Source organism: Spirosoma endophyticum (assembly GCF_900112365.1).
GTDB classification, from domain to species: domain Bacteria; phylum Bacteroidota; class Bacteroidia; order Cytophagales; family Spirosomataceae; genus Spirosoma; species Spirosoma endophyticum.
Map to the genome: position 1 here is coordinate 1 of NZ_FOLQ01000014.1, position 57671 is coordinate 57671.

General features: G+C 48.8%; 40 protein-coding genes (1 of these 40 running past the window's edge). 20 read left to right on the plus strand and 20 right to left on the minus strand.

Annotated elements, in window-relative coordinates; genetic code table 11:
- The 3 genes from BM202_RS25615 to BM202_RS25625 all read left to right on the plus strand — a co-directional run.
- On the plus strand, nucleotides 1–316 hold a 316-nt coding region (locus BM202_RS25615; RefSeq protein ID WP_143100751.1), incomplete at its 5' end, for a transposase.
- A gap of 628 nt (nucleotides 317–944) precedes the next feature.
- Entirely contained in the window at nucleotides 945–1688 is a 744-nt protein-coding gene (locus tag BM202_RS25620) for a response regulator (protein ID WP_093831550.1), read from the plus strand.
- Nucleotides 1689–1936: 248 nt separating this feature from the next.
- A complete protein-coding gene (locus BM202_RS25625) occupies nucleotides 1937–3037 on the plus strand; it encodes a hybrid sensor histidine kinase/response regulator (protein ID WP_093831552.1) in 1101 nt (366 codons plus the stop codon).
- Nucleotides 3038–3820: 783 nt separating this feature from the next.
- Here BM202_RS25625 and BM202_RS25630 read toward each other — a convergent pair.
- The gene (locus tag BM202_RS25630) at nucleotides 3821–7564 is read right to left on the minus strand and encodes a sensor histidine kinase (protein ID WP_093831554.1); all 3744 of its coding nucleotides are present in this window, start codon (nucleotides 7562–7564) and stop codon (nucleotides 3821–3823) included.
- Nucleotides 7565–8125: 561 nt separating this feature from the next.
- On the opposite strand from BM202_RS25630, the gene BM202_RS25635 reads away from it, so the two are divergent.
- The 3 genes from BM202_RS25635 to BM202_RS25645 all read left to right on the plus strand — a co-directional run bounded on the left by BM202_RS25635 (nucleotide 8126) and on the right by BM202_RS25645 (nucleotide 12353).
- Nucleotides 8126–8530, plus strand: coding sequence for a PadR family transcriptional regulator (locus BM202_RS25635; RefSeq protein ID WP_093831556.1), 405 nt, complete (start codon nucleotides 8126–8128; stop codon nucleotides 8528–8530).
- 21 nt (nucleotides 8531–8551) lie between these two features.
- Nucleotides 8552–11053, plus strand: a complete 2502-nt coding sequence (locus BM202_RS25640; protein WP_093831558.1) for a PspC domain-containing protein — start codon at nucleotides 8552–8554, stop codon at nucleotides 11051–11053.
- 154 nt (nucleotides 11054–11207) lie between these two features.
- A complete protein-coding gene (locus BM202_RS25645; RefSeq protein ID WP_093831560.1) occupies nucleotides 11208–12353 on the plus strand; it encodes a hypothetical protein in 1146 nt (381 codons plus the stop codon).
- Between the two features lie 114 nt (nucleotides 12354–12467).
- Here the strand turns inward: BM202_RS25645 and BM202_RS25650 are convergent, their stop codons facing one another.
- The 3 genes from BM202_RS25650 to BM202_RS25660 form a co-directional block, all read right to left on the minus strand.
- A complete protein-coding gene (locus BM202_RS25650) occupies nucleotides 12468–13538 on the minus strand; it encodes an AI-2E family transporter (RefSeq protein ID WP_093831562.1) in 1071 nt (356 codons plus the stop codon).
- 75 nt (nucleotides 13539–13613) lie between these two features.
- Nucleotides 13614–14996, minus strand: a complete 1383-nt coding sequence (locus BM202_RS25655; protein ID WP_093831564.1) for an L-serine ammonia-lyase — start codon at nucleotides 14994–14996, stop codon at nucleotides 13614–13616.
- 121 nt (nucleotides 14997–15117) lie between these two features.
- A complete protein-coding gene (locus BM202_RS25660; RefSeq protein ID WP_093831566.1) occupies nucleotides 15118–15873 on the minus strand; it encodes an oxygenase MpaB family protein in 756 nt (251 codons plus the stop codon).
- A 509-nt stretch (nucleotides 15874–16382) separates the two neighbouring features.
- Between BM202_RS25660 and BM202_RS25665 the strand changes: the two genes are divergently transcribed.
- Together BM202_RS25665 and BM202_RS25670 are read left to right on the plus strand one after the other, a co-directional pair.
- The gene (locus tag BM202_RS25665) at nucleotides 16383–19589 is read left to right on the plus strand and encodes a SusC/RagA family TonB-linked outer membrane protein (protein WP_093831568.1); all 3207 of its coding nucleotides are present in this window, start codon (nucleotides 16383–16385) and stop codon (nucleotides 19587–19589) included.
- 14 nt (nucleotides 19590–19603) lie between these two features.
- The gene (locus tag BM202_RS25670) at nucleotides 19604–21082 is read left to right on the plus strand and encodes a RagB/SusD family nutrient uptake outer membrane protein (protein ID WP_093831570.1); all 1479 of its coding nucleotides are present in this window, start codon (nucleotides 19604–19606) and stop codon (nucleotides 21080–21082) included.
- A gap of 165 nt (nucleotides 21083–21247) precedes the next feature.
- Here BM202_RS25670 and BM202_RS25675 read toward each other — a convergent pair whose 3' ends face one another.
- From BM202_RS25675 to lepA, 15 genes are all read right to left on the minus strand, one after another.
- On the minus strand, nucleotides 21248–22714 hold the full coding sequence (locus BM202_RS25675) for a phytoene desaturase family protein (RefSeq protein WP_093831572.1): 1467 nt from the start codon (nucleotides 22712–22714) through the stop codon (nucleotides 21248–21250).
- Nucleotides 22705–23979: a sulfite dehydrogenase gene (gene soxC / locus BM202_RS25680; protein ID WP_093831574.1), complete on the minus strand. Its 1275-nt coding sequence runs from the start codon at nucleotides 23977–23979 to the stop codon at nucleotides 22705–22707. Before soxC ends, BM202_RS25675 begins: the two co-directional genes overlap by 10 nt.
- Nucleotides 23980–23981: 2 nt before the next feature.
- Nucleotides 23982–24578: a c-type cytochrome gene (locus tag BM202_RS25685; RefSeq protein ID WP_093831576.1), complete on the minus strand. Its 597-nt coding sequence runs from the start codon at nucleotides 24576–24578 to the stop codon at nucleotides 23982–23984.
- Between the two features lie 159 nt (nucleotides 24579–24737).
- Complete coding sequence (locus BM202_RS25690) at nucleotides 24738–25619, minus strand: DUF1684 domain-containing protein (protein WP_093831578.1); 882 nt, start codon at nucleotides 25617–25619, stop codon at nucleotides 24738–24740.
- Between the two features lie 149 nt (nucleotides 25620–25768).
- Nucleotides 25769–27478: a tetratricopeptide repeat protein gene (locus BM202_RS25695; protein ID WP_093831580.1), complete on the minus strand. Its 1710-nt coding sequence runs from the start codon at nucleotides 27476–27478 to the stop codon at nucleotides 25769–25771.
- A 24-nt stretch (nucleotides 27479–27502) separates the two neighbouring features.
- Nucleotides 27503–28963, minus strand: coding sequence for a RagB/SusD family nutrient uptake outer membrane protein (locus BM202_RS25700; protein ID WP_093831582.1), 1461 nt, complete (start codon nucleotides 28961–28963; stop codon nucleotides 27503–27505).
- A gap of 61 nt (nucleotides 28964–29024) precedes the next feature.
- A complete protein-coding gene (locus BM202_RS25705) occupies nucleotides 29025–32222 on the minus strand; it encodes a SusC/RagA family TonB-linked outer membrane protein (RefSeq protein ID WP_218160609.1) in 3198 nt (1065 codons plus the stop codon).
- A gap of 187 nt (nucleotides 32223–32409) precedes the next feature.
- Nucleotides 32410–34131, minus strand: a complete 1722-nt coding sequence (locus BM202_RS25710; RefSeq protein ID WP_093831586.1) for a hypothetical protein — start codon at nucleotides 34129–34131, stop codon at nucleotides 32410–32412.
- 12 nt (nucleotides 34132–34143) lie between these two features.
- Nucleotides 34144–35526, minus strand: coding sequence for a hypothetical protein (locus BM202_RS25715; protein ID WP_093831588.1), 1383 nt, complete (start codon nucleotides 35524–35526; stop codon nucleotides 34144–34146).
- 122 nt (nucleotides 35527–35648) lie between these two features.
- Nucleotides 35649–36536 carry a cyanophycinase gene (locus tag BM202_RS25720; protein ID WP_093831590.1) on the minus strand — a complete coding sequence of 296 codons (888 nt, stop codon included), beginning with the start codon at nucleotides 36534–36536 and terminating at the stop codon, nucleotides 35649–35651.
- 59 nt (nucleotides 36537–36595) lie between these two features.
- Nucleotides 36596–37939, minus strand: coding sequence for a RagB/SusD family nutrient uptake outer membrane protein (locus BM202_RS25725; protein ID WP_093831592.1), 1344 nt, complete (start codon nucleotides 37937–37939; stop codon nucleotides 36596–36598).
- Nucleotides 37940–37993: 54 nt separating this feature from the next.
- Nucleotides 37994–40993: a SusC/RagA family TonB-linked outer membrane protein gene (locus BM202_RS25730; protein ID WP_093831594.1), complete on the minus strand. Its 3000-nt coding sequence runs from the start codon at nucleotides 40991–40993 to the stop codon at nucleotides 37994–37996.
- A 157-nt stretch (nucleotides 40994–41150) separates the two neighbouring features.
- Entirely contained in the window at nucleotides 41151–41435 is a 285-nt protein-coding gene (locus BM202_RS25735) for an ACT domain-containing protein (RefSeq protein ID WP_093831596.1), read from the minus strand.
- Between the two features lie 565 nt (nucleotides 41436–42000).
- Nucleotides 42001–42648: a carbonic anhydrase gene (locus tag BM202_RS25740; protein WP_093831598.1), complete on the minus strand. Its 648-nt coding sequence runs from the start codon at nucleotides 42646–42648 to the stop codon at nucleotides 42001–42003.
- A 291-nt stretch (nucleotides 42649–42939) separates the two neighbouring features.
- On the minus strand, nucleotides 42940–44727 hold the full coding sequence (gene lepA, locus BM202_RS25745) for a translation elongation factor 4 (RefSeq protein ID WP_093831600.1): 1788 nt from the start codon (nucleotides 44725–44727) through the stop codon (nucleotides 42940–42942).
- 521 nt (nucleotides 44728–45248) lie between these two features.
- Between lepA and BM202_RS25750 the strand changes: the two genes are divergently transcribed.
- From BM202_RS25750 to BM202_RS25765, 4 genes are all read left to right on the plus strand, one after another.
- The gene (locus BM202_RS25750; protein WP_093831602.1) at nucleotides 45249–45731 is read left to right on the plus strand and encodes an Lrp/AsnC ligand binding domain-containing protein; all 483 of its coding nucleotides are present in this window, start codon (nucleotides 45249–45251) and stop codon (nucleotides 45729–45731) included.
- Nucleotides 45732–45855: 124 nt separating this feature from the next.
- Complete coding sequence (gene hslV / locus BM202_RS25755) at nucleotides 45856–46395, plus strand: ATP-dependent protease subunit HslV (protein WP_093831604.1); 540 nt, start codon at nucleotides 45856–45858, stop codon at nucleotides 46393–46395.
- A 91-nt stretch (nucleotides 46396–46486) separates the two neighbouring features.
- Nucleotides 46487–47965 carry a sensor histidine kinase gene (locus BM202_RS25760; RefSeq protein WP_245776784.1) on the plus strand — a complete coding sequence of 493 codons (1479 nt, stop codon included), beginning with the start codon at nucleotides 46487–46489 and terminating at the stop codon, nucleotides 47963–47965.
- The gene (locus BM202_RS25765) at nucleotides 47919–48383 is read left to right on the plus strand and encodes a response regulator (RefSeq protein ID WP_093831606.1); all 465 of its coding nucleotides are present in this window, start codon (nucleotides 47919–47921) and stop codon (nucleotides 48381–48383) included. Before BM202_RS25760 ends, BM202_RS25765 begins: the two co-directional genes overlap by 47 nt.
- A gap of 112 nt (nucleotides 48384–48495) precedes the next feature.
- Here BM202_RS25765 and dacB read toward each other — a convergent pair whose 3' ends face one another.
- Nucleotides 48496–50040 carry a D-alanyl-D-alanine carboxypeptidase/D-alanyl-D-alanine endopeptidase gene (gene dacB, locus BM202_RS25770; protein ID WP_093831608.1) on the minus strand — a complete coding sequence of 515 codons (1545 nt, stop codon included), beginning with the start codon at nucleotides 50038–50040 and terminating at the stop codon, nucleotides 48496–48498.
- A gap of 134 nt (nucleotides 50041–50174) precedes the next feature.
- Here dacB and BM202_RS25775 point away from each other — a divergent pair, with 134 nt between their 5' ends.
- The 8 genes from BM202_RS25775 to BM202_RS25810 form a co-directional block, all read left to right on the plus strand.
- Nucleotides 50175–51620: an MBL fold metallo-hydrolase RNA specificity domain-containing protein gene (locus BM202_RS25775; protein WP_093831610.1), complete on the plus strand. Its 1446-nt coding sequence runs from the start codon at nucleotides 50175–50177 to the stop codon at nucleotides 51618–51620.
- A gap of 77 nt (nucleotides 51621–51697) precedes the next feature.
- On the plus strand, nucleotides 51698–52651 hold the full coding sequence (locus BM202_RS25780; protein ID WP_093831612.1) for an acetyl-CoA carboxylase carboxyltransferase subunit alpha: 954 nt from the start codon (nucleotides 51698–51700) through the stop codon (nucleotides 52649–52651).
- 62 nt (nucleotides 52652–52713) lie between these two features.
- Complete coding sequence (locus BM202_RS25785; protein WP_093831614.1) at nucleotides 52714–53886, plus strand: hypothetical protein; 1173 nt, start codon at nucleotides 52714–52716, stop codon at nucleotides 53884–53886.
- Nucleotides 53887–53904: 18 nt separating this feature from the next.
- Nucleotides 53905–54615, plus strand: a complete 711-nt coding sequence (locus BM202_RS25790) for a glycosyltransferase family 2 protein (RefSeq protein ID WP_093831616.1) — start codon at nucleotides 53905–53907, stop codon at nucleotides 54613–54615.
- 89 nt (nucleotides 54616–54704) lie between these two features.
- Nucleotides 54705–55343, plus strand: coding sequence for an HAD family hydrolase (locus BM202_RS25795; RefSeq protein WP_093831618.1), 639 nt, complete (start codon nucleotides 54705–54707; stop codon nucleotides 55341–55343).
- A gap of 76 nt (nucleotides 55344–55419) precedes the next feature.
- Nucleotides 55420–56571 carry a site-2 protease family protein gene (locus tag BM202_RS25800; protein WP_093831620.1) on the plus strand — a complete coding sequence of 384 codons (1152 nt, stop codon included), beginning with the start codon at nucleotides 55420–55422 and terminating at the stop codon, nucleotides 56569–56571.
- Between the two features lie 63 nt (nucleotides 56572–56634).
- On the plus strand, nucleotides 56635–57225 hold the full coding sequence (locus tag BM202_RS25805) for an RNA polymerase sigma factor (RefSeq protein ID WP_093831622.1): 591 nt from the start codon (nucleotides 56635–56637) through the stop codon (nucleotides 57223–57225).
- Nucleotides 57222–57671, plus strand: the 5' portion of a protein-coding gene (locus BM202_RS25810; protein WP_093831624.1) for a hypothetical protein. 318 nt of this gene lie beyond the right edge of the window; only the first 450 of its 768 coding nucleotides appear in the window; its start codon is at nucleotides 57222–57224; its stop codon lies off the right edge, out of view. The genes BM202_RS25805 and BM202_RS25810 overlap by 4 nt, the downstream gene beginning before the upstream one ends.

Consider the following 57671-nt stretch of genomic DNA (forward strand, 5'->3'; position numbering starts at 1 on the left):
CATTGAGTATCCTAAAAAGCTGGCTTGCCATGCGGGCGTAGCTCCCTTTGAGCACTCTTCAGGCAGTAGTGTACGGGGCAAGACCCGCGTGAATCATCATGCCCGAAAATCACTTAAAACGTTACTCCATATGGCAGCCATGTCGGCCCTACAGGTGAAAGGAGAGTTACAGGATTATTATCAACGTAAAGTCGCCGACGGTAAAAATAAGATGTTGGTCATCAACGCATTACGAAATAAACTCATCCATCGGGTCTATGCAGTGGTCAAGCGAGGCAAAAAATATGACAAAACTTATGCCCTCCCCCTTGCTTGATCCATAGAAATCGGCCCGGCGAAATAAGCCCGCGCCATGGTAGCCCAATAAGCGTGAAGGTGAAAGTCCTTCTCCGCAATGTAGGGGTAACAGCATCACCCCTACAGTAGCGACTAGTTCTCACCGAAGTGATTTTAGGCAAACGAATCACTCCGAAACAGCAAAACGACCCAGGAATAGCTATTCAAGTTGATTTTATTGTCAAAGTAGACAAGGTCATTGAAGTAATTTATTGCCAGCAAACTAACTGATAGTTATTTGTAGTTATTAATTAGTTAACTTAATTGAAACTGAATACATATAATATTTTTTATAGTATTATTTAAGTATATTTGACTACTGAAATTAATTCCAAATTAGCTAAAAAGTTACTTAGTATAATAAAACAGGACAAGGTTCTACAAGCGGTTTTCGGTCTCCTACAACTTTTTATCTTATCGCGATATAATGTAATTCGTAAAGCCTGAGAATCTGCTTTCTATATATTCTCAAGTGTTATCATACACTGTGCTCTAGCTAAATTAAAACCTCTTAGACTCTTTGCCAATAAAAGAGTTTCAGCGCATCATATGATTTTTAAGAGGAAAAAGTGGCCTAACAAACGCATTTAATCGCATCTACCATTCACATGTCGATTCAAATACTAGTCATTGAAGATGTAGTGCAAATCCGAGAAAACATAGCCGAATTACTAACGCTAAACGGGTATGAAGTGCGAATGGCCGAGGATGGCGCAATAGGAATTGTGGAAGCTAAACAATGGCAACCTGACCTGATTCTTTGTGACATTATGATGGCCAATCTGGATGGTTACCAGGTCCTTGAAACCATCCGCACTAGTCCTGATTTAGCCCATATTCCGTTTATTTTTTTAACGGCCAAAGCAGATATGGTGGATTTGCGGCAAGGAATGGGTTTAGGCGCTGATGATTATCTCACCAAGCCTTTTCTGATTAGTGATCTGTTAAATGCCATTGACAGCCGACTAAAAAGGAGTAAACAACAGCGAATTGATCTTGTACCATCGACTACGCACTTAAGAATGATCCGTGGCCGCGATGAAAAGGGATATATGCTCCTTAAAACGGAAGAATGTGTTTCCTTTTTTACTCAAAAAAGAGGGTATTTTGTTTGGCATCCGCGGGGTACCTTTCAACTGGATATAAGTTTGGATACGTTAGTTACAAAACTTGATCAGAAGCAATTTTTCAGGGTTAATCGGCATACAATTTTGCACCGGAAAAGTGTTCAAAAATACGCCTACTGGGATAAAGGGAAGTATTGCTTGTCTGTCGATATTGGTGGAGAACCTCAGGAGGTCACTTTAGCTAAAGCGCGGTTTCGTTCTTTTAAAGAATGGTTATCGATTTAGATGTATTACTGGAAGAAGCTATAGATTACAGTAGCCGCACAACTCCCACTCAGAAATGGAGAAACTAATACCGGGATGGTTTGATACGTATTTGCCAGGCAATTTGTAGAACTCCACGATGGCAATCTCGACGTAGCGAAAAAGGTACCACTTGTACAGTTGTCTTACCAATTAGGCATGATGAGGAACTTCCTACGCATGTTAATTTATCTTCTATAGGTAAGCAACTTTTCATCTAAAATTAAAAAATGACCACTCAAATCTTAGTTATTGAAGATGATATGCAGATTCGGGAAAACCTAACCGAACTGCTGTCATTACACGGGTTTGCCGTAAAATCAGCTGCCAATGGCCGGGAAGGTATCAGCCAGGCATTTCTCCAACCACCAGACCTCATTCTTTGTGATATCATGATGCCGGAGGTTGATGGGTATCAAGTGCTGAATGTAATGCGCAATAATCGGTTGATCGCCAATGTGCCGTTTATATTCCTGACCGCCAAATCAGATCCCACCGATATGCGCAAGGGTATGAACCATGGGGCGGATGACTACCTGACAAAGCCTTTTACCCTTCAGAATCTGCTACATACAATTGAAAGCCGTTTACAGAGAAATGAGCTATGGAAGGCGGATCTGAAAGCTCAGATAACTAACTATCGCCACACACTAGCCTCCGTGACGGCTCATGAATACAATACGGCCTTGTCTGGCATCATTGGGTTTTGTTCCTTATTAATTGAGGACTATCAACAACTCGGTAGTGAAGAAACCCTTTCCATGGTGACGATGATAAAGCAATGTGGACTGCAGCTAAAACGCTCTTTAGATAATGTTCAACGAATGGCTGTCTTGCAGCAGGTAGACTCTTCTCATGCTGATTATGGCCATTTTTCGAGTGGTAGTACCACAATTACGGCTGGGATGGTTGATAGCTATGTCCTAGCTATCGGGTACCGACAGGATCGAGAAGTAAACTATCAACTGGATGTGGAAAGCGCTCAGCTTCGAATTTCGGAAGAAAACCTGCAATTATGCTTAAGTGAGTTGATCGACAATGCTGTTAAATTCTCTGATTTAGCACAGACTATAGTGATCATTGGAAAGTTAGATGGAACAGACTATTGTTTCGACTTTACCAATATGGGACAACCATTTAAAGCCGAGTATTATGATCAGATAGCCCCTTATAAGCAATTTGATCGCCAAAAGTATGAACAGCAGGGATTTGGGTTAGGCTTATCGATTGTAAAAAAGCTTTTAGCATTAAATCAAGGCCGGATGACCATAGAGAGCCTATCTGAAGGTAAGACGAGGATAGCTATTTGGTTTCCCCTGCTCATTGATTAACAATAACTTACGTTTTTATCTCGCTCGAATAAAGCACTATCTTTTAATATAGAACTTCCATTTATAAAACGTCTTTTAATTTTTCTAACGGCCATTCTGTTGGTTATGTTCAGGAAGAATATCGTGATACCTACCGCTTCGTTAATCCCCTTTATTACTCTTATTCGCACCCCCAATCTTAATCCCTAGTCAGCAGTCTATCTGCCTAAGTTTACTATTGATAAAGCTCGGTGATACAATCGTATACGTTTGGACGTTTCGCCAGACGACACCGTGGGTATGCTGGCTGGCACGTACGCGAACCTGATTTTGGTAAATTCCGTCTGGGTACCCGGCAAGCCTATTGTTTTTCTGAACTATAAAGGTCAACTGCTACTATGAGAACAACCCGGAATAACAGCAAATCTTGTATCGATGGCTGTTTATATTTAGCTCTAACTGGCTCGGTAATGGATTTAACACAAACAGGGGTGGGCTATCAGGGGTATAAAATAGTCAATAAAACTGGATGTTACGTGGAAGAAAAAGCGGTCCGCCACTGCGGCAAATTTTTCAGCGTCTACAACGTTCGTGAAAGTATCTCTTCTCTTTTCACTGCTCCGGCCGCCCGGCCGCATCTGTACACTTTCGGTTGACGACATACACCTACTATATGGGGCTATATTTTTGGTACTCCTTATTAGAGAAAATCTGGCTTAGGCTAATGCCTGATGTGTTAAACCATATTCATTCCGTAGTTTTCATAATAAGACAGAAACAATTAGTGGATCAACCCTCCTGGCATTAGCCTTTCTCCACTTGCTCTGTGCATGTAATCGGCAAGGTAACGGTAAACGTGGTTCCACTTCTTTCCTGACTCTCAACATCCATCTGACCGCCATGCGAGTCGACAAATTGACGGGCGATGACTAATCCCAGACCGGTACCCTGTATGCCAGCGGTGTTACTGGCGCGGAAGAAAGCCTGAAAAAGAGAAGATTGCTCACTGATCGGAATGCCTATGCCCGTATCGATCACCTGCAATACCAACTGCCTGGTACTAAATTGAATGCGTAAGATAGGAGGTGTATTGAGAGAAAACTTAAAGGCATTCGACAGCAGATTGATCAGCACATGGCTGATCAGTTTAGCATCCAGATCGACCAAGTAGGGCGTTCCCTCAGTGTTCAGTTGAACACTCCGCTGATCGGAGCGACCACTAAAATGAGTCTCAATCAGACCCAAACAAAGGGCAATGACATCCTCCGACTTAGGGGTATATGCTATTTTCCCGGCGTCAATCTGGCCGATGGTCAATACATCGGTCAGTAAAGTACTAAACTGACTAATCTGTTTTTCGATAACACCCAGGTGTTTTTGAATAGAAGTCCGAGCACTTGTGGCGGGTAGATCTATATACAGCTTGATTAACTCGACACTTGATTGGATAGTCGTCAGTGGGGTACGGAACTCGTGGGAGGCCGTGGAGACAAACTGTGACTTGAGTTGGTTCAGTTCCTGTTCCCGCTGTAGAGATTGTTGGAGAAAAAATTCCTTTTCTTTCTGGCTGGTCACATCACTAGCAATACCAATGTGGCGGAGCACCTTTCCCGCTTTATTGCGAATAACAAAAGTGCGAATCAATAGCCAGCGCAAAGGTTTGTCAATTACTTGCAGTCTGTAATAGAGTTCTCCTGCTATTCCGGCTTTATATTGCTCGATAAAAGCCCAAACAGCGACCCGGTCTTCCTGCAGGAAGCTCTCCATAAACAAGGCCGCATCTTCGTGTGATTGCGGAAAAGTTGTGTTCCAAACCCGTTCAAAAGCCGCATTGACGTAGAGTAATTGAAATGGTTCGGCTGAATGAATCCAAAAAATCTCATCAACATTTTCGGCAATTTCCTGAAATCGCTGTTCACTCTCCTGAAGTTGATCCCGATCCTTCTGCTGCTCAACTTTAACTTGGAGTAACTGCATATGAAGTGCCTGCGCTTCTAGTTCCTGTTTTTGCTGGAGTATTTCAATAGATCGCGCCCGTACCTGGTTTTGTAAGGATACTTGCTGCGCCTTGATGTGGCTGACCCGTAGGCGGTACACGATGTACAAGCTACCCAGTAGCAGCAATAACGCTAAACTCTTAAACCAGTCCGTTTGCCAAACTGGAGGAATAATATGCAGGTTGACAAACGTACCGGTCTGATTCCAGATCCCATCGTTATTCGAGGCTCTGACCCGAAAAACATAGTCGCCTGGATCTAGATTTGTATAGGTCGCCGTTCGCTTGGTTCCTGCCTGAATCCAATCCCGATCGAAACCCTCGAGTTTATAAGCGTACTGATTATTAGTTGACACGATGTAATTCAAGGCGGCAAACTCGAAGGAAAGTACCGATTGGTGGTAGGAGAGCGAAATATCTCGGGTTTCACTGATTGGTTTATGCAGCACCGACTGCGCATCATGCATATTTACCGACTTGTTGAATAGTTGAAAATCGGTAATATAGACCGGTGGAATAAACGAATTATAGTGTAAACTATCAGGAAAAAAGCTATTGAGTCCACCTAAGCCCCCAAAAAATAACTGCCCACTCAAGCTTTTATAGCAGGACATTCGGTTAAAGGAACTTTCCTGCAAACCATCATTTGCATCAAAATTGTGGGTAGAGTAGGTTTTCGGATTAAAGGAACTCAAGCCCTTATTGGTACTTAGCCATAGGGTTCCATGTTTATCCTCAAGAATACCCTGAATCACTTCGTTGGCTAAACCGTCTTGCTGACGGTAAGCCATAAACGTTTGGGTAGTAAGATTAAACCGGTTTAAACCAGCATTGGTCCCTATCCAGAGTTGTCCTGTACTGCTTTCAAAAAGAATATTGACCTGGTTGCTACTGAGAGTTTTCAGGTTACTGTCCTTATGGATAAACTGAGTAAATTTGTTTGTTGCCGGGTAGAACACATTTATTCCTCCCCCATCGGTGCCCATCCAGATATTGCCCAGGCTATCCTCCCAAAGGCTGGTAATAGTAGGATAATTCAGTTTACCCGCCTGAGCCGCGTTTGGATGGTATTTGGTTGTCTCGCCCGTAGCCTGATCATATCGAATAAGTCCTTCCTCGAAAGTGCCCAGCCACATGATCCTATTCCTGGCCTCTAGGATGGCACTGATACTAAGTGGGCTAAAATTACCTTTCGGCTCAAAGGCATTTTTGGCTCGATTAAACAGCGTTAATCCTCCTTTAAAATTACCTGTCCAGATACGCTTGGCCCTGTCTTCATAAATCGTTAACACAAAATTGGTACTAATCGAAGCAGCAAACCGGCTCGTATCCTGATAGGCTCTGAAAACCGATTGTCCTTTTGTTAGCACATTGATGCCCCCCCCGTCGGTACCCAGCCATAAATCGCCCCGGTAATCCTCCCAAACGGCCAGTATATTATTATTGCTCAGCCTATTGGTATTTATTCGGGTGCGTTGATATAGTTTAAATTTCAGGGGGGGCGAATCCAGTTTATTGACTCCACCCGAAAAAGTGCCCACCCACATTGTGCCTGTTCGATCCCGATAGATCGAATAGATCGAGCCACTGTTGAGGCCCCGATTGTTATCGACTTGGTAAGGGTAGTAGGAAAAGGTGCCATCGGGATGTAACAGAGTAATCCCTCCGTTTTGGGTACCTATCCACAGGTTATGGTCTTTGTCTTCGGCTAGGGCTTTTACATCACTATGGCTCAGCTGAGCAGGTAGATCCGTCGTTTGTTGAAAGTGCGTAAAAACCTCTTGATCCCTGTCAAATCGGTTTAACCCATTATCTGTTGCGACCCAGAATCGCCCCTGAGAATCTTCAAAGCAGGAAGTTACATAGTTTTGACTTAACGAGTGCTGATCATTAGGATTATGGATATAATGGGTAAAGGAATTTGTTTTCTGATCTAACCGATTCAAGCCACCTCCCTGCGTGCCTACCCAGACCACACCGGCACGATCAATAAAAACAGAACTTACCTGATTATGACTCAGACTGCCGGTATTTGCAGCCTGATGACTGAAGTGCGTAAAGGTTTTTTGTTGGGTGTCAAACCGGTCCAGTCCACCACCAGACGTACCGACCCACAAGTAGCCATGAGCATCCTGAGCAATAGCCATGACCTTATTGTGGCCAAGGCTATTTTCCAGCCCTGGTATATGCTTGTAATTGGTAAAGGTTTCCGTTTTAGCATCAAACAAACTAAGACCACCATCATCAGTGCCAACCCATAAACGACCCTGTTTATCCTCAAACAGGCTATGTACATAACTATGACTTAGGCTCGTGGACTTTAGTGGATCGTTCCGGTAAAGTGTATAGGTATAACCGTCGTATTTATTGAGGCCATCCCGGGTCCCAAACCACATAAAGCCTTTTTTGTCTTGTACAATGCAGGTTACGTTATTTTGGGAAAGTCCCTGATTGGTGGTCAGGTAGGTAAATCGGGTGTTCTGCTGCTGCGCTTGGGCCGATGGGACGATCCATAGACCGGCTAGTAAGAAGCAAAAGAACCGGACGGGCATTGTCGCTTTGATCGTTGAAACGTACGACTAAAGATATGGTTTTTTTAAATTTAACAACATAAAATATTCATTTAATAGATTATGTATATTTAATGCTTTAAAGGTACATGTCACGTATACGACTAATTATAGTTGACAGTATTGAACGGCCTTCCTTTTTTTGTATTACATGAGTCTCTGAAAGCGCTACTCTTATTAATTCGAAAAGGCCAGTTGGCTTTATCGCTTAAATCGATAAATAGGCCCCAATTCTGGCGATTAAGTTGGGGATTTGATCAAATGCCGATTGAGGTGAAAACCGAGCTTATACACTAGGCACAACGGTTGCTGGCTAATAGTTATTATCAGCCCAAGTCTAAGCGGCAATAAACGTGCAAATTGACACATTTGCTAAAGTGGATTCAAATGTGTCGCATTTACTATCGTAACTGACAATACCGCCATTCACCCCTGTTTTTTACCGTTGATACAGTCTATAAAAAGATAATAGCAAAGTACCTTGCATCGCATAGTACCTTATGCTACCTTTGATGCAAGAAATTAACGAAATCCTATACACCAATGAATATAGAAAACGCTCAGGTGCAAATGCGAAAGGGAATCCTGGAGTTCTGCATCCTGCACATCATATCGAGGGGCGAAATTTATGCTTCCGATATGCTTGAAGAGCTGACCTCCGCCCGAATCATGGTTGTGGAGGGTACCTTGTACCCACTGCTAACTCGGTTGAAAAATGCCGGTCTGCTCGATTATAAATGGGTCGAGTCAACCTCTGGACCACCACGAAAATATTACCTCCTGACCGACCTCGGCCGTACTTCATTAGAGTCATTAAATGAAACCTGGCAGGAGCTTGCCGAATCGGTTACCTCCATTATTGAGAAGGTTGAACTGCATAAGAAAATTGCTAATGGGGCAACACCTGTTTCATTGCCGCCTACCCCAAATCCTTCTGCCAACGCTTAACCTAATCTCTTCTACATCGCCATGAAAAAGACCATCAGCATTAACATTAGTGGCGTCATCTTCCATATCGAAGAGGACGGCTACGACAAACTTAGAAGTTACCTGACAACGGTACAGCAGTACTTTTCGACCTACGAAGACAGTCAGGAAATTGTAACGGATATTGAAAACCGTATTGCCGAGAAACTGCTCGCCAAACTCAAAGCGGCCGACAAACAAGTTGTTTCCCTTGAGGATGTCAATGAGCTCACTGCGGCTATGGGCACGGTAGCCGACTTCGAAGCCGTTGAGGAAGAAGAAGTGCTGGTTACCAACGGTGGCCGACATTCAGCCCAGGGCCTTGGGCAGGGCCCCAAGGCTAAAACAGGCCCTGGTGCGCCAGAAAACCCTTTACCCCATGCCCCAAGCCCCGAGCCTTTTCCACGCCGGCTTGTGCGTGACCTGCGTCGGAAAACCCTCGGTGGCGTTTGTGCGGGTCTGGCTCACTATTTCAATATGGACGTAGTATGGGTTCGACTGATTTTTCTGATTCTGTTCCTGGCATTACCGCCACTGGGTCATGAGTTCGGGGCAGGCGTGTCTGGGTTTACCTTCATACTCTACATTGCCATGTGGATTGCATTACCCGGCACCATGGGTATTGAAGAAGATAAAACCGTTAAAAAATTCTTCCGGAATCCCGAAGACAAAGTGCTTGGGGGCGTTGCATCGGGTATTGCTGCCTACTTTGGCGTCGATACGGGCATCATCCGGTTGTTGTTTGTGCTGGGTATTGTCTTTTTCGGGGTTGGTTTCCTGCTCTACATCGTGCTCTGGATGATTGCGCCACAGGCCAATACGCTCACCGAGAAAATGGAAATGCAGGGCCAGCCCATTACGTTGACCAACATTGAAAACAGCATCAAACAGAATCTGAACATCAATGAAACGGCCAACAATGAAAGTACGCTGACCCGGGTTCTGCTCTTTCCCTTCCGGGCGATTGCTACCATTATTGGTGGACTGGGCCGTGCGCTGGGACCGCTGCTGAATGGTGTCGTGGGCCTTATTCGGGTGTTTGCCGGTGTGCTGATGTTAGTGGTAGCCTTTGCTTTAATGGTTGCGTGCTTAGCGGTTCTGGGCGCTTTCATTGGACTTGATGGCATTCAGATGGGTAACTTGCCCATTGACATGATCCGGAATGACGTTACTTTCCCAATGGTTCTGGCTGCATTCCTGACGGGTATAATTCCTGCATTCGGTCTGGCTATTTTGGGTGTCATGCTCATCATGGGACGTAGTGTTCTGAGTGGTCGTACCGCGCTGACGCTGGCAGGTGTGTGGCTGGTGAGTCTGGTTATTTTTGCCGGAACCGTTACCCCGCTGATTAACAGTTTCCAACGTCGCGGAACGGTCGAAGAAACGAAGGTATTGAACGTGGCCGCAGCTATTCCAACCTTCGCCATGAGCGATGTGGAAAATGACGATAACTGGCGCCCATCGATTGACGTGAAAGGATACGACGGTACGGCCTTAACGCTTGTACAATCGTTCCGTGCGCAGGGAAGCACTCGTACCGAAGCCCAGGCTAACGCCCGCCAGATCAAGTATGTATATACGGTGAAAGACTCGACGGTGAGTTTTGAAGAAACGCTGGAATTAGCGCCTAAAGCTCGCTTCCGGGCACAGGATCTGGATATGGAGCTGATGATCCCCTACGAGAAACCGTTTCGTATGACCCGGGAGTTTGCCCGCTTCATCCGCAATGAGTTTGGCGAAAAAGAGCTTGATCGCATGGGCGAAAGTATCTGGAAATTCACGAAACAGGATGGTCTGGTTTGCATCAACTTCCCCCGGGAGAAAGATCGGGATGACAATGATGAAGACAACGACGTGACCGACATTACCGACGATGTTCAGGATGCCGTAGCCAACGAACTGGGTGATGACTTCGACCATATCGGTTCGCATACCCGTCAGTTTAATGTTACGTCCTTCTCGAAAGTAGATATTTCGGGAGCATTTGTGGTCCGTTTCCGCAAGGGCGATACGTATAAAGTGGTTGCCGATGGCCGTGAAGACGACATGAGTGATATGGACGTTCGGGTCAATGGCAACATGCTCGAAGTAAAAATCGATCGTAAAGGGGGACTGTTCAACTGGGGCAATCGCAAACGTGTTGGACTGACCATTACGGTACCTGGTATCGACGAACTTAAATTGTCGGGAGCTTCGAAAGCCAGCCTGGTTGGTTTTGGTAACTACAAGAATCTGGATATCGACATGAGTGGCGCCTGCCGCACCGTGTTCGATGGGTCGGTAGAAAAGCTCTCGCTCGACTTATCGGGCGCGTCGAATGCGGTACTACGTGGACACGTAAATGAGCTGGAGGCTGACCTGGGCGGTGCCAGCAAAATTGAAGCAACCGGGCTGAGCGTAGACAAAGCGTCGGTTGATGCCAGCGGTGCCAGCCATGCCAACTTCGGTCATGTTGGATCGCTGGATTCCGAAACCTCCGGCGCCAGCAAAGTGACGCGTCAATAAAATTAGTAATAAGTGAAAAATGAAGCGTGAAGAATAATACTCTGTGTAGTTATTCTTCACGCTTCATTTTTTCACTCATCACTCAACCTTCCATCTATTCACTACCATGTTTCGCATACCTCAAGTAGTAACATTTTTTGTCTTTCTCTTAACCATGTCTACAGGGTTCGCGCAGCAGCCCGATACGTTGTGGACACGCTTACTCAACGAAAATACATCTTCATTAAAGCCTGGTTCCAAGGGTTTTACGGGAAAAGGATGGGATTTGATTCAGTCGGGTGTACAGCAAAATCAGTATGTATTGATTGGCGAAGATCATTTTATGGCCGAGATACCTTACTTTACAGAACAGGTATTGAAAACCAGTACGTTTAATACGTTTGCGCTTGAAGTAGACCCTTATGTCGCGCAGATTCTTAATCAAAAACTAGCGCAGAAAGATACCACTTCCGTTATGAAGTGGGCTTCTCAGACCGGGGCAGCCCTCTCATTTTATGGCCTTCGGGAAGAATTTCAAATGCTACAGGCAGCTAATCGGACCCACACTACGTTTATTGGGCTCGACCAGATTGCGATGATATCTGATCCACTGCTGTATGAGGATCTGGCTCGTACGGCCACTAGCGTCAGTTCGCGCAAGCAGTACGCAGTCATGGCAGAACGGGCCAGAGCAGCCGCCGACAAGTTTACGTCGGATATGAGCCAGCCCACCTATATGCAAAGTGCTATGTTCGATCAGGACGTAGCGGAACTGGAAAAAGGACCCTTGTCGGCCCACGAAAAAGAGATACTGGAGGGCATAAAATTGTCGGCTCGCATTTATAAAACCCAAAGCCACGCCTTGCGGGTACAACTCATGAAGCATCAACTCATGATGGCGTATGAGTCGGCGATTAAAAACAAGAAAGTACTCGTTAAAATGGGGGCCATGCATTGCGCCCGTGGGGAGAGCTACTTACGCGTATACGACTGTGGAAACCTGCTCAGCAACCTGGCCGATAGCGAGTATAAAACCACGTTTCACATCGCTATTTTTGGAAAGGATGGTGTACAGGGAAGCCCCTTTAAAAGTTTGCCTGCTCAAAAACTTGATCCGTATAACGGCGATCTGAAGTTTATAAAGCCTTTTTTCGATGCCACACCGAAAGAGGAATGGGCTGTATTCAACTTACTGCCGATACGCAAGGCGCTGCAAAGCCAGAAGCTCAAAATCGACGACATCGATCTGCGCCGGACCATTCTGGGGTACGATGTACTGGTCATTTTTCCGACGGCACATCCATCGCACTCAATAAATTAAGAACCGACATGCATAAATCAGTCCTTAGCTCAAACGTCATGAGCTAAGGACTGATTTATAGTATGTTACGTGCTGTAGATTAGTCTCCACCACGAGAATCACCACAAAAACTGATTACTTTTTACCCTGCTCGGCGGCTACTTCAACTTGTTCCTGGGCTAGGGCGACTTCCTTTTCCTGCTTCTTGTTTTCGCGTTCAAATACGTCGATCAACACAATGAAATAGGAGAGGAGCAACGGTCCGACGACCAACCCCAGTATGCCGAAAATCGGGACGCCCAGCACAATACCCGCCAACGTAACGAGTGGGTGAATGTCGCCCATGCGTTTGGCCAGCATGATACGTAGCAGATTGTCGATGTTGATAATCACGATAACACCGACCAGCAAAATGCCAGCCCCCTGGCCCGTATTGCCCTGCGAAAGCTGAATCAGCCCGGCGGGTCCCCAGACCAGGGGCGTTCCCAGTACCGGAATGAAGGCCATAAAAAATGCTACGGTACCCCAGAAAAGAGCATCGGGTACGCCAAAAATCCAGAGTGTCGCTCCCGTTAATACACCCTGTACTAAGCTGACCAAGGCTTGCCCCAGTACGTTGGCATTGACGTTATTTTTGAGGGATTCACCCAGTTCTTTTTGGGTGTCGCGCTTGAAGGGAAGGTATTTCTGTAGCCCTTTTTGAAAACTTTCCTGCTGCACGAACATGAAGTACAGCGTGAAGAACATCAGGCCGAGTATGACGATAAAGTCCAGTGCACCCCCCGCGATCGATGGTAAAATCCGGCTGGCATACGTACCGCCCTGGCGCAGAATAGTCTGAACGTTTTGCTGGCTGGTAATCTTGTAGCCGGTCAGTTCTTCGGCTTTCTTGACCAGATTCAGAATGTCTTCGGTATGCTGGCTGTAGTATTGAATTCGGTCGATGAGCAGCAGGCTCAGCGTCAGAAAAGGCATAATAATAACGACGACCGAGAAAATAATCAGGAGCGTTGTTACAAGGGATCGGTTCCAGTTGCGCTTGATAGCCAGGGCCGTAAACCAGGGTCGGAAGACAACGTAGAGAATACCCGCGCCCAGAAACGCCGATATGTAGCCGCTTAATCCAAATAAAATAAAACCAGCAATAATGATCAGGCTCGCGATGAGCAGAATCCGTTGTTGCTGGGGTGTGTAAATATTATTCATAGTTCAGTGCTAAATCACGTTAAGTCGTGACGTTCAATTAAAAACGGATTAATAGCACTGAATTGTTTAGAATACTTAACATTCGGTGGCACTGAGAGCCAATCCTGCTTCGGAAGTTTCCTTGTATTTGGTCGACATATCGCGGCCGGTGGCTTTCATTACTTTGATGACGGCATCGAGCGAGATCTTCTGGAACGAAGCCGCTCCCGATGTTGCCAGCAGGTAGGCGTTGTAAGCTTTCACGGCGCCCATGGCGTTTCGTTCGATGCAGGGGATTTGAACATAGCCGCCAATGGGATCGCAGGTCATGCCGAGGTGGTGCTCAATGCCTATTTCGGCGGCTGCTTCAATCGGGCCAATATCGCTAACGTTCTGAGCGCAGCGCGTTAAAAAAGCAGCCCCCATTGCCGAGGCTGTACCAACTTCCCCCATGCAACCCATTTCGGCCCCCGAAATACTGGCGTTATGTTTCACCAGAAAACCAATAGCCGCAGCCGCCAGCATACCCGAACGTAGCGTAGCCTTGTCGTAATGAAAATGATGTTTGGCTAAATACGTCAAGCCTGGAATGACGCCCGATGCACCCGAGGTTGGCGCCGTGACCACGATGCCACCCGCTGCATTTTCTTCCGAAGCGGCCAGGCAATACGCATTCAGGAAAATCAGGAAACTGTCTGAGGATTGGCTCATGCCCTTCGCCTGCTGAAACAGAATCGGCGCTTTTCGGCTCAGTTTAATGGAGCCGGGTAGGATACCTTTGTGCTTGAGGCCACGCCGGACGGCTTTGTGCATGAAATCTAAAATCTGGTCGAGTCGCTGATTGACTTCAGCGCGACTTCGGTTGGTCAATGCCATTTCATTGGCCATCAATACTTCATCCAGCGAAATATTATTGAGTTTAAGATGGGCTTTCAACTCGGTCATTGACCCATACGGATAGGGTACCGACAGACTTCCAGGAACCACTTCCGGCTCACCCTTCCGAATAATGAATCCACCCCCCACCGAATAATATTCTTCCGAATACAGTGTCTGCTCACCGGCTGCGAGACGTAGCACCATCGTGTTGTGATACGGCGAATCATAACGAACCCGCTCAAAATGAATATGTTGAGGACCAACGTCAATGGTTCGCTCACCTATAGGGACGGGATAAAGCACCGACGGATCGCGCAATAATTTCAGCATCGCGTCGGGGTCCGTCGTTTCAGGTTGCCAGCCAATCAGCCCGGCTATTACCGCCCGATCGGTGCCGTGGCCTTTGCCCGTTGCACTCAATGAGCCATATAGATGGATGTGAATGGCATCGGCTTGTTGTTGCATGCCAACAGGCAAGTTTGCCAACCGTTGCCGAAAGTCGAAGGCCGCTTTCATTGGTCCAATCGTATGCGAACTCGATGGCCCCGGCCCGACTTTAAACAGGTCAAATACGGACGTAGTAATAGGGGAGGAAGTCATGTTGATGAAGGCGTTTTTTGGTTTACCATATTTGATTCTTGGTAGGCTGACGCAAGAACTTGTGACGCCGTTCTGCCGGTGCGGTCAGCCTGCCAAAAACCGAATACGGTAAACTAATAATTTATCGGTCTAAGCTCCGAATCTGAGCAAGATACTCAGTTGGTAGCAGTATCCGCTGCACGACCGACCGTAAACCCAGTCGGTTGAAGGTCGAATACAGGCCAATGGTATAAACCAGTGGTGTTTTCCAGGGTAAACCCAATAGCTGACTCACCTGTTCTGGGACTAATATCGACTGTACCTGCCGGAGCAGATCATACCGCCAGTTGCCCAATTGCTCCCGATAACGCTGAAAGAGCTTATCGGTAAATTCACTACGTATCAAATCCCGGTTTAAGTGCGCTTCCCTATCAACTTTCCAGTCAGCATACGTATTTGGCAGACCGGGAACGTGCATGCCTGCGCCCACTTCCCGGAACGTACTGAATAACTCTTCGCGCTCGGGATCGGTAAGGGGTCGGTGCAGGGTTTCGTAAGCTCGTTGCGAGTAGTCGATTAGCATGTAAAGTACATCGCGGTAGGCCCAATCGGGAATCTGGTAGCCTCGTTTTTGCTCTACACCCCCATGAATAGCGCCCATGCGGGCAATCGTTTGACGCGCCTTTTCGTCCGTGGCAAACACAATCTCCTGGGCATAACGGACTGTCGAGAACAACCGGGCAATCGGGTCGGCGGGCAATTTGCCCGTATAAAACAGCCAGTCGACGGCCCGGTTCAGAGCGAACTCCGCTGCCGATCCGGCAAACACTAACAGAATTACATCGGCATCGCCCCAAATCTGGCGGACGATAGAGCCGGGTTTAACAAAGAAAGTCATTTGCGATTGCTGGCACGAGCCGTCGCCACACGGGTGGCCCTGTCGTGCCTTTAGTAGATAGCCTGCATTCGCTGGCGCGTATGATTCAACTGTCCAGTGCACCAGTCATTGCACAACAATAAGACAACGAATTGAACCGGTCAGTTCTTTTCAAAAGGGTCTTTTTAATCGCTCAGCCTATAGCTCAATAGTATCGGCAATGAGCTGGCAGCTTGCTGGGAAATTTCTGAATAAATACATTGTTCACTGCATCTGGTGAGGACGTGAGTTGTTGGGATGAATGGCCTAAGTCCTTGGGAATATTATAAAATATTGATTAATCAAGAATAAGTTGAATGATTAATAAGGGATAAATATACATTTATAAGATTTTGGCAAACTAAATAAAGGCAATATTTATATTAGGTAGATGGATATTTTTAGAGATAATATATTGACTTTGCCGATAATGTAATAATTTTACGGCCTTAATTAAAAATTGATTAAAGGCACTTTATCAGAAACACTTCATGAGAAAAATTTTATTCAACAGTTGGTTACTGACTATGCTGTTTTGTTTGCCTGTGCTGGCACAGGATGTTGCGGTGAGTGGCCGTGTTACGTCGTCAGAAGATGCCGCCGGATTGCCAGGTGTAAGTGTCCAGCTTAAAGGGACAACCCGTGGTACCACCACCGACGCTGATGGCAACTATCGTATCAGCGTTCCGGCCAGTGGCCATTTGGTATTCAGTTTTATCGGGTTTGCATCGCAGGATATTGCCGTTGGTAATAAGTCATCTATTACGGTAAGCCTGGTGCCCGACGCAGCTAATCTGGATGAGGTAATTGTTACTACGTTTGGTACGGCCAAACGGACCTCGTTTACGGGGTCGGCGGGTACGCTTTCCCCCGAGCAAATTCTAAAGCGTCCGGTCAGCAACCTGGGTCAGGCACTTTCCGGGGCCATATCAGGTGTTCAGACAACGGCCGGTACGGGACAACCCGGTGCGGCTCCGGATATTCGTATTCGCGGATTCGGGTCAATTTCTTCGGGAAACGATCCGCTGTATGTGGTCGACGGAATTCCTTATTCGGGGAATATTTCCAACATAAGCCCATCTGACATTGAAAGTGTTTCGGTCCTGAAAGATGCGGCCTCAACGGCACTCTATGGTTCCCGGGCCGCCAATGGCGTGGTGGTTGTCACAACGAAAAAGGGCCAGAAGGACCGTAGCACCATTAATGTCCGCTATACAAAAGGATTAAGTACACGGGGCTTGCCCGAGTATGACCGCGTAGGCGTAGGCGAATATTACCCATTGATGTGGGAAACGTATCGGAACAGCATTGCCTACCGGGCCACCAATCCCGTAGCGCTGGCAACGGCTAATGCAGATGCTACCGCCCGATTGATCAGCCTGGTGGGCTATAACGCCTATAACGTACCGGATAACCAGGTCGTAGATGTGAATGGCCAAATGAATCCGAATGCCCAGTTGAGGTTTTCGCCTGAGTCGCTGGACTGGGAGAAGCCGATCATGCGGCAGGGCAACCGGGACGAACTGAACGTAAGCTTTGCGGGCGGACAGAACAAATCCGATTATTTCCTGTCACTGTCGTATCTGAACGATAAAGGGTATCTGATTCGCTCCGATTTCGAACGTATCACGGGTCGACTCAATATCAACTCGCAGATAAAACCCTGGTTTAAGACAGGGGCTAATCTAGCCTTAACCTTAAACAAGTCGAATCAGGCCGATGCGGGTGGAACAGGAGGAAGCACTACGTTTGTCAACCCCTTCTTTTTCTCGCGTAACATCGGGCCAATTTATCCGGTCTACGCCTACGATCCGGCTAACCCAGGTCAGTTTCTGACCTTGCCTAACGGCGACAGACGTTGGGATTACGGTAACCTGACGTCTTTGGGACTGCCAGCCCGTCCTCAGTTCGGTGGACGCCATTCGGTGGCCGAAACGGTGCTGAATCAGAACTACCTCCGGCGGAATGTGGTCAGTGCCCGTGGCTACGCAGAGGTTTCGTTCCTGAAGGATTTTAAATTCACCGCGAATATTGGTACTGACCTTACGACCATTAATACGTATACCTACGGAAACCCTGAAATTGGTGACGGCGCTCCGGCAGGTCGTGCTACGCATGAATTTCAAAATATCAATAGCTACAACCTCAACCAGTTGCTGAATTACAACAAGTCGTTTGGTAAGAACAGCTTTGATGTGTTGCTGGGTCATGAAAACTTCCAGGTGGGCGACAATAACCTGACGGGTTCCCGTTCGCAACAAATCGTGGATGGCAACTACGAACTGGTTAATTTCACCACCACCACAAACCTGTCTTCGGTCGCTTTCCAGCGCCGGGTGGAAGGGTATTTTGCCCGGGTCAATTACGATTACGATCAGAAATACTTTCTTTCGGGATCGGTTCGGCGGGATGGCTCCAGTAAATTTTATCAGGATGTACGCTGGGGAAATTTCTATTCGGTCAGTGGGGCCTGGCGTATAGACCAGGAGGAATTCCTGCGATCAATTCCTACGATCAATGCACTGAAACTGCGGGCGTCGTATGGTCAGACCGGGAACGATGGCGGTGGCAATACGGGTCAGGATGCGCAGGACAACACGATTAGCTACTACGCCTGGCAGGCACTTTATGGACTGGGTGGCTGGAACAATGCATCAGAAGCTGGAATTTTGCAAACGAGCCTGGGTAACCGGAATCTGGCGTGGGAGTCGAGCAATGCGTTTGACGTAGCACTTGAGTTCAGCCTGTTTAAGGGCCGTGTATCGGGTACGGTTGAGTACTTCGATCGGCGGTCTTCCAACCTGATTTTCGCCGTTCCCCTGCCGTTGTCAGATGGTATATCGACCGTTACCCGGAATATTGGAACGATGTACAACCGGGGTGTTGAGATCGAACTGGGTATCGAGCCGATTCGCACGAAGGACTTCACCTGGCGTCTTGATCTGAATGCAACCAAGATCAAGAACAACATCACGAAGATGCCGGATGAGAATCCTGAAATTATATCTTCTAGCGACAATACCAAGAAACTGGCTGTTGGCCACTCTATCTACGATTACTGGCTGCGGGAGTTCAGAGGAGTTAATCCCGCCAACGGTGAGGTTGAATACCGGGCAGCTAGTTATATCGCCACTAACTCTCGTATCACCGAAGCGGGCGATACGCTTACAAGTAATGTTAACAACGCCCGGTACCACTACAGTGGAAGCTCCGTGCCAGCTATGTCAGGTGGCTTTACCAATACGTTCCGTTACAAGGGACTATCGCTTTCGGCGCTGTTCGTATACCAGCTAGGCGGAAAAACATACGACGCGGCCTATGCTGCCCTGATGAGTTCGGGTGGATATGGTAGCGCTAAATCGACAGATATCCTGAGACGGTGGCGGAACCCCGGTGATATTACCGATGTGCCCCGTATGGATGCCGCCCGTACCTCAGATTTTGATGCCCAGTCGGACCGGTGGCTGATCGATGCCAGCTACATGAACCTTCGTTCAGTAACGCTTTCGTATACGATTCCCAACGTACTGGCGCGTAAATTATTCCTGGAGAATGCCCAGGTGTATGTGAGTGGCGAAAACCTCCTCATCCTGTCGGGTCGGAAAGGAATGAACGTACAACAACAATTCAATGGCGTAACCGGCAATGTATTCAGTCCAGCCAAGAGCCTGGTACTGGGTGTTTCGTTTACACTTTAAGCTTTAAAGAACTCATGAAAAAAAGATATTTGACGCTGGTAATGGCGCTGGGCCTGTTGGCAACGGCCTGCGAAAAAGAATACCTGGAAACGTCACCGACTAACAATATTGATGCAGCGGCCGCCTTCTCGACCACTAAAAATGCAACTGCTGCCATCAATGGTATATACAGGGCCATGGTCGTACGGTATTTAAGTTCACAGGGCCATTTCGGGCATCCTGCCATGATGATCATTCTGGACGTTATGGGTGAGGATGTGCAGATCAATAATACGTCAAACACCTGGCATCTTCCCGAAATACGCTGGCAGGCGCACCGGTCGGAGACAGCCGTAGGCGACCAGTTGGCCTATGAACTCTATTACCGACTGATCGGGAATGCCAACATCGCTATTGCTAATATCGATGCGGCTGCTGGTGCACAGTCGGAGCGGAACCAGGTTAAAGGCGAAGCGCTGGGGATTCGGGCTTTTTCGTACTTCAACCTGGTTCAACTCTACGGGAAGCGCTATGATGCTGCGGCCAAGCCCAATAGTCAACTTGGGGTGCCGCTTGTATTGACGCCGACAACCGAAGGAATGCCCCGAGCAACAGTTGAGGAAATCTACACTCAGATCAATAAGGACCTGGTCGATGCAGCTGCCCTTCTGACCTCGACCCGTAGCTATAAGTCGCACATCAACCTAGAAGTGATAAAAGGATTTCAGGCGCGGGTGGCGTTAACCCAGCAGAACTGGGCCGATGCCGCCAAGTTTGCCGCTGATGCGCGTAAGCCCTATACGCTCATGAGTGTAGCGCAGTATCAGGAAGGATTTTCGGATATCAGCAATCCCGAATGGATGTGGGGATTTGATCACGTGGAAGATCAGTCGGAGTTCTTTGGCGCGTTTCACTCGTACATCTCCAGCAACTATAATTCCACAAACATTCGTGTAGACCCGAAACAGATCAATAGTGCGCTTTATGACCAGATTCCAGCTACGGACGTGCGCTCGAAGATGTGGGTTAAAACGCCAACGACGACCAACTCTGTAGTACCGACGGGTGGTATTCGGGTCCCTTACTTAAATCAGAAATTCCGGCTGCCGGGTACACCGTCCACCAGTGCTATGGGCGATATTCCCTATATGCGTGCTGCCGAAATGTACCTGATCGAAGCAGAAGCGCAGGCACGTCAGGGAAATGCCACGGCCGCGGCCACGGTGTTATTCGATCTGGTGAGCAAGCGTGACCCTTCCTATAAACTGTCTACCAAAACGGGTACGGCTTTGACGGATGAGATTATGTTCAATCGGCGGGTTGAATTATGGGGCGAAGGCGTTCGGTTTACGGACCTGAAGCGACTGAATCTACCCCTGAATCGAAACAATACCAACGCCAACTCTGCTGTAGTGGTACTCTTCGACGTACCTGCCGGCGATAAACAGTGGGAGTTTTTGATTCCACGAAGGGAGCTAAACGCGAACAAGGCAATCGTCCAGAATCCGCTGTAAGAATCTCTTGATAGGTTTGCCAAACGCGCTCGATGGAATAGTCTGTCGAGCGCGTTTTTGTTGCCGTAGAACGCCAATTCGTGCCAGTCTTTCGAATTTACTGTTTACGTCAGCAAGCTTATGCTCGTTGGAAGCCCATTTCCTTTTTTCTCGGAATTGTGAAGATCAACTAGTCGCTAACTGTATCGGCACAGGCAGACCGAATCCTTCGCGCAGGGCGACGCGGGCTGCGTGATAACCGCACATGCCGTGCACACCTCCGCCCGGTGGAGTAGACGATGAGCAGATAAAAATGCCCGGTGCCGAGGTTTTGTAGGGCGATAAGCTAACCACCGGCCGGGTGTACAATTGCCCGATGTCAATAATGCCGCCGTTGATGTCGCCACCGATATAGTTCGGATTGTAGGCTTCCATCTGAGTCGTGTTCATCGTATGACGATCCAGAATCCGGTCGCGAAAACCCGGGGCAAATCGCTCCACCTGCTGCTCAATGATCTCGGTTCGGTCGAGAGTCGAGCCATTTGGTACGTGGCAGTACGCCCAGGCAGTCTGCTTGCCTTCGGGCGCTCGGGTAATGTCAAAAAGGCTCTGTTGAGCCAGCAAAATGTACGGCCGGTCGGGATGTTTGCCGTCTGACGTCGCCTGTTCGGCTTCGGCAATTTCTTCGAACGTACCGCCCAGATGAACCGTCCCCGCCTGTTGGGCTTCAGGCGCGGTGAACGGAATGGGTCCGTCTAGCGCCCAGTCGATTTTAAAGACGCCCATGCCATAGCGATAGTTTTCTAACTGCTTGCGATAAATGGTCGAAAACCGATCTCCGGCAATGCTGAGTAACTGTTTCGGCGTAACATCGAACAAGACAACCCGCGTCGACGGAATGTCTTTCATCGATTTTACCAACGTATTGGTTTCGATTTTCCCGCCAATCGAACGGAAATAAGACGCCAGTGCATTCGCAATCGACTGGGAACCCCCTTTTGGAATCGGCCAACTGTAGAGATGTCCGGCCGTCATGAGTACCATGGCAATAGCCGCCGTGGTCAGGTTACTCAATGGCTGGATGGCGTGCGCGGCCATGCCTGCCAGCAATCCCCGCGCTTCCTTTGTCTTGAATCGCTTCACGAGTTGCGTAGCGGGCAAAAGCGCATCCAGCCCAAAACTGGCCATGTTGATTGGATGCTTCGGAAAACGGAGTGGTCCCAGAATATCAGGCGCCATCGACGGCCAGTTTCGCACAACGGGTTCCAGCAGATTCCGATACGTCTGTTCATCAATTCCCAGAGATTGGGCTGTCTCCGTTATCGAACGCTGTAGCGCAGCGGCAGTGCCACCATCAAACGGATGGGCGGCAGGTATCGGTGGTTCAATAAATTCCAGCCCATGTTCAGCGAGAGGTAAGGTTCGGAAAAAAGGCGAACCGACTGCCAATGGATGAATGGCCGAACAAATATCGTGCACAAAGCCGGGTTGCATGAGTTCGGCCGAGCGGAGGCCACCGCCAATGGTATCCTTCGCTTCCAGCACAAGGACCGACAAGCCAGCCCGTTGCATGGTGATGGCCGCACTCAGTCCGTTAGGCCCGGAGCCAACGACTACCGCATCGTAGTCTCGTTTGCCTGTTATTATTTCCATGTTTCAGGTCGGTGTAGCACGCGGCCGTCGCGTTTGATTTGCCAGGCCGTTATCGGGTTCAGGTGATAGCCGCCCATGTCGGGACCACGCGCTTCCAGCAACTGGCCAATAGTGGGTTGAATGTAACCCGTTTCGTCCGTAACGCGGCTCATAATTTCAGTTTCGTCCCCTTTCCACTGCCATAAATAACGAAAAGCCGTGTGCGCTTTATCTAAAATCGGGTCCTGCAACGTAGCAGAATGCCAGCTTTTACCCGCATCGGTACTTACATCAACCCGACTGACTTTCCCGCGTCCACTCCAGGCCAGCCCCCGTATCTCGATCCAGCCCGGTTGTACGGGGTTGGGGTAGGCCGGGAACGTAATGATTGAACGAGCGTCGATATCGAAACTGAACTGCCGGAATTTGCCCGGGCCGCGTTCGGTGTCTTTAATTGGCTCGGTGTATTTCGAGGTTTCTTCGCGGGTCATGTAGGGTTGATCCGACAGTTCAAGTCGCCGGAGCCATTTTACATTGGTGTTCCCTTCCCAACCCGGCAAAAACAAACGAACCGGATAGCCCTGCTCGGGACGTAGTGCCTCGCCGTTTTGGGCATAGGCGATGATGGCGTCGTCCCAGCCTTTTCTGATCGGAATACTACGTGTCATAACGGCCGCATCACCCCCTTCGGCAAGAAACCACGTAGCAACTGGTCTCACACCCACCTCCCGGAACAGCGTCGACAGCTTGACGCCCGTCCATTCGCTCTGGCTGGTCAGCCCGCAAATATCCTGCGGGCTAAGCGTTTCTTTTCCGGTACGAAAATTTCCGGAACATTCCAGAAAGGCGATGCGCGATACCGACGGAAAACGCTTTAAATCGGCCAGGTTGAACACCATTGGTTTCTCCACCATACCATGAATGAGCAATTCATGTTTGGCGGGATCAATGGCAGGGACGCCGTTATGGTGCCGTTCAAAATGCAGGTCCGACGGCGTCAACATGCCGTAGAGATCCTGCAAAGGGGTTCGGGAGGAAATATCGGACGGTTTCTTGGCTGCTTTCTCGAATAACGACCTCGTGCCGCGTTCGCCGGGTGGAACGCCTGGTCGTTTAGTTGGATCGTCGGCCGGAAAACTGGTTCCTGAAATACCAATCTGTACAGCTTTGGCGAATGACGTTTGGACGACAGCCACCGCAGCGGTTGCAGCTCCACCCAACAACGTCCGGCGACTGAGCTTTTTCGGTGTGGGCATGTTTGTCACCTGATTATCTGTTGATTTCATCGTTACCGGATTTCGGGACCACCGCGCCGGTCGTCGGGGAGGAATAAATTTTTGGCAGGCATGACGACCTTCGGCAATGTTTGAGCATTGATCACGGCTTTATCATTAATAATGTGACTGGCGTTGAGTAGAAATGCGGTCAGATTATAGACCTCCTCATTCGTGAGCGAACCCGGCTGGTTGAACGGCATAGCCCGCCGGATGTAATCAAAGACCGTAGTAGCGTAGGGCCAATAATTGCCAATAGTCTTCTCCGCTCGCTTACCCGACGCGGCTCCGCTCGTAACCAGCGTACCGCCAGGCCCACCACCACCGTCTGTGCCATGACAAGCTGCGCATTTCAGTGTAAAAATAGCTTTCCCAGCCGTAGCCGTTCCCGACCCGGCAGGTAGTCCTTTTCCATCGGGTCGTATGTCGATATCCAGCAGGGCAATCTCTGCTTGCGTCGCCGGCCGACCCAGACCAAAGCTGGCGGGCCAGGGTAACGTATCGACTCTACCTATGGCTGACCGCTCTTGTCCATTTGCCCGATAACCGCTATCAAGTGTTAAGAGCAAAAACGCTCCTACCAGGCAAGCGCCATACCTCGATTTCTTCATTCGTTGATTTTTTAAGTAACGACACTCTTGTTTTGGCAAAATCTACCCCACCCCCGGCCCCTCCCCTTTAACTAAGAGGAGGGGTGACTTGCGGATATTAGCTAGTGCTAGTAGCCCCTCCCGTGTTTTTCAGGGGAGGGGTAATTTATGAACGCTATCTTAATGATCGCCATACCGTTTTTCGCCGGCTGCAACGGCGACGGCCAGTTTATTCTCTTTGGGCGGTGTTGGGCAGGTAGCATAAGGTGTAAAAGCACAGGGCGGATTCGTTGCTTTGTTAAAATCCAGATACGTATATCCATCAGCGTCGGGGCCGGGCGCATCCAGGAATCGGCCACCGCCATAGGTTTCGTGTTTGTTGGTTTGATCGGCGAAAACAAAATGCAGGTGCTCAACGGTGCCGGTAGCGTCTAAGCTGTATTCTTTACCGTTCACTATAAACAACAATCTGCCAGGCGAATCCTGCTCGCTCACGCGCCCTGTGATGTCCGTAATCGCGATTTTTTTGCCAGCCGTCGGGATGAACTTAGCTTTGATCCGCCAATCGGTGCTGATTGGGTACGTATCAATTCCCTTGAACTCTTTCAAATAGGGGCTTTCCAGATCGCGCAGACGAACGGCGTATTTATCACCCCGCTGAATGACAAACCAGCGCAGCGATTTATGCTTGAGAACGAGCGGTTTTCCGGTATAGGGGAAAATATTCAGCTTCGTTACGGGTTTGTCGCCTTCATAAACCTGCGCTCCGGCACTGGTTTCAAGGGTGACTCTGCCCTTATTGAGGATGAATTTTCCTAATTGGGCATCGCTGTGATCGGATGGAAACACGATGGTGTTCTTGTCACTGCCTCCGAACGTATTGGCCCCTTCGTTCAGCCAGAACAGACCAGCCAGATTTAGCCAGCCATCTTCTTGCTTCAAGGCTTCTACTCGTTTTTCATGCCAGCTTTTGATTTCTTCTTCGTACCCGTTATCTGGTCTGAACGCCAGGATGGAACTGAGCAAAAGGAGGAAGAACCAGTAGGTTGATTGCGTTTTCATGAGCTTATGTTTAACTAGTTGAAACGATTTTATTTGTCACTAAAAGTTTTTGAACACAGAGGCACAAAGAACACAGAGGTTTAAATGATTACTAATCAGCTATTTGAAACTCTGTGTTCTTTGTGCCTCTGTGTTTAATAAATTTTTTACTACAGAGGAAACAAGTATTTATCTCCGTGTTGAGTGATCGCCTTGACGCGGGTTGCGTAGTCATTGGCTTTCGTCAGATCGCCTTTTTGTTTGTAGACCGTATACAGTCCCCAGTAGGCATTGGCCGAATTAGGGTGTCGTTCCAGCAGGGCTGTGTAGGCCGCAATCGCTTTGTCATACTTTCCCGCTTTCAGATGGGCTTCGGCCAGGCTAATCAGCACCGGACGGGCATAGGTTGGCGGTTCGCTATAGCCGAGTTCATCCTCCTTTTTCTTCGCTTTTTCCAGCAGGGCAATCGCTTCGGCGTATCTATTCTCGGCGCTTTTGATAACGCCCTGCAATTCCAGCGACGCTACGTTTAAATCGCTGATTCGCCGGGTCGAAATCACCTCGTCCAACGATAGCTGGTTACTGTTCCGCCAAAGCGACGCGTCGAGGGCATCGGCCTGTTTTTTAGCCTCGCCCAGCTTATTTTTTCGGACGGCATCCATGCCCGAAGCGAAATAGAAAAGTCCATCTTTGTAGGCCATTGCTTTGGTCGAGTACAGGCTGTCCTTGTCCAGTTGAATGGCCGCCAGTCGAGTGGCCGCTTTGTCGTAAAACCCGAAGCACAATTCCATTTTGACGGGCGCAATGACACCCTGATAGAAAAAACGGCCTTCGTATTTCTGCTTCCGCTCTTTGGTGGCAGGCATGTTTTTTAACTTCTCGGCGTAGTATAAAGCCGTCGCGTACCGACCATCTTCGGCACAATTGGAGAGCAAGTAATTGATGTTGTGGATGTAGTTCCAGGCATCTACCTCTGGAATGTGTTGCTTTTTCATGTAGGCCGAATCCACCGCCAGCGAGGCCGTAAAGGCGTCATAGGCTTTTTTGTAATCGCCCACTTTGTAATAAATATGACCAGGCATGTGAACCATGTGCCCCGAAGCAGGGGCCAGCTTCGGTAGGAGTTCCGAACTTTTTAGCGCCCGTTCCGGACAGCAGTTTTCCATCAAATGAATCCAGTAATGATGCACGGCGGCATTATTGGGATGGGTCTTTAGCAAATCACGTAGCAAATACTCGGAGTAAAGCTGACCTTCGCGCGGGTTCATCGCGGCATCGTAACCGCCCATTTTACTCAGGGCCAGAAACAGCTTTGCATCAACATCTTCGGGGTATTTGTGAATGATTAGTTCGAGTTTCTTCTGGTAGCCCGATTTTCCGTTTTCGCTATCGGCATCACGTACTAAAATGCCTTCGGCGTAGAGTTTTTCGTGGTCAGACGCTACGTTTTTCAGGGCCTTCAACTTCCTGATCGCCAGTTTTTTGTCAGCCTCAAAATCGGTGCCCTCAATAGACCCAATAGCACTGCATAACCCCCAATACGGCATGATTGCCGTTGAGTCGTGACGGATGGCTTCTTTGAACGCACGATACGCTTCAAAATCCCAAAAGCAGTGCAATAGGGATACTCCCTGGCTAAAAAAACGCTGCGTTTGCGGTGATGCCGTCTTTATTTGTAGCTCGGACGTACCGATTCCGGGGATCAATTCGGGTGCGGGCAGGTTATGCACAAAAACCGTTTCCTTTCGGTAATCCTGGATATGGTTCAAATGATCATGACTTTCGCCATCGTGCGCTTCGTGCTGATGCTCCGCTTGCCGAACGCGCTGCCCCAGGGCACTACAGGCGAGCAGACAGAATACTAAAAGGTGAAGTTTCATAGAATCCACAGAATCAAATCGGAACTAGCTCAGCAGTAATTTATTGGTTGTGATCTCCGTATTCGGCAGCGGGAAAATGTAGTTGGCCTGCGACGGCAACACAGCGGGTGCACTGTTGGAACTGCTCGATTTGGCCGGCAGCGGCAGCAGATTACGTAGCAGATCATTGGATCGGAAGCCTTCGCCAAGCAATTCGATGCGTCGCTCATTCAGAATGGTATTGATCAGGGCGGCCTGTGTGCCGGTCGCGGTTGCCGGGAACGCATAACTGGCATCCGACCGATTTCGAACGGCTTTCAGCAGGTTGATGGCGGTTGGCAAGTCACCCGTTTGGGCTGCGGCTTCGGCATAATTCAACAACACTTCCGAATAACGGAGAATGGGCAGGTAATCCAGAAATGGCGATGGCTTATTGTATTTCGTCAGGAATTGCACCCCTGATGCCGTGCGCGCAAACGTCCGTCTCAAATCGGTCGATTTCCATTCCGGATCGCCCCAAATGCCCGTTGGATTCAGATTGTATTCCGAATTGGCGTTGAACACGTACGGGAAAGACGACTGCCCACCAACGTTGTCCAGCTCGGTCATCGGCACCGACAGAACTGACTCGGTGCTGGTGTAGTTGGTCGTGAAAATCTCGACGATATTCTGCAACTTGTGATTCACACCCGTAGCCGCCGAATAGGGAGCGCTTGCCGAAACAATTTTCTTTGCTTCCTCAATTACTTTTGCCCAGTTACCGCTGTTTAAATACACACGAGTTTTTAGGGCAATCGCCGTGTTTCGGTGCGCCCGCGTTGTGTTGAGTAGCGCACTTGAATACGCAAGCGGAAGGTCGGCCTCAGCTTCATTCAGATCTTTCAAAATCTGGGTGTACACTTCGTCGACGGTGCTCCGTTTCAGGTCGTTATTTGCCGTTGTGGTTTCGGCCTGCAAACGTAGTGGCAAACCCGGCGAAGCCCCTTTGTTCTCGTTGTAAGGCCGGGCGTAGAGCGTTACAAGGCTGTAATAGCTGAGCGCCCGCAGGAATTTCGCTTCGGCCGTATACTGCCTGGCCAACGTAGCATCGACCTTCCCCGGATTGTCGGCCAGCCCTTTAATCAGGATGTTCGCGTTGTTAATAGCGGCATAGCCGGCGGCCCAGAAACCAGCCACAAAGTTCGAGCCGGAGTTCAGTGTCTGGTTCCAGGCTTCGTAGGCCGTGAACGTATTGCTCGTCCGGTTGATGAACTCTTCCCCGCGCGCTTCCGAATACGTGTAGTAGTTGCCTCCGTAAAAATTGGCGTTCTTGACCGCTTTATAAACGCCATTGACCAGACCCAGAATCCGGTCGGGCGTCTCGAATGCATTCGTGCCACTCACGGATGTTTCGGGCGTTGGGTTGAGCAATTCGGTATCGTTGCAGGCGGATAGCGACAGAAACAGGCTCAGACCGAGAAAATGGCCAAACCGACGTACTGATATAGACGAATTAGATGGTTTCATGCTGTAATTTTTTTATGATTTCTAGAATCGTTGGATGGGCTTTGCGAATGCGACATACTGATTAAAAGCCCACGTTAAGACCGAACGTAATGGTGCGGGCCTGGCCTACGGAGTTCTTTTCAATGCCGGGCGTCGTATTTGAGTTGCCGTTTACCGACGACTCAGGATCGGTGCCGGAGTAGGGCGTGATCAAAAAGAGATTGGACCCCTGCGCATACACCCGAACCGAACTGAGTCCGATTTTGCTGAACAACGTAGTAGGCAGCCGGTAGCCAATCGATGCGTTTTGCAGCCGTAGGAAATCGGCTTTTTCGGCGTTGGTCGATACCGGAAACGACGATCCGGTCGATAGCTGGTCGTTGTAAATCAGTCGCGGTACGTCAGTGATGTCGCCCGGTTTTTGCCAGCGGGTCAATACTTCGGTCGAGTTGTTGTAGGCCCGTTGGTCGAGCAGCGTCGCGCGGGTACCGTTCATGACCAGGTTGCCGCCCGAATAGGTCAGATTAACACTCAGATCAAAGTTTTTGTACCTGACATTATTGACCAGACCACCGTACCACCTGGGGAGGGCGTTACCAATCAGATAATAATCGGCACCGGTAATGGCAGCGGCTGTTTTACCATCCAGATACGTCCACTGACTTTCACCGGGTGCTACTACCTGGCTATACTGCACTTTCTCATCTTTGCCATTAATGAAAATCCGGCGGCCATTGTCGGGGTTGACACCCGCTGTTTTAGCGCCATACAGACTACCCACCGAATAGCCGACGCGGGTAACGTTTGTGGTTTCGTACGATACGTGAGTCGTACCCACAATGTCGGTATTGCCGTCGGCCAGTGCCGTTACTTTGTTGTTCAGATTGGTGTAGTTGAAGGCCGCATTCCATGAAAAATCACCTTTGCGCAGAATTGTTGCATTGATACCCAGTTCAATACCCCGATTGTACATCGACCCAACGTTGCCCAGAATTGAATTGCCGGGAATGCCTTTCGATACAGCTTGCGGGGCGCTGAGAATCAGGCCGTTTACATTGTTGTTGAAATACGTTACGTCCACCTGAATCCGGTCGTTCAGGAAGCCCAGATCGGCCCCGATGTTGGTTTGCTCACTGGTTTCCCAACCCAGATTCTGATTGCCCGCCTGCGAAATCGCCCAGGTTGGCGCGTTGCCATACAGCGAACCGCTGTACAACTCCAGCGAGCTGTATGAATCGCTCAGGTTACCGTTCCCAACGCGGCCCCAACTCGCCCGGAGTTTAATGTTGGTGAGAGTCGAAGCAAGCCGGGAGTTCTTGTAAAAAGGTTCTTCGCCCAGCGCCCAGCCGCCCGATACACCACCGAAATTGCCGTATTTTTTACCCGTTCCGAGTGCTGAATTACCATCCCGTCGGAAATTGACCGTTACGAAGTATTTCTTATTCAAGTCGTAGTTCAGCCGGGAGAAGAATGACAGGTAAGCCCGCTCACTCAGGTCATTGCCTGAGGCCGTGATGGCACCCCAGTTACCCTGATAATTGTCAAAAAATGGATCGGCGGTTTGCGTGCGAGTAGCGCCCCAAGCCGAGTTATTGAATTTTTGGACATCATAGCCCGCCAGTACCGACACTGCATGTTTGGTTGCAAATGTCTCTTTGTAGGAAAGTGTATTGGTCCAGTTCCAGTTGTCCCGAATGGCCGAAACATTGGTTACAGACCCCTTGGTCGAGTAGCCGTCGCCCTGGATGGCACTATTGAAGCTAACATTGTCGGTACGCAGCCGGTCGATGGCGTAGGTCGTCGCAAAATCCAGATTCTTCAGCAGCTTTGCCGTAGCTCCGAAACTGGCAATGATACGGTCGTTACCCGATGTAAATCGGTTTTGATCTAACAAAGCTACCGGATTGCCGAAGTTGCTAACGACCAGGTTATTGCCCATGCCAATGGTATTCGGGTTCGTCTTGCTGATGTTGTAGCTGCCGTCGGCGTTATAGGCTGGTACGTTAGGCGGAAGTGCTATAGACAGCCGGGCCGCACCGACCAGAAAAAAGTTTGAGCCGGGCAGTGAACCCGCATACGGAGACTGGTTGTCGCTTGTGTTGTAGGAAACACTTCCCCGCAGTTTCAGCCAGGTCGTTACCTCCTGATCGATGTTAAAGCGTGCGGCTTTTCGTTTAAATTCATTCGCCACCAGGAAGCCTTTCTGGTCGGTGTAGTTGGCTGAAAAATAGTACGTTGTCGATTGAGTGCCTCCCGATACGCTGATGTTGTGGCTTTGGGAAACGCCCGTGCGGTAGATATAATCGGACCATCTTGTGTTTATGGCTGACCCATCGGCATTGGTATTGGGGAAAAACAACGCCGAGGCTACGTTGTCATTAGTGGCGTTCCCTCCCAGGATTTTCGCATTTAAAACCGCTTCATTCTTGATCGAAATGAACTGTTCGGCATTCAATAGTTTCGGTAGACGAACTACTTCCGAGGCACCCACCCAGGTTTCGTAGGCGATACGTGGTTTGCCTGCTTTGCCTCGTTTGGTGGTAATGAGCAGTACGCCCGCAGCTGCACGGGAACCGTAAATGGATGTGGAAGCGGCATCTTTCAGTACGTCAATCGACTCAATATCTGCGGGGTTGATGTCGCCGAGCGGGTTGTTCGGGACGGCCGTACTGGCTGATACGTTGCCGGTATTGATCGGAATACCATCGACTACGACCAGCGGGTAGGAACTCAGGGAGATCGAGTTTACACCCCGAATTCGGATGACGGGCGGGTTGTTCAATACGCCGTTGGGTTGCGCGATACTAACGCCCGCAGCCCGGCCCTGCAACGCCTGATCGAAACTCTGAACCGGCTGTTCCTTGATCGCATCGCCGTTGACCCGTACCGCCGAACCCGTAAACTCGGCCTTCGTTTGCGTGCCATAGCCAACCACCATGACTTCGCTAAGTTGCCGGGTATCGGAACTGAGTGCTACGTCGAGGGTTGTCCGATTGTCGATGCTGATTTCCTGCGTCACAAACCCAATGGCGGAGATCGCCAGTTTTTTTGCACTTGGTGGCACCTGAATCGAGAACTTCCCATTGGCGTCCGTCTGGGCTCCCTGATTCGTTCCCGGTACGACAATATTGACACCGGGAATAGATTGGCCATCATCTTTGCCGGTAATGGTTCCGGTTATTACCCGGCTCTGTGCGAACGCCTGCGATGTAATAAATGCCAGTAACAGCAGGGTTTTCAGTACGTTATGTACCGGAATTTTCATAGAGGTTGTATTCATCTTTGTGTAGGTGGTTGTATGTAAATTGATGGTTTTGTTTTTTTTTGAGCTTACCCCACCCCCGGCCCCTCCCCTGAAAAACAGGGGAGGGGTGACTTGCAGATATTAGCCAGGCAGTGCTAGTAGCTCCTCCCATGTTTTCAGGGGCGGGGTTGCGACGGTTGGCCACTGCCGTGGTGTGAATTTGCTAATACGTTCCGGCATTGAGTGTGCTTTTCGAGAGGGCGTAAGGACGGTTTACGCGGTCCAGTACGACGTAAATGGAATCTTTATTTTCGTTGATGCCGGTGAGAATCACGTGAGAGCCATCGGTCGTTTGGTAGTTCAGGATCATATGGTTACGCTTCCCGTCTTCCTGTTTTATTTCCGATTTGATGCCTTTAAGACGTCGGGTTGTCAGAGCAATGGGCTCAATTTTTGGATATTCGGGACCGATGTTGGCCAAGGCCGCGGCTGGAATCCAGTTGGCTATTGAGGCATCGGGTTTTCGATTTTTGCCACCATGTTTCGACTTTTTACTGGCACCATCAAGGACTAAATCGGCCGATACGCGTTCTCCGCGCTCCGAAAATGGCTTGTACTTATCCTGTAAATACAGGACATTGTTCACCGTGTCGGCATCGTAATAAAACACCCGCTGACCACCGCCTACGCCCGTCAGCTCGAACGTTCGGTTGATGTCACGCATGGGTGAGCCGCCCCCGTTCGAGAGATCCAGCGGCACGGCACGGTTCACTTTAAACGTTAAGGTCGACCAGTTTTCGAACGTAGCTTCCTGCCACCGAACCGAATCAACAGGTGAGTAAGAGATTGATTTATTATTCAGCTTGAACTCTGTTACGTTGTAGTTGCCTCGTAGTTCGCGAATGCCTTTCTGTGCAGGCTGTTTATACGGATCGTAGCGGAAATTGACGTATTGAATCCAGAACAGGAGCACCAGGAAAATACCGATGGTAGCCGTTTTCAGCACGATTCGGCCTGCTTTCTGCCACGTTTTAGAAAACGATGGATAGTAATAGGTCGGAATCGTGAATTGCTCCCGAATCAGCAGATTGTAGAGGTCGCGGACATAGTAAATGAGCAGAAAACCCGCGAGCAATACGAAGTAGGAACTGTAGCCGTGGACACCGCCATCATAGGCGAAATTGACATAAACAATATCGGCCAGCGCCCCAAACAGCAGAACCGATCCCCAGAACGTAGTAGCCCGGAAAAATAGGAGTGCACCCGCCAGCACCTCAACGACACCGGCGAAAACTTCGTACCAGGGTACAATCCCGACCGAAAGCCAATAGATTTTCTGGGCGGTTAAATCGCCGAAGTTGGTGTTCAACAAGCCCAGCGATGGATAGGGTAGCTGTGTTGGTAGCAATTTGGTAAAGCCAAAGCCAATGATGCCAATGCCCGCCCGGTACCGAACAATGACCCGTAGCCAGTAATACAGCAGGTTATAGTTTTTAGGCGCTGATTTACGCCAGCGCACAACGCCTGTCCAGATCAATCCGCCGATGGTAGACAGGAGCAACAGGAAGAGCCATTCGCCGTAGCCCATCCAGGTTGGCCACCAGCTAACGCCACGGCCCAGGATGCTTGGTTGAAAGCGGGCGATGTCGTACAAGTCGCGGTAGTGCAAGTGCAACCAGTCGAGCGAGAACAGATTTTTATACCAACCCGCACTGGTTGGTATCGACATGGCAATGAAGAAGATAAACGCAATCCGGAAGGCAACTTTCTGGAAGTCAGTCCAGGATTTGGGCTCATTGGTTGGCGTTTCTCCGTTGGTCTGTGTCTCCGCAGATCGTGTTGAAGTTCTCAACGATTGGTTGCTTGTAATTTGATTCTCGATCAGTTCTTCGGGCGAAACCAGGCCTAAATCCAGACGTTCGGGGTTGATGTTCGGGAGTGTCATCGTTCAGCGTGATTAGAGTTTGAGCGTACCCCGACGACCAGCTTTAGCCGCTTCGTTCAGCAGGTATTTTTTGTCCAGTTTTTGCAGTACTACGTAGACTGAATCGCGGGTTTCGTTCAGTCCTGAGAGGATGATCCGGTGGTTGTTCGGGCGGTCGTAGTGTAACGTCAGCGTTTCCTGCTCATTAGGGTTACGGTTTTTAAGCGTCAGTACGTGCCGAACCGAATCAAGCTGATAGCTGTAATAATGTCGGCCTGCCGAACCCGATAATTCATACCGTCGGTTGGCATCATCCGCGTTGATCTGCTCGATATTCGTGGTTTCTAACCGTGCCGGGCGATTCGATTTAATGCTGATCGTATTCCAGTTCTCGAACACTACGTCCTGCCAGCGTTTAGAATCGGTTTTCGAGTAGGGGATCGTCTCACCCGCCAACGAAAACGCCTGTATATCGTATAAGCCGGCAGCACCGTTTAGAATTGGTTGATTTTGCGGAAATTGATACCCGCCAGTCTGGTAAGCTGCGTAAGTTTTATACCCATAGAGGAGAATCGCAAAAACGATAAAGGCACTCTTGAGGGCCAGCCGACCGTATCGCTGCCAGGGTTCGGTCAACACGAGCCGGAATCGATTGGGAACGGTGGGTTTTTCAAGCGAAACCAGCCGAAATAAGCGAATGGCATCGAAGGCAAATAAAAACAAAGCGAACGTAGTAAGCAGCAAACTGTAAATGTGCTCTCCGCCCTCGTAGGCCAGATTAGACACGAAAATGTTGCCCAAAAACGGGATGATAATCAACGTGCCGATGGTCGTCGTTCGACGGTTGAGCAGCAACAATCCGCCGAGAATCTCGATCAGCCCGAGGAAGGATTCGTAGGAAGGAACAATGCCTAAACTGAGTGAAAACAGTTTCCAGGCCGTGAAATCGCCGTAGGCTGTGTTGAGGTTGCTGATCGATGGGAGCGGAGCCTGTATTGGAAACAATTTGATGAACCCATAGGCAATGACACCGATAGCCAGCCGATACCGTAGCACGACCCGCAGCCAGTAGTGTAGCGCCGTGTACTCAGTCTGCTTTTGGTCGCGAATGGTCCAGACAACCGTACCAACCAACGCAATCAGCGCGACGATTACCCAGTTGACAAACGTATCGTCCGGGCCGAAAAAGTGGGGCGCATACCGTGCCAGATTGAACAAATCGCGGTAATAGAGCGGTCCCCAATTGATTGTGAATAGATCGCGGTAGAAGTGCCAGTCGAGCGGAACGGCCTGAATAAGGAAATAGATAAAGAAAAAGCGAAAGGCTATTTTCTCTACACTCGTCCACGCCGGCAACGAGCGAATCGTTTCGTTTTGTGATCTGGTTTTAAAAGGTTTAATATCAATAAAGTCCATAGATTTTATAGATTAATAAAGTTTAAAAGATGCTATTTTTGTGGGAAATGCATCATCAGTAATCTTCGAGATCCGTGCCACGGTTATAACCGTGGCACGGATGAATCATGGTAAAAGTCCGATTACTTAGCGAGTTCGGTTGTTCTCGGTGTCTGCGTTAGAATAACTTTACGCGCCTGTAAATCAAATTTTTGTCCTTTGCCAAGGAAATAGAACGGGCCACCCGTGCTGTTCTGGCCGGATGGATATTTTGTGCTGTTGGCGATCTGTCCAGCTTCGTAAATCGCTACGTATGAATTACCGATTACCTCGAACGTATTTTGTTGCACCACAATCGCGGTGCTTTCGTCAATGGCAATGCCGAGCAATTCGGGCCGGGCTTTTATGACGTCAATAAGGTCAAACTGGCGATTTCTGCGCAGAAAATGCTGGTCGATCGTTACGTTGTGGATGAAATCAAGCCCCTGCGTATGGTCACCAACCATGATCGAGTTGCCTTTGGTATCGCCCCGTACCATGAAGGAACCCTGAATCGTAGCCCCCGCCGATGTCCCGCCAATGACGCCACCCCGACTTAATACGGCACTGAATTCTTTTTGCGCCAATGTATTCAGGTACGAATCAGCCAGACGCCAGTGCCGACCCCCCACGAACCAGATGCCTGTGGCTTTACGGATCGGCGCTACAAACGATTCCTGATTGGCGACTTTAGGATCGCGGGTGTGCAGGACCGTAATGTTTTTAATGCCAAATCCCTGAAGCTGAACTTGTTCACGCGAAGGCCGACTGACTGACGAATCTTCGCCCGCTGTCGGAATCACAACGATGTTTGCATTAGCTGCACCACCAGCCAGTTCAATAAAACGGTTCCAGAGTTCTGGCCCCATAGCGCCACCGCCAACAATAACCAGGGCGCCTTTTTCGGGACCAACGGTCTTAGGCGTTTGGGCATTTGTTAGGCCGGTGACCAGTAATAAAAAGAGGATGGAGAGAACGAATTGCTTTTTCATTTCAGTAGTTTGATTTTAGTGCCATCGGGCGGTTGTTGCCTGACTGGTACTAAGTTAGGTCAATAGCCTGGATTTTGTGTCAACGCTTTGTCGGCTAAAATTTCGCTGTTCGGAATGGGTAGTACGTATTTGTTGACATCCGTAATGCCTAGTACAGCGGCAACCCGACCCGTGCGAATTAGATTAAACCAGCGGTCGGTTTCAAACGGGAACTCTACCTGGCGTTCGTTTTCAATAGCCAGCAACAGGGTCTCTTTGGTAGAGGCCTGCGAAAGCGCTACGCCAGCCCGATCACGAACAGCGTTTAGATCGGCAAGCGCCGTTGTTGTTTTCCCGAGCTGAGCGCGAGCCTCCGCCCGAATCAAATACAGTTCGGCGATACGTATCACATAGGCTGGATCGGTGCCGAGTGGTGTCCGGTAGTACAGTTTTCCGTACCATAGATTGCCCGGTGGCACCGTCTTCGCAATCAACTCTGAGCGATTGCCGCCCACCGTCGGGTCGTTCAGTAGCGTAACGAGCTTATCGTTGGGCGCCCACTCACGACGTCCGCTGAGCGCTGGCGGTAACCACCAGTTATAATGCCCATTTTTGAAGGAATTGGTATACGCAATCTCAAATACCGATTCCGTTGTGGCTACTGCATTGTTAGCGAAGAAGGCGTTGTAGGGCTTCGTCAGTTTGTAGCTGGCCGCATCGTCGATGAGTTTGCTGGCATAGGTTTCGGCTTGTTCCCATTCCTTCCGATACAAATGGTAGCGCGCCCGCAAGGCCCAGACGGTCTTCCGGGTGACTTTGTTCCGGTTTGTGGTATTGCCAAGCAGGGGTTCGGCCGCAGTCAGGTCTTTCAGCACCTGGGCATACGTATCATCCAGACTGCTACGTGTAATGCCGGTATTATCGGACGGTGTATGGGTTGCTTTCAGAATTAGCTGCACCCCACCCCAGCCGCGTGCCAGATCAAAATACGACAGGGCGCGAAGGGCATAGGCTTCCCCCTGAATCTGGTTTTTCCGATCGGCCGTCAGTTGTGGGTCCGATAACGTTGGTACGGTTTCCAGCAGATAATTGGCTTGCAGAATCGTCTTATAGATGGCACTCCAGGCCGAACCAACGTACCCATTGTCAGCCGTTAATTTCCGGGCGGTAATTTGTTGCGGGTCCGACTGCGAACCTGTCCACTGAATATCCCCACCTGACAGGTAGGATATAGCTGGGAAATTGGAACCGTAATAGCTATCGCTGCCCAGGCGATTGTATAAGCCATTCACGGCGGCTTCGGCTGTGCTGCCGTTCGTAATGGCCTGCGATTCATCGACCTGCAATTCCGGCTGCACGTCCAGAAAACTCTGGCAACCCGTGAGCAACAGTATAAAAGGAAGTAATCTTAAATTCTTTTTCATAATGGATGCTAAGTAGCGGTCCGATGTATTCAATAACCCGTAGTGAAGAGTAAATCAGAAAGTCAGGTTCAGGCCAAACTGAGCGGTTCGGGGTTGCGGGGGCGTGCCCAGATCGTAGCCTTGTGTAGTGGGATTGCCCGTTACGTTTACTTCGGGATCGGGTCCCTGATAATTGTTCAATAACCACAGATTCGAGCCGCTATAGTACACCCGCGCCGATGCGATACCCAGTTTGCGAAGGGCTGATTTGGGAATGCTATAGCCGAACACGAGTGAGTTCAGGCGCAGGAACGAGCCATCCTCCACAAAGCGACTCGTTGGACTCAGGTTGTAGTTATTCCCGATCGTCGTGACGCGGGGCACATCCGTAATGTCGCCTTCTTTCTGCCAGCGGTTCAACTGATTTTTGTTGATAGCCCGCCGATCATCACGCGTGCCACCCGACTCCAGGAAGAACCGGTTGTTGTTAAAGACCTTGCTGCCCGAACTGAAATTAAAGAACACCGACAGATCGAAGCCTTTGTAGGAGAACGTGTTGTTCAGCCCACCGAAGAATTTGGGCAACGCACTCCCGTAGAATTGCTTGTCGGCTACCGTGATCTGGCCATCTTTGTTAACGTCTTCATATACGGCATTGCCCGTTTTTGGATCGACATAGAGCTGTTTGTAGACGTAGAACGAGTGGAAGGCATACCCCTGAGCCATGCGTTCGGTTGCATAACTGGCATCGACGGGAATTGATAATTTTTCAACCCGGTTAACGTTGCCGGCAATGTTGAAACTTGTATTCCATTGAAAACCAGCTTTGTTTATGTTCTGCGAGTTGATGGCAAACTCAAGTCCCCGATTGCTGATTTCGCCGTTATTCTGGTAAATACTGGCAAAGCCGGAACTTTGAGCCAGCGGTACCTGAAGCAGCAGATCGTAGGTGTATTTTGAATAGGCGTTGACTTCCAGCCCAATGCGGTTGTTGAATAAACCTACATTCAACCCTACGTTTGTTTGGCGAGTCGTTTCCCATTTTAGTTCAGGATTTGCCAACTGCACCGGTACCGTACCCGGATTGTCCTGATAATTGTATCCACCGCCCCATAAGCCGCGCGATGCGTAGTTGTCGATGCCGTTCTGGTTGCCCGTCCAACCCACGCTGGCCCGCACTTTTAAGTCACTCAGGAAGCTGACATCGCGCAGGAAATTCTCCTGCTTGAGCTGCCAGGCCACACCCGCCGATGGGAAATACCCCCAGCGGTGACCAACGGCAAATTTCGACGACGCATCCGCCCGCAGGCTGGTCTCGAAGAAGTATTTCTTGTCGAAGTTGTAATCGACACGCCCGAAAAAGGAGACCAGATTGTAGCGGTTACTGGTCGACGAGGACGTAGTGACCGACGCCGACGCGATCTGCTTGAACGCATCCGATGGGAAGTTGGTACCCTGCGCGAGTGTCTGCGTCGCTACGTTACCTTGGAACGTATTACCCACTAGAGCGCCAAAATTGTGTCGGTTGCCAAAGGTTTTTCGGTACGACAAGGTTTGCTCGTTGATCCAGATCGTGTTTTTGCTGATGCTGGATGTAGCTAGCCCTTTGCTGGCGCTGCCCCGGTTGGTCAGCGTGTTCCAGTATTCATATTCGTTGTAGTCATTATAATCTATGCTCCAGCTACTGCGGAATTTGAGACCACTCGTAATGTCGTACTCGCCGTAAATATTGCCGATGTAGCGCGTGCTGGTCGAGTGCATATCGGTGTTGTTGATCAGCACATCAAGGTTATCGAACCCGGCCCATTTTGCATACGTACCGTCGGTATTGAATTTGGGCAGATAGGTTGGCGTATGCAGCGCTGCCTGCAAAATTCCTCCCTGCGGCCCGTCGCCGACGCGGGCGTTGGTGCGATTCGATTGCGAGAAAATGTTGCTCGTGCCAATCCGGATTTTATCGGTAATGTCCTGATCCAGATTGAGTTTAAAACTGGCCCGCGAGAAGTCATTGGTACGTAGCGTAGCCTGTTGGCTCGTGTAGCCACCGCCAAGATAGAAGCGGGTCTGCTTCGTGCCGCCCGATACCGACAGATCGTAGTTTTGCAGCGTACCGGTACGGAAAATATCGTTCAGCCGGTCGTAGGTCTGCTGTTCCTCCGGCAAACCGCGACCGCCCTCCGAAACGGGCCGGAAAGGTCTCGTTGCAGCCGGTTTGCCGTCGTTTATCCAGGCTTCGTTGATGATCGTCGCGTGTTCGGCACCGGTTACCAAATCCCAGAGTTTAGGCGCCCATGCCTGCCCGACGGATGTGTTGAGTTGAACCTTTGTTTTGCTGTTATACGACCCGCGTTTGGTCGTGATCAGGACCACGCCATTCGCAGCTCGGGCTCCATAGATGGCCGTAGCTTCGGCATCTTTCAGAATCGAAATGGACTCAATGTCAGCGGGGTTGATATCGGCCAGCGGGTTGTTGGATTGCCCCTGCGTCGTGATTTTTTGTAGCGACTGGTTATTGACGAACACGCCATCTACTACGTATAAAGGGTCATTGCTGGCGTTGATGGACGTAGTGCCCCGGATGCGGAAGAAAATACCGTCGCCTGGTACCCCCGTGTTAGCGGCTACCTGCACACCAACCGCCCGGCCCTGCAGCTGCTGATCGAAGCTGGCTACGGGACGATTCTTGATTTCGTCGGCATTGACCTGGCTCACCGAACCGACCAGATTTTTTCGATCCTGTGTGCCGTAGCCAACCACGACAACCTCATTCAATTGCGAGGCCGACTCGCCTAGGAAAATATCCAGTGTAGTTTTTGCCCCGACTTTTACCTGAGTAGTTTGGTAGCCAATGGCCGAGATGACCAGCTCGTCGCCGGTACGTGCGTCGATAGTAAATTGCCCGTTTGCATCGGTCGATGCCCCTTTGGTTTGATTTTTTAATACCACGTTTGCGCCGGGCAGTGGTTCGCCATTATCGGTCCGAACGGTGCCCGATAGTCGTGTTCCGGTTGATTGTGCCAGCAATCCTCCGCAAGAGAGTAGCCAGACTACTCCCGCAAATAAAAGTTTTTGCATTACTTTGTCTTGGTTATGTGAAAAATAAGGCCGGTCCGACGCTTCGGTTGCTAGAGCCTTGTGTTAGCCAGCCGGAACGGTTGCCGCCGTTTCGGCTTTTTTATTGATCTCCAAATCAGTTGCCGCTGATCCAGAGGTCGTTGATTGATATATTTTCTTACTGGATTTCTCGCACACTCACGATTCCCCGCACCGACTGTAACCGCTGAACGAGTCTACTCGTCAGCCGTTGATCTTCCCGCATTTGAACCGTCAGGAGGCCATTAGCTTGCAGGCCGTCGGCTTCAAAAGAGAGCGCCCGGATCGTATAATTGCCATCCTGTGGTATTGTATTCGCAATGTCACTAACAAAATTCACCCGGTCGAAACCCGCGATTTGATACGTCACATAGGCTATCAGCTCATTGAAATCAGCATGGGCAGCCGTGTTTGAAGTGTTCATTATGATTTCAGTTTTGCGAATTGATGAGTGAAGTGTAATATTCTTTTAATCTGTAGAATAAGTAGGATAAATGAGTATTTAGTAAATCTCTACTTAGGTTACGGAGTTAAGAATGAAAATGGGTTAGGGGTATAATGCCTGAAAAGCTGAGCGGAGAACTGCTAACAGCAACAACCGAAGGCGACTGTTGCATCGCGCATGACAATCTCTCCAGAAAGAAATTTGTCAGGGTCTAAAACTGGAAAAGCTGGATGTTGAGAAGCATTCATGTTGGTCTTGGCGGGTGAGGTCCCGATTAATCTTGTTAATTAATAGGCAAAGGTGAATAGTTGATTTTGGAATTCCAAGAAAAATGTAAAAAAATGGTTATCAAGTAGTTATCTATTAGTCTATCGGGAATTATGGTTATTAGCCCTACAAAGACCGGTAAGTCCCTGTAGGGCTTGCCATTAGGTGAAGCATTCTTTCTTAAGTACCTATTAAGTCGATTGCCTCAAATCGCCAGGTGAAAATAAAAGAATCCAAATAGCTTACTGCTAGTAGGGAGAAAGCTAATCGCGTATGCCTACTGCGGGGCATTAACGTTTTTAAATCGATAAATATCCAGGTTTGGCTTCAGGTCGTCAACCGTAACTTCCATGTCTTTGAGTTCTCCATTGGCAAGATCGTATACCCAGCCATGCACCTTAATGTCCTTACTATCAAATAAACGCTTTTGGACAAATGACAGCTTCATTACATTCATACACTGTTCCCGTACGTTCAACTCAACTAACCGCCGATGCCGGGCTTCAGGGTCTTCGAGAGCATCAAGTTCATCGCGATACATGCGATACACATCCTGTATGTTACGCAGCCAGGTGTTCATATAGCCAAAATCATCATGGGTGGTGGCTGCTTTAACGCCCCCGCATCCGTAATGTCCACAAACGATAATGTGCTTAACCTGCAAACTCTCCACAGCGTACTGCAAAACGGCCAGTGAACTAATATCGTTATTGGGTACCAGGTTGGCGATATTGCGATGGATGAACACGTCTCCTGGTTTAACACCCATAAAAGCGTCTGGCGCTACCCGGCTGTCCGAACAGCCAATGTAAAGAAACTCCGGAGTCTGGCCTTTAGCCATGCCCGAGAAATAGGTGGGATCGAGTTGCAGTTGTTTCTGCACCCATTCTTTATTATTACTAAACACCCGATCGTACAAATTCATAAACTCACCTTGTTTTTAGTTAAAAAAAGATTTTCTTCACTAATTTCTCCCTACTTATACCAGTTTTGTGATTAAGAAAGGAAACTCGCCTGGTCGGGTTCACTGATTATACAAGCGCATTGCCTGTTATAATCATTATGAACTACTGAACCAGATCACCGAAAAGTAGTATAAAAGCAGTTAAAGTACTATTTATTCATTAAAATTTATTCTACGAACAAATTACGCCCCGCGCTTATCTAACAAACCTAAAAGCAAAAAAGCCAATCCGTTTCCAGATTGGCTTCTCTATTAATTAATCTTCAGCACCGCCATAAAGGCCGCCTGCGGGATTTCGACGTTGCCGACCTGGCGCATTCGTTTCTTCCCTTTCTTCTGTTTTTCGAGCAGTTTGCGCTTACGGGAAATATCTCCGCCATAACACTTGGCCAATACGTCTTTTCGGAGGGCACTCAGGGTTTCTCTGGCAATAATTTTCTGGCCGATGGCTGCCTGAATTGCGATTTCGAACTGTTGCCGGGGTATTAACTCACGAAGCTTTTCACAAAGTTTTTTGCCCCACTCATACGCTTTGTCGCGGTGAACAATGGCGGAAAGAGCATCTACGGGTTCGCCGTTGAGTAATACATCTAACTTCACCATGTTGGACTCGCGGTTATCAGTGAATTCATAATCGAGCGAAGCATACCCGCGCGAAATGGTTTTGAGCTTATCGAAAAAGTCGAACACGACTTCGGCTAGTGGCATCTCGAACTGCAATTCAACCCGATCCTGGGTCAGGTATATCTGATTCTTGAGCAGACTTCGTTTGTCCATGCACAGGCCAATGATGGCACCAACATAATCGGCTTTGGTAATGATCTGCGCCTTAATAAACGGCTCTTCAATCCAGTCGATCAAGTTGGGGTCTGGCATTTCGGCGGGCGCCGATACCTGCAGGTTTACGCCTTTGGTCGTCATTACTTCGAACCGCACCGATGGAACCGTTGTGATCACTGTCATGTCGAATTCCCGTTCCAGGCGTTCCTGGACAATTTCCATGTGCAGCATGCCTAGGAATCCGCACCGGAATCCGAATCCTAGAGCCGCCGATGTTTCGGGTTCCCAAACAAGAGCTGCATCATTGAGCTGAAGTTTTTCCATAGCTTCGCGCAAATCTTCAAACTCGCTGGTTTCGACGGGGTAAATACCGGCAAATACCATGGGTTTTACCTCCGAAAATCCTTGAATGGCTTCTTTGGCCGGGCGGTCAAACTGCGTGATCGTATCACCAACCTTAACTTCTTTGGCCACTTTAATGCCCGAAATCAAATACCCTACGTCACCACACTCGATGACGTCACGCGGTACCTGCACCAGGCCCAGGGTTCCCACTTCATCGGCATTATATTCCTTGCCGGTGTTCATGAATTTTACCTTGTCACCCTTGCGGATACGGCCATTCTTAACCCGGAAAATAACCTCGATGCCCCGATAAGAATTGAAATGTGAGTCGAAAATGAGGGCCTGCAATGCGCCATCGGGTTCGCCTTGTGGGGCCGGAATCCGATCAACAATAGCCGCCAGAATTTCGGGTACGCCGATACCTTCCTTACCGCTGGCCGGAATAATGTCGTCGCGTTCGCAACCAATAAGGTCGACCATTTCGTCCTTGACTTCCTCTGGCATCGCCCCTGGTAAGTCTATTTTATTGAGCACCGGAATAATGACCAGGTCATTATTCATAGCCAGATACAGGTTCGAGATAGTCTGAGCTTCAATGCCCTGCGATGCATCCACGAGTAGCAAAGCGCCTTCGCAGGCGGCAATAGAACGGGATACTTCATAGGAAAAATCGACGTGGCCGGGTGTGTCGATCAGATTGAGCGTATAAAGTTCTCCTTTATAGGGAAACGTCATCTGGATCGCGTGGCTCTTGATCGTGATCCCGCGCTCACGCTCCAGGTCCATGTCGTCCAGCAACTGCGCCTGCATGTCGCGGGCCCCTACCGTTTTGGTAAATTCTAGAAGTCGGTCGGCTAACGTACTTTTGCCGTGATCAATGTGGGCAATAATGCAAAAATTACGAATGTGTTTCACGTTGGAATATCGTATCGTCGTTACGACGGGGATGTCTTTTGAACTAAGCTACAAAAATACGTAAAAAAGTCCGCCCTTGAGTTAGATACGGGGTGGGCTGAAAAAAACAAACGCCGGACTCAGCGAGCCGGCGTGTTCAATTACACTTCATCAACAAACTAAAAATCAGATCGCCAACGCGATATAAAGCTGTAGGAGGGGGACTCGAACCGCCCACGGTGCAGTTAGCTACAGTACAACTCTGGTGGTCAACCCCAGTCGCCACGAGGGCGGCATTATGCTGCGTTTATCCTTTATCACCACCCCCGAGACAGGAGGGCACGTCTGCCAATTTCGACATCCTACAGTGTGAGGAAACAAATATCAAGAAGACCGGCGTGTGACCCCGCTCGATCAACTTGACTTTACAAAGGTAACACAACGGAAAATTCGTTGCAAATTTCACATAAAAATTTCCTGAAATTTACAACTCATTCAAAATACGCCTACTTTTGTTGACACTCATCAAAAATAGAACTAAAATGACCGAAAAAAATTTAGAAATTGATAATACAGATCTGAAAATCCTGAGTTTGCTGATGCAGGATGCGAATATGGCCTACACCGAAATTGGCAAGCGCATATTTGTGTCGGGTGGTACGGTTCACGTCCGGATGAATAAAATGAAGCAGATGGGCATTGTTCGGGGCTCTCAACTGGTTATCGATCACGCCAAGCTCGGCTGGGATATCAGCGCATTCCTGGGTATCTATCTAGATAAAAGCTCTCTTTACGAAGACGTTTCCAGACAATTGGAGAAAATTCCTGAGGTCGTCAATGTTCATTATACGACCGGTATTTATAGCATTTTTGCTAAGATCGTTTGCCGCGATACCCAGCATCTGCGCGAAGTATTACACGATAAAATTCAGAAAGTAGGTGGTATTCAACGTACTGAAACGTTTATATCCCTTGAGGAAAGCGTGAACCGTCCGATTCCTTTTGCGGAAGGGCAAGGCGCATAGGGCATGGAGGACGGAGCGTGGTGTAAAAAGTTTACTCGGATTGCCATGCTCCTGGCACAAGGCTCCTGGCTTTTGAACCCTAAAGGGCTTTCGCTACGTTATATCTCCCAATAAACACAAGTTCATGCAACCTAAAATTCACGCAACTACAGTAGTTGGTATTCGGCACAATGGCCACGTAGCACTCGGTGCCGATGGCCAGGCTACAATGGGTAATACAGTCGCTAAAAGTAATGTTCGTAAAGTTCGCGTTCTGATGGGCGGTAAAGTACTGGCGGGCTTCGCTGGTTCTACAGCCGACGCCTTTACGCTGATCGAACGCTTCGAAGAAAAACTCAACGCCTACGGTGGTAACCTCAAACGAGCGGCCATTGAACTGGCCAAAGACTGGCGCACGGATCGATATCTACGCAAACTCGAAGCGATGCTGATTGTCGCGTCTAAAGAAGATTTATTGCTGGTGTCCGGTACTGGTGATGTGATCGAACCGGATGCGGATGTGGCCGCCATCGGCTCGGGGGGAATGTATGCCCAGTCGGCGGCATTGGCTTTAAAGAAACACGCGTCTAGTCTTTCGGCTGAAGAAATGGTACGTGAAAGCCTGCATATTGCGGCTGATGTATGTATCTATACGAACCATAATCTGGTCGTCGAAACGTTATAAAGTAACTGACCCCGATTTTGGTAGGTCGTAGCATTTCCGTCATTTACCTGTTCTTTTTCTATCTTTGTGATAGAGTAAGTTGTCTAACGTTATGCGAATTTCCAATCGATTTGCTCCCAGACTGATGAGCCGACGCATTGCGTTGAGTTTCGTTATCGCTATGGTGCTGATTGCATCAGGTTTTGCCATATCGTTTTACAGCTACAATCGGTATGGCGAAGATATGGAGTTGATTCGGCGCACGTATCAGGTGACGGGTGCTCTTGAAAATACCCTTTCACTCATTAAAGATGTGGAGACTGGTTCGCGTGGCTACGTTATTACCAATGACACTACGTATCTGGAGCCCTATCGAACGGCACTACGTTTATTGCCGGGACAAATACGCCAATTGCGGGCGCTCATTGTTGATAATAAAGTACAGATTCAGCGTCGGGTTTTGCTTGAGAAACTTATTGAGGACAAACTGGCCGTAACCCAGGTTCGATTAGGTGTTAAAGTATCCAATATAAAGAATCAGGCAATAAGTGCGAAAAGTAAGCGTAGTATGGACGTTCTGCGACGTCATGTTGCGTTGATGGTTGATACTGAGCAGACCCTGATGGGCGTTCGATACAGACAGGCCGAACGTTCGTTTCGCAATACGCTCATACTTATTTTCGGACTGTCGATGCTAACGTTTCTTGTCCTGGCGCTTTCTTATCGAATGCTTGAAGAGGAACTGGCGCGACGACAGAAAAACGAAGATCAATTACACGAATACGAAGATCAATTGAAAGGACAAATCCGACAACTGGAATCCTCAAACGAAGAATTGGAGCGCTTTGCTTTTGTCGCCAGCCACGATTTGCAGGAGCCGTTGCGTAAGATTCAGTCATTCGCCAATCTGATTACCGATCGATATGGTAATTTGTTCGATTCGGACAGCCTGCTGTTTATGGGCAAAATTTCGCACTCCGCTGAGCGAATGTCCAAACTTATTAAAGACCTGCTGAATTTTTCGCGGATTTCAAATCATCAGGATACGTTCAAAACGGTGCAGCTTAGCGATATTGTGCAGCGCATTCTGGACGATCAGGAGTTGCGAATCAAGGGACTGGATGTTCAGGTTGAGGTGGGTAGCTTACCCGCCATTTCAGCAGTCGCCAGTCAGATGGACCATCTGTTCAATAACCTGATTTCGAATGCACTCAAGTTCATACGGCCCGATGTTCGGCCAATGCTACGCATTCAGGCACAAGCCGTAGACGGCGATAAGTATGACGGCCTGATTCCGGGTCGCCAATACGTTGAAATTATCATTGAGGATAACGGGATCGGATTCGAGGAAAAATACCTGGAACATATTTTTAAAGTTTTTCAACGATTACACGGCAAAAGCGCCTTTGAAGGTACTGGTATTGGGCTGGCTATCTGCAAGCGGGTTGTCGTGTATCATCATGGCTACATAACAGCGCGTAGTAGACCCAATGAAGGAGCTACTTTTGTGGTTGTTTTGCCAGAAAGTCAATCAATACAACATCATGACAGACCAACTTCAACCGAAGCCTATTCATATCCTGCTGGTTGATGACGACGAAGACGACCGTTACTTAACACGAGAGGCTTTTCATCAACACTATCCATCCAGCCGTATTTCATTTGCGGAAGATGGAGAAGATTTGCTGAATTTTTTAAAGTATGAGGGGCCCTATAGTGGCGCACCCCATCCGCTGCCGGAGCTAATTCTGCTGGACCTGAATATGCCCCGCAAGGATGGTCGTGAAGTCTTACGTGAGATTAAAGCTAATGAACAATTTCGCCACATCCCAATTGTTGTGCTGACTACGTCGGATGCGAAAGAAGACATTGAAACCTCGTACTTCAATGGAGCTAACAGCTTCATTACCAAACCGCCAACCTTCCAGCGGCTTAGCGAAGTCACGAAAGCAATTGGCCAGTACTGGTTTAACGTAGTAACCATCTGCGAACACGCTGATGAGGAATAAAAATGGTTTACGGTATTCGGTTTATGACGGTCCGTCGCTACGGTGAGCTGGCCGGTGCGGTATGTGCATAGTGATGTGTAGGCGCTCCCTAGACCGAATACCGTAAACCATTTTACGCTCCACGTACCCCTACCAGTGCTACGAAAATCTTTTCCAGTTCACGGGTTACGGTGCGGCTTTGGCCGGGTGTAAATTTGTTCACCAACAGGCAGAAACTCATCCGTTCGCCGTCGGGAGCCGTGAAATAGCCCGCATAGGCCCGGACGCCTTCAATAGATCCGCTCTTCGCCCGAATGTTACCAGCGGCTGCTGTGCCACGGGCCAGCCAACGGACGGTGCCTGTCTGCCCCATAACCGGAATGGTTTCATAAAACGTCTGAAACGCTTTTTCGCGGCCCATTGCGCTCAGGATGCTAGTCATATTGTCGGGAGTGAGGGCGCCCGTGGTCGATAGACCGCTGCCATCCCGAATGCGAAAACCGTCTAACGATACGCCTTTGTTTTTCCAGAATTTGACCAACGCTTCAATCGCTGTATCGTTCGATCGAACGGTTTTGTCCAGGGCCAGCGCGGTTGTACGTAGCATGGCTTCGGCGTAGAGATTAAGGCTCTGGAAATTTGTCTGGAGCACCAGGTCTGACAGCGTTGGCGATGTATGTTGGTTGAGAACGGTACGTTTCCCCAACATCTCGATGGTTGCCGGTATTCCTCCGCCGATTGAGACGGGTGGACTGTAAACTGTTACATTGTCCTGAATTAGTTGGTTATAAAGAGCATACGCGGAGAAATAAGCCGGATCGGGCAAGGCGCCTTTCACGCTGAACTCATTCGCTGGTTCGCCCATCGGCACCTTGCCGACAAGCCAATGCTGATTCAAGAAAGGAGCACCGTAAATGGTCACCTGATCGCCGGTGTTGGCCGCATCGGTTGTGACGGAATTACGAAAGGTCATGTAGGAGAGAAGTGGGTCCGTACGTAGTATACTGGCTGGTGCACCAACCGACTTGCCTGGTCTGAAAAACACGCGATATAAATTCTCATTGATATTCAGCGCACTCAGGCTGGCACCGTAGTAGTTTCCCAAATCGCCAAATGGCCACGTATCGGGGGTCGTCAGGTCACTGTACAGGCTGGCGTCGCCAACGACACTGCCCTGAATTCGGCGGATGCCAGCGGTTTTAACGGCCAGCGACCAACTTTTAAGCAACGCTGGCAAATCATAGTAATTGGGAAATCGCCAGCTACCCAGTGAAGGATCACCGGTACCGCGAATGTATAGATTACCGGTCAACACACTATCCTTAATGGTACCGTCGTATTCGAGTAACGTAGTAAAAGTGTAATTGGCCCCCAGCACACTCAGCGCCGTTGCCGTCGTAATAAGTTTAAGCGTTGAAGCCGATGGTAGACTTTGGCGGGCGTTAATATTAACAATTTCTTCGCCATCGCGTACGCGCCGAACAGACAGAGCGACCGTTCCGAAACGGACCGCTGGACTAGCCTGAAATGCATCTATCTGCCTGATTAGATGCTGCGTAGCCAGTGAATCGGCGGGTTGTTGGTCCTGAGAAAACGTATTCGACGGTGCACAGTAGGTACACAAAAGACCAAATAAGAATACCGATAAGTAAGTCGAAAAGTGAGGGGTAAAGCGCATTTGGGAACAGTTAGGCGATTCGGGCGGTATTTCGTACTTTTGCAAACTTACAAAATACGCGCCACCCAACTTGTTTTAGAACCACCCTTCTCAAGACATCGAGTAAACGCCACTGAATCGTTAAAGTTGTACGCATGAAATTATCATTTCTGGGGGCGGCCCGGCAGGTAACAGGTAGTATGTACCTGCTGGAACTGGAGGATGATTACCGCATCCTGATTGACTGTGGGTCCGATATGGAACGGTCCGCGCCACGAGAGGCCAGTTCCAACGGGCAGACAGCCCCCGCCGTTACTCATCCGGGATTTTTTCCGTTTGAGGCTTCAAGTATAAATTTAGTGCTGCTGACCCATGCACACGTGGATCACTCGGGCAACTTACCTAACCTGTTTCGCGAAGGCTACGAAGGGCAGATTCTATGCACGGAACCGACTTTCGCCCTGACCAACGTATTGCTCAAAGATGCTGCTTCACTCAACCAGAAGCGCATCAATGAGCTGAATACGAGCAAAAAGCAACGGGTGAAAGAGCGGCAGAGCCAGATGCAGAAGGATCTGTTCCTGGACAGACAAGTCCGTGAGGCTATGGAAAACGTAGTGCCCATTGCCTTCAATCGAAAGTTTAAGGTAGCCGACGGCGTAGATGTTACGTTCATTCCGGCGGGGCATTTACTGGGTGCTGCTCATATTGTCATTAACGTAACCGAAAACGGAGAGCGCAAGAGCATCTGTTTTTCGGGCGATATTGGCCGTAAAAACTACCCGCTTTTAGTCGATCCAGCCCCCGTTCCAGCCGTAGATTACCTTATCTGCGAAAGCACCTACGGCAACCGGCTTCATGAGAATCTGATGTCGCCTGAAGATGCGCTGGCTGATATTATTCAGCGGACGTGCATTGATATTCCGGGGCGGCTGATCATCCCATCGTTCAGCGTTGGCCGAACACAGGCACTGCTCTATACCCTTAATCGGCTCTACACCGAGCGAAATTTTCCGCCAATCAAAGTTTTTTCGGATAGCCCAATGGGCTACGAAAGTACTAAGGTGTATATGCAGCACGTCAAAATGCTGAATAGCGAAGCCAAAGAATTTTACAAGGAGAACGAAACCTTGTTCGATTTTCAGAATTTCCAGTTTCTGGAATCATCGAAAGCCAGTAAAGCCGTATCGAACTACGGTGAGCCTTGCATTATCATTTCGTCGTCGGGCATGGTGCAGGGTGGTCGGGTCGAATACCACGTTGCCGAGAACATCAGCAATCCGTACGCAACGATTTTGATCATTGGGTACTGTGCAGAAGGGACACTTGGCTGGCGCTTATTGAATGGACAACAAACGCTCAGTATTAAGGGTAACGACCACCAGGTGCTGGCCAACATTGAAAAAATTGACGTGTTCAGCGGCCACGGCGACCGTAATGACCTGATTAATTTTGTTGAAATGCAGTCGCCCGAAACCCTCAAACGTATTTTCCTGGTTCATGGCGAATACGAAAGTATGGAATCGTTCAAAGCCACCCTGGCCGAAGAAGGTTTTCCGCAGGTGATTATTCCGAAAAAAGGCGAAAGCTTTGAATTATAAGTCGAAAGTCATCAGTCAATAGTCGTCAGTTTACCTGTTGGCTATTGACTGATGACTTTCGACTAATGACTTCTTTTATGAGAACATACCTCGATTTTGAGAAACCAATTGCCGATCTTGAAGCGCGGCTGGAGGAAACCAAAAAACTAGCGCAGACCAGTAATGTTGATGTGAGCACAGCCGTAGACGTGCTGGAACAGAGCATTGACAAACTTCGCCAGGAGATTTTTCGGAATCTGACACGCTGGCAGCGTGTCCAGCTATCGCGTCACCCTGACCGTCCTTATACCCTCGACTATATTTCGCTCATGTGCGACCAGTTCATTGAACTGCACGGTGATCGTACTGTTCGCGATGATCCGGCCATGGTGGGTGGATTTTGTCAACTGGGCGACCAGACTGTTATGATTATCGGACAGCAAAAAGGGCGAAACACCAAGCAACGTCAATATCGGAATTTTGGGATGCCAAACCCCGAGGGCTATCGTAAAGCGCTACGCCTGATGAAGTTAGCCGAGAAGTTTAATAAGCCCATTATTACATTGATCGATACGCCGGGTGCCTTTCCGGGCCTGGAAGCTGAAGAGCGGGGACAGGGTGAAGCCATTGCCCGCAACCTGAAAGAGATGTTTATGCTAACCGTACCGGTCATTTGCATCGTTATTGGCGAAGGCGCATCGGGTGGCGCCTTGGGCATTGCCATTGGCGATCGGGTGCTGATGCTGGAAAATACTTGGTACTCCGTTATTTCGCCCGAGAACTGCTCAACGATTCTTTGGCGTAGCTGGAATTTTAAGGAACAGGCGGCAGAAGCTATGAAGCTGACGGCCAGAGATATGCAGTTGAATAAACTGGTCGATGGCATTGTGGAGGAGCCACTTGGTGGGGCACATAATGATCATCAGGAAATGGCCAACCACCTGAAAGAAGTTATTCTTGAATCCCTGGCTGAACTCAGCGCTCTGGACCCACAGGAACGTATTAATCAGCGAATTGATAAATTCTGCTCGATGGGCGTCGTGGTAGAATAGTCTACACCGGTAATTATAGTTGCCGGGCGTTCAACGCGGTTCAAACGTATTTTTATTCTTTTATGGTTGAAAAATCCCTGCCACTGATTCGTTATGGATTAATTGCAGTTACTTTTTTTTTACTTCTCTATTTTTCAATTACGCTTCAAGCCAGAGGAGATGAAGGGGGGGCGTATTTACCCACGTTTCAACAGGCTTATGGGGTCTGGCCCGCGCTGGATATGAGCCCTTACTGGGCCATTTCATCTTTCTATTTATGGGTCATTGGCAGCCTCCAATATGCTATTGCCAGCCTGGGTATTTTAGGCGATTTTATATTACCCATTGGCCGCCTTTTCTCCTTGATCTGTTGGTTAGCCTTGGTCTATTTGCATGTAGCTTCCGGACGATATAAAGCACTGGCCATTCTGTTTAATCCGTACGTATTGATTTATGCCAGTCGTGCGCATCCCTTATTACCCGGTATTTTACTTTTCTACATTTTCTGGAGACTGACGCTCAGGGACAAAAAAGTTGGACTCTTTTTTTTATTATTTGCCGTTAATTTTCAGGTGTTTATTGGCGGTGCGATTGGCCTATTTACGCCTAAATTTCCCCTCCAGAAAAAAGATATTGTCCGCGTTATCATTTTAGGGGTAGTGGCTATTTCTGGCGTACTGATTACCTGGTTTACCTGGGGCGGTGTATATCCTGTCAAGTTTGTAAATCATTACTTCTTTCAGCAAAATCACGTAAATGGAAAACCGTCGTTTGGTTATTTATTTACGGTGTTCATGCTGGCTGGATCGACCTTGTGGCTAACGGGGAACAGAACGGTTGCCGGGATGAAAAAATACAGGGACTATTCCTGGCTGGTCATTGGTTTCACGCTTCTGGCAGGCCTTGTGCTGTATTATATCGCTGATATTGTGGCCATTGCCAGGGAGGGAAGCCAGGTGCTTTTAAAGGAAAATTACCAGATAGGTTGGATTGCCCTGTACGTATTGATCGGATTAGGCTGGTTACGCGTGCACAGAGATCATTATTCACTATTTTTCGGGTTACTGGGTGCCGCCGTATTATTAGTTACCCTTCCTTACCTTTACGAGCGGATTTCCATATTTGCTACCATCGCTCCTTGTCTGGCCTGGTGTGGTATGACAAAAAACGAGGATCAGCAGGAAAGCCTCGTGCTGATTACAAGCTGTTTTTTTGTCGCATTTTCTGTTCTGTATCAGCTATACGGATCGCTTTGATTTAATTCCATTTGCTCCATGAAACTATCCATACTAGTCCCTGCTTACAACGAAGGAAAAACGATTGAAAGGATACTGAAAAAACTGACCGAAATACAATTAGCTTCTTCCGTTGATCGGGAAATAATAGTGGTCAACGATTGCTCAAAAGATAATACAGAAAGCGTAGTTACTAATTTTATTCGGTTAAATCCGTCTGTCGAAATTCAATACGTTGCTCATGCGGTTAATCAGGGAAAAGGAGCCGCTTTACATACGGGAATTCAAAAAGCCACCGGCGATTATTTAATTGTTCAGGATGCCGATCTTGAATACGATCCAGAGGAGTTTAATATTTTATTGAAGCCCGTACTCGACGGATTTGCCGACGTAGTATATGGCTCCAGGTTCGTGGGCGGCAATGCCCACCGTATTCTGTTTTTTTGGCATACGATTGGCAACAAATTTCTGACATTTATGAGCAATATGTTTACCAATCTGAACCTGACGGATATGGAAACATGCTACAAACTTTTTCGGACAGACATCATCAAAGGTATTGATCTGAAAGAAAAACGATTTGGCTTTGAGCCGGAAATCACCGCAAAGATTTCAAGGATTCCGGGCATTCGTATTTATGAAGTAGGTATTTCCTATTACGGAAGAACCTATGAAGAAGGAAAAAAAATAAACTGGAAAGACGGCGTCAGGGCCATCTATTGCATTATCCGGTACGGGTTGTTTGGGTAAATTTTGCCATCTTCTTTTCGTTCGTTGTCTGCAAATCTAACCTTATCTTTGGGTTCCGGTTCACGTAAGGCCCGAACCAAACGCTACGCATGGAGTCTACTCTCGATAAATCAACGCTGAAAAACCTCATTTTTGATCTGGGTGATGTGATCATCCCCATTGACCTCAGTGCCCCCGTTCGAAACTTCGCTATGCTGGCAAACCTGCCTGAAGAAGAGGTTCGGGCCATCTGGAAACAGCACGACCTGTTTGATCAGTACGAAACCGGGTTGATCGACGATGAGGCATTCCGGGGCCATGTCCGGCGATTGCTCAACAATGCAGATTGGGCCGATGAAGTGATCGACACCACCTGGAACACTGTTCTGCTTGATCTACCCATTGAACGTATCGAACGTATCAAGGAATTGAGAACGGACTACCGCTTGTTTTTGCTTAGTAATACCAGTCCCATTCATATCCGACGGGTTAATCAGGTATTGGCGAACATGAATCAGCCGACGCTGGAAGAACTTTTCGAGCACGTATTTTATTCGTATGAGGTACGACTGGCTAAACCATCGCCCGAGATTTATCAGCATGTGTTGACCGAAGCTGGCCTGGTTGCTCAGGAAACGGCTTTTTTTGACGACAATGCCGCAAACATCCGGACGGCTGCCGAGTTGGGTATTCAGGCCGTACATGTGCAGCCACCCATGACGATTTTAGATTACTTAAAGGATATATGATGTATGGTGTATGATATACGTTTTTCCAATATACATACTACATCATACACTATATATCCTGCATCATACATCATAAATGAACCAACGCCTTAAAACGTACCTCCTTCATGGAGGTCTTTTTTTGATTACGCTCATTACCACCACCATGGCGGGTGCCGAATGGATGTTTGGTCGACTGTTCATTCCGATTGAGGGAATGAAAACACTCGGCTGGGCGGAGTTTGTGGCCGGGTTTCAGTTTTCAGTGCCATTCCTGGCCATTCTGACTGTTCATGAATTTGGTCATTACTTCACGGCTAAGGCTAACAAGGTGCGCGTTTCGTTGCCGTACTATATTCCACTTTGGCTGGGCATTGGACAAAGCATCGGTACGTTGGGGGCGTTTATTCGTATTCAGGATTATATTAATAGCCGTCGGAAATACTTTGATATAGGTATTGCCGGGCCGTTGGCCGGATTCGTACTGGCTCTCATCGTACTCTGGTACGCATTCACCCACTTGCCCCCCCCCGAATTCATATTTACCATTCACCCCGAATACCAGAAATGGGGGCTTGATTATGGAAAATATGCCTATGAGCACCTGCCAGAAGGTGGCGCGGTAGGATTGGGTGATAATCTGCTGTTTAACTTTTTTAAAACATACGTAGCAGACCCGACCCGCTTGCCTCATCCCTACGAAATGATCCACTATCCCTACGTACTGGCGGGTTATCTGGCCTTATTTTTTACGTCGCTCAATTTGATTCCGATCGGGCAGTTAGACGGTGGCCATATTCTTTACGGACTTATTGGCCGCAAACAGTTTCAGTGGGTAGCCCCGACGTTGTTTATTGGGTTTGCCTTTTATGCGGGTTTAGGCTCGTTCAAACCAACTGACTTTGCCGTACCAACCGACGACGCGTTTTTTAGTCAATTATTATATTTTGGGTTATATATTGGGTTTCTATACCTGGCTTTTTCGCGTATCAGTGAGAATCGAATGACCTCACTGCTCGTAACACTGGTTGTGGTGATCGCCCAACTGGCGGTATCGTGGCTTCGGCCCGATTGGGAAGGGTATCAAAGCTCATTGGTATTTCTGTTCATACTTGGCCGCTTCCTGGGTATTTATCATCCAGAGACTGAATTGGATGAGCCCCTGGATCTGAAACGGCAGATATTGGGCTGGCTGGCTCTACTTATATTCGTCCTTTGTTTTAGCTTCAAACCCTTTCTGGTTTCGTAAATCCAGGAAGCCGATTTCCTTAAATTTCCTTACCTTACCGTCGTATAATCAACACATTATGGTATGCGACCTTTTTCCCGACAGCTCTCCGACGCTGACCTGATGGTAGGTATAAAGGCGGGCGGTACGCAGCGTCGGCTCTACGAAAATAAGTTATACGAGAAATACCAATATTTTATTGCGGATGGCACCCACAAGCATCGTCTGAGCGAAGATGAATGCGCCAGCGTTTATTCTGATACGATTCTAGTCTTGTTTGACCACATCAGCACGGGTCAATTTGAGGGTCGTTCGGGACTCAAAACGTATCTATATAAAATATTTAACAACAAATGTGTTGACGAAATCCGGAAAAAGACGACTAATCGAAGTAGTGTCCATGATGCCTTTTCGCTGGATGATACGTTGATGCAGCTTCCGGATGAGTCTCGTTCGATCGTGCAACAACTTGTTGGTCAGAGCGATGTAGAAAACTTGCACCGGTATCTGCGTGAACTGGGTGAGAAATGCCGTACCATGATCCTGTCGTGGGGCGAAGGGTATTCAGACGATGAAATTGCGCAGGCAATGGGCTACAATTCGCCCGCTGTGGCCAAAACCAGCCGTCTGCGCTGCCTGGAAAAACTACGTGAACGTTTTCGCGAAATGCTATGAACACCGATCTGGAAACCATTGAAAACTACGTAAACGGCCAACTCAATGCTGATGAGCGGGCGCGGTTCGAAGCTGCTCTCCGCACTGATCCGGCACTGGCCGATGCCCTGACCTTTTACATGCTGTCGAAACACGTAGCACGGGAAGAAGCCCACGCCGTACGTAAGGCCGAACTCGATGTGCTACGTCGGCAAACGGTACCGGCGCCACCGTTCTGGAGTGCGCCCATGCGTTGGGTTGCTGCTGCCAGCCTTGTGCTTTTATTGGGGTTAGGCTGGTATTTCTTCCAGTCCGCTAATGGCCCGGCTAATTCGGAACTCGCCGTCGCGCAATTGACGGATGCCTACGTAGCGCAGCACTTTACCAACCTGTCGACCGACATGGACGGTGGTTCTTCCGGTTCGAAGGCACTCGACAGTCTTAAACAGGGAATCAACCTGTACAAC

Coding starts and splice junctions, on each gene's coding strand:
- BM202_RS25620 (WP_093831550.1), top strand. CDS start 945: ATGTCGATTCAAATACTAGTCATTGAAGATGTAGTGCAAATCCGAGAA.
- BM202_RS25625 (WP_093831552.1), top strand. CDS start 1,937: ATGACCACTCAAATCTTAGTTATTGAAGATGATATGCAGATTCGGGAA.
- BM202_RS25630 (WP_093831554.1), bottom strand. CDS start 7,564: ATGCCCGTCCGGTTCTTTTGCTTCTTACTAGCCGGTCTATGGATCGTC.
- BM202_RS25635 (WP_093831556.1), top strand. CDS start 8,126: ATGAATATAGAAAACGCTCAGGTGCAAATGCGAAAGGGAATCCTGGAG.
- BM202_RS25640 (WP_093831558.1), top strand. CDS start 8,552: ATGAAAAAGACCATCAGCATTAACATTAGTGGCGTCATCTTCCATATC.
- BM202_RS25645 (WP_093831560.1), top strand. CDS start 11,208: ATGTCTACAGGGTTCGCGCAGCAGCCCGATACGTTGTGGACACGCTTA.
- BM202_RS25650 (WP_093831562.1), bottom strand. CDS start 13,538: ATGAATAATATTTACACACCCCAGCAACAACGGATTCTGCTCATCGCG.
- BM202_RS25655 (WP_093831564.1), bottom strand. CDS start 14,996: ATGACTTCCTCCCCTATTACTACGTCCGTATTTGACCTGTTTAAAGTC.
- BM202_RS25660 (WP_093831566.1), bottom strand. CDS start 15,873: ATGACTTTCTTTGTTAAACCCGGCTCTATCGTCCGCCAGATTTGGGGC.
- BM202_RS25665 (WP_093831568.1), top strand. CDS start 16,383: ATGAGAAAAATTTTATTCAACAGTTGGTTACTGACTATGCTGTTTTGT.
- BM202_RS25670 (WP_093831570.1), top strand. CDS start 19,604: ATGAAAAAAAGATATTTGACGCTGGTAATGGCGCTGGGCCTGTTGGCA.
- BM202_RS25675 (WP_093831572.1), bottom strand. CDS start 22,714: ATGGAAATAATAACAGGCAAACGAGACTACGATGCGGTAGTCGTTGGC.
- soxC (WP_093831574.1), bottom strand. CDS start 23,979: ATGAAATCAACAGATAATCAGGTGACAAACATGCCCACACCGAAAAAG.
- BM202_RS25685 (WP_093831576.1), bottom strand. CDS start 24,578: ATGAAGAAATCGAGGTATGGCGCTTGCCTGGTAGGAGCGTTTTTGCTC.
- BM202_RS25690 (WP_093831578.1), bottom strand. CDS start 25,619: ATGAAAACGCAATCAACCTACTGGTTCTTCCTCCTTTTGCTCAGTTCC.
- BM202_RS25695 (WP_093831580.1), bottom strand. CDS start 27,478: ATGAAACTTCACCTTTTAGTATTCTGTCTGCTCGCCTGTAGTGCCCTG.
- BM202_RS25700 (WP_093831582.1), bottom strand. CDS start 28,963: ATGAAACCATCTAATTCGTCTATATCAGTACGTCGGTTTGGCCATTTT.
- BM202_RS25705 (WP_218160609.1), bottom strand. CDS start 32,222: ATGAATACAACCTCTATGAAAATTCCGGTACATAACGTACTGAAAACC.
- BM202_RS25710 (WP_093831586.1), bottom strand. CDS start 34,131: ATGACACTCCCGAACATCAACCCCGAACGTCTGGATTTAGGCCTGGTT.
- BM202_RS25715 (WP_093831588.1), bottom strand. CDS start 35,526: ATGGACTTTATTGATATTAAACCTTTTAAAACCAGATCACAAAACGAA.
- BM202_RS25720 (WP_093831590.1), bottom strand. CDS start 36,536: ATGAAAAAGCAATTCGTTCTCTCCATCCTCTTTTTATTACTGGTCACC.
- BM202_RS25725 (WP_093831592.1), bottom strand. CDS start 37,939: ATGAAAAAGAATTTAAGATTACTTCCTTTTATACTGTTGCTCACGGGT.
- BM202_RS25730 (WP_093831594.1), bottom strand. CDS start 40,993: ATGCAAAAACTTTTATTTGCGGGAGTAGTCTGGCTACTCTCTTGCGGA.
- BM202_RS25735 (WP_093831596.1), bottom strand. CDS start 41,435: ATGAACACTTCAAACACGGCTGCCCATGCTGATTTCAATGAGCTGATA.
- BM202_RS25740 (WP_093831598.1), bottom strand. CDS start 42,648: ATGAATTTGTACGATCGGGTGTTTAGTAATAATAAAGAATGGGTGCAG.
- BM202_RS25750 (WP_093831602.1), top strand. CDS start 45,249: ATGACCGAAAAAAATTTAGAAATTGATAATACAGATCTGAAAATCCTG.
- hslV (WP_093831604.1), top strand. CDS start 45,856: ATGCAACCTAAAATTCACGCAACTACAGTAGTTGGTATTCGGCACAAT.
- BM202_RS25760 (WP_245776784.1), top strand. CDS start 46,487: ATGCGAATTTCCAATCGATTTGCTCCCAGACTGATGAGCCGACGCATT.
- BM202_RS25765 (WP_093831606.1), top strand. CDS start 47,919: ATGACAGACCAACTTCAACCGAAGCCTATTCATATCCTGCTGGTTGAT.
- dacB (WP_093831608.1), bottom strand. CDS start 50,040: ATGCGCTTTACCCCTCACTTTTCGACTTACTTATCGGTATTCTTATTT.
- BM202_RS25775 (WP_093831610.1), top strand. CDS start 50,175: ATGAAATTATCATTTCTGGGGGCGGCCCGGCAGGTAACAGGTAGTATG.
- BM202_RS25780 (WP_093831612.1), top strand. CDS start 51,698: ATGAGAACATACCTCGATTTTGAGAAACCAATTGCCGATCTTGAAGCG.
- BM202_RS25785 (WP_093831614.1), top strand. CDS start 52,714: ATGGTTGAAAAATCCCTGCCACTGATTCGTTATGGATTAATTGCAGTT.
- BM202_RS25790 (WP_093831616.1), top strand. CDS start 53,905: ATGAAACTATCCATACTAGTCCCTGCTTACAACGAAGGAAAAACGATT.
- BM202_RS25795 (WP_093831618.1), top strand. CDS start 54,705: ATGGAGTCTACTCTCGATAAATCAACGCTGAAAAACCTCATTTTTGAT.
- BM202_RS25800 (WP_093831620.1), top strand. CDS start 55,420: ATGAACCAACGCCTTAAAACGTACCTCCTTCATGGAGGTCTTTTTTTG.
- BM202_RS25805 (WP_093831622.1), top strand. CDS start 56,635: ATGCGACCTTTTTCCCGACAGCTCTCCGACGCTGACCTGATGGTAGGT.